Raw genomic sequence first — 55,585 nt, 5'->3', positions numbered from 1 at the left:
TGATAGAAAAAACTGAGATAGACCTCTCTCGCATACCCCTCGAGCACGAAACACTCATTAGTATGGTTACCTCATTCCTTGAGCTTACCGGAGAGCTCGAGAAGATTCTCCAGGCCCTCCAGGCAGTTGAGAGCAGAAGGGATAGGCTGATGAAGGAGATAAAAGAGCGCTACCTGGAGGAAATCGGCGACATGACCCAGCTGGCGATACTCCACTACTTGCTCCTCAACGGTGAGGCCACTATCGAAGACCTGAGCGACAGGCTGAACCTCAAGGAGAGGGAAGTCCTCGTCAAAGCCCAGGAGCTGGACAGGTTTATACCGTTAAGAATAAAAGACGGAGTCGTCAAAATCGACGAGGAAAAGCTCAAACAAAAGCTTGGCGGTGTCGAAGATGCCGGAGAAGATTAAAATCGTCGTTAACGAAGACAGGTGCTACCTCTGCGGCGGCTGTGCGGGTGTCTGCCCAACGCTGGCCATAAAAGTGGGCTCCTCAAAGTGGGAGTTCTTCCAGGACAAGTGCATATCCTGCCGCATATGCATCAACGCCTGCCCGGTTGGTGCCCTAACCGCTGAACCCCTGGGGGTGTCCGAATGACCGAGATGAAGTACGATGTAGTGGTTGTCGGCGCAGGAATCGCCGGCCCAATCGTCGCGAGAAACGTTGCTAAAGCCGGCTTCTCCGTTCTGCTCATCGATAAGAAGTCCGCGATAGGCACTCCAAAGCAGTGCGCCGAGGGAATAAGCAAGACGGTCTTTGAGAAGTACGACATACCCTACGACAGGCGCTTCATCAACCGTGAAATTTATGGTGCCAAACTCTACTCCCCAAGCGGCTACGAGCTCGAGCTCAGATACAAGGAAGTCAGCGGTGTAATCCTCGAGAGGAAGGTCTTCGACAAAATGCTTGCTTATTACGCCGCCAAAGCTGGGGCCGACGTTCTTGCTAGAACCGAGGCAATGGACGTCATAAGGAAGGACGGAAAAATAGCGGGAATAAAGGCCAAGCACGAGGACGAGCCCGTTGAGATTTATGCTGACATAATCGTTGCTGCCGATGGTGTGGAGAGTACCATAGCGAGGAAGGCCGGCATAAACACCTACGCCCCGCCGCACGAGTTCGACTCAAGCTATGAGTACGAGATGCTCATCGAGGGCTTTGACCCTGACCTAATCCATCTCTGGTTCGGGAACGAAATAGCGCCGAGGGGCTACGTTTGGGTCTTCCCCAAGGATGAAGATAGGGCCAACGTCGGAATAGGCATAAACTCCGACAATCCCCAGACGGCCAAGTACTACCTCGACAAGTGGCTGAAGGAGAACAACATTCCCGCCAAGAAGCTTCTGGAGATAAACGTCGGCGTTGTTCCGGTTGGCGGTTTCGTCAAGGAGCTCGCCAAGGACAACGTTATCGTTGTCGGCGATGCAGCAAGGCAGGTAAACCCCATGCACGGTGGTGGAATGGCTGAGGCGATGGATGCCGGAACCATAGCCAGCAAGTGGATAGTCAAGGCTCTTGAGGAAGAAAACCTGGAGCTCCTTAAGAACTACACGACCGAGTGGTGGGAGACCGACGGAAAGAGGCTTGAGAGGGTTCTGAAGGTCAGGCGCGTCACGGAGAAGCTCACCGACGAAGACCTTGACCTCTTCATCCAGATACTCAGTGGTGCGGATGCCGAAAAGATAGCGGGAGGAGACTACGTCGAGGTCATCAAGGCCCTCCTCAAGCACCCCAAGGTGCTCATGAGCAAGAGGAGGTTGAGCCTCCTTAAGGAGCTGCTCTGATTACTTTTTCTTCCTCCACTCTTTGCAGTTCATGTCAAGGCAGATCTCGTACTCTCTGCCTTTTTCGCGGATTTTGACGACAGGAGCACCATCACAGCAGGTCTTGTTCGTTGGGATTATCTGCCCGCGCTGGAGGAGGGGATACGTGACGTTGCACTTCGGCCAGTTCGAGCAGCCAACGAATCTCTTCCCTGTCTTTCTGTTGTAGCGGACGACCAAATCGCCGCCACATTTGGGGCACTTGCCAACGACAAGGGGCTTCTTTTCTCCCTTTTCAATGGTCTTCTTCACTTCTTTTTCCTCAGCCTCACTGAGCTCATTTACCGCCCCAGCGCGCTTGGCATTTTCTTTGCTCGTTGTTACACCGGTTCCCGTGGTTTCCATGAGGATCTTTCCGATGTCCAGTTCCTTTTCTTTGAACTCCTGAAGGATCTTGACGAGCTGCTCCTTGCTCTCTTCTATAACTAGGTCTTTATCGGCCTTGCCGGCCATTATCTCCTCCATCTTCTCCTCAAATGCCCTCGTCAGCTCGACGCTGACTATGTCAGGAACGTTCCGCTCCAAGGCCTCGACGACGCGCATACCGAGAGGGGTAACCTTTATCTTCTTCTTACCCTCGATGTAGCCCCTCGCATAGAGCGTTTCGAGTATCTGGGCACGCGTGGCTTTCGTTCCTATGCCTAGATCCTCCATCTTCTTGATTACGGCTGCGGGAGAATATCTCGCCGGAGGCTTCGTTTTCTTCTTCTCGCGCTTTATCTGGAGGACCTTAACAGGCTCACCCTCCTTAAAGGAGGGCAGGATAACCTCATCAAACTTGACGTACTTACCGTAAACCTTGAGCCACCCTTCCTTAACCGTCCTGGCTCCGCTCAGAATGAAGCGGTGACCGTTTGAGTTTATAATGACCTTCATTATCTCCCTAACAGCCGGCTCCATGAAGAGAGCCAAAAAGCGCCTCACGATGAGATCGTAGAGGTTGGCCTCGTCTTTAGTCAGCTCGCCCGGCTTTGGAAGCTCGCCTGTAGGGTAGATGGCAGGATGAGCAGGGTCGTCCTTCTTGCCTTCGACAGGTTTGAGCCTCTCCTTACCCAGAAGCTCGTGGGCGAAGGGCTTGTACTCCGGAAGTTTAGCCAGGTTCTGAAGTATAGAGCGGAAATTGAGGTTCTTTGGGAGCTTTTGGGACGAAGTGCGGGGATAGGAACAATTGTGGACAACGACGCCATTGGCTATGAAGTTGTGATAGTTCTCAACAACGAGATCGTAGACCTTTCCGCGATAGTGGAACTTCTCAATGGATCTTATCCCAAGCACATAAACGTCCCCCGTGGCAATCCTGCGGAGGTCTTCATCGGTCAGATAGTCTTTAATCCTCCTGAGCTTGTCGAGACTTATCCCTCTTCCATGTGCGGTCTGATTGGACATGTCAAACTTTTTCCAGAGCGTATTGTTGGTTCTTAACTTCCCCCTCCAGTCCTTAACATTGAGAACGCTGTAATGGTGGGAATAGGATTTCCTCTTTCGTACCGCCATCTCCCGAACTTTCTCAAGGTCTCGCTTCTTCACCCTTAGATGGTCACTCATAACCTCGTAAAACCTGAGTGCGTCGCGGGAGTAGACCTTAAGCTCGTAAGCTATAAAGTTGCCCCGTCTGTCTTTCTTCTCCCATAGGTACGTTCCAACACCGAGGAGTTGCCACATGAGTTTGACCGTGTATATTGCCCGCCTGTTCTTAGATGTCAGGACAATTTGTGGGGACATTGATTTTTTACTTCCCGTTAGTTTTGTACCGATGTGGCCGTCGGCATCGTAGTAACCGGCTAGGAACGAAGCCATCCATTCGGGCTTTGCCATTACCTCATTGGGAACCTCAAATATCTCCGTTTTGTTTCCGGGGGGACAGCCAAGAAGTTCAAGCAACCTCGCCAAGGACTTGCTACGGATGATTATCATCTTGTATTTCGAATCGTAGGCGAATGGAATACCCAGGGAGCTCGCAACCTCTCCAAGAGCCTTTATTGTTTCTTCTGTCCTATCCTTGGCGGAGATTGTTATTTTGCCCTCCTTAGTCAGATGACCATCTCCCACTACGAAACCGAACAGGTACCAGAAATCCTCGCTGAACTCAAAAGAAACCGGGGATAGTGATGTGCCGTGTGAGAATCCCCTGAAAATTCTTCCTGCCTCTTCCTTTGAGACTACACCCCTCTCAATAAGAAATCTGAAAACTGGAACAGGCATTTTGCCCCTGAGGTATTTGTAGTACGTTGGCTCCCTGATTTTGAACCTCCACAGGATTTCCACCTTTAAACCAGCCTTCCCAATCCTCTCCCTTAAAATGGGGCCAAAGGAAGGTTCATAGAGGATGTAGTCTTTCATGGAAGGGGCGTTTTTTAGGACAAAGTCAAACAGACTTGGAGTTCTCCCCACATCCTGGAACTTCTGACGGTTTATAAGAAGCACTACCTGGTCATCGTCTCTGAGTTCCCCAGCTGGCACAAATATTAGCTTGTCGTCCCGATAAACCAAAACTGGATGGTCTCCCGTAAGGTAGAGCTCCGTTCTATCGCTCAGGACGACTTTATACATGGGCTCGTCCGCGTCCCTTTCAAGAAGCCTGTACCTTGCCTTTGACAGTTTAAGGTCGAAGTCAAGGGCAAATACTTCACCCTCACGGGGTAACTCTTTGATTCTCTTTACCCCTTCAGGGGTTGGTATGAGAGAATCGGGGTGGAGACAGTAACCCTTCTCGTAGAGCTTCTGGGCAATCTCCAAAGTCTTCTTTGGACTGTATCCAAAGGCGGAATACGCTTCCCTCTGGAGCGTTCCGAGGTCGAAGGGAACCGGAGGATGTCTGTTCTGCTGCTTCACCTCAACCTTCTCGACGAAGGCCGGCCCCTTCTTGGCCTCTTCAACGATGCGCTTGGCCTCGTTTTCATCAAGAATACGCTCTTTCTCGTAAACGGCCGTGTACTGCTGGCCGTTTTTCTCTAAAAGCATTTTAATGACCCAGTATGGCGTGGGCTTGAAGTTCTGGATCTCCTTCTCCCTGTCCACGAGGAACTTAAGAGTGGGCCCCTGGACTCTACCGGTGCTCAGAACCATCCACTTGCCGCTGGCGCGCTTTATCGCCGAGGTTAGGGCCCGAGAGAGATTCACACCCCAGTACCAGTCGAGGACATGACGCGCTATCCCCGCGTCGGCCATTCCAAAGTTTATGGTCGGTTCCAGGTTGTACCAGGCCTTTAGAAGGTCCTTCTTTGTTAAGGCGGAGAACTTCATGCGCTTGGCCTTTGAGGGGTCAACGCCGCAGGCGTATTTGAGAGCTGTATAACCGATAACCTCACCCTCAGTATCGTAGTCGCAGGCAACTACAAACTCGTCGGCGCGTTTAGCGAGGGTTGCCAAAGCCTTAATGTAGTCTTTAGCGTAGCTCTTGCCTTTCTCGGCGACGTAGACAGGAACCCATTCAATGTCAAAGACCGGATAACCGTAAGTCTTCGTCTTTGGGGCGAGCGAGAAGAGGTGGCCAACTGCCGGAGCTACGATTATTCTCTTCCCGTCGCGCGTGAACTCATAGTAGGGAACCTTACCGATGGTCTTCCTGACCGGCTTACCCTCTGCCAGGGCGTAGGCTATCTTTCTCGCGACGTTGGGCTTCTCGGCGATGATGAGCGTGACCATGACGACACCTCTACCCCCTACGAGACAGCCGTATAAAAATCCTGCGGAACAAACTTTGCTTGCTCAAAGTTTGATCAAAAAGGTTAACTCTCTGTAAAGTTGGCTGGAATGAGTTTGTGTGTCTTTGTTAGAAGTCCCGGTTTTTTGGTTTGCCTTCAAGAAAAGCCTTTCAAGCAGTTTCCCTTTTCTTTTGGTGCTCTCTGAGCACTATATCTTGAGTGAAACTCTGAATAAAAGCTCGTTTGACTGTGAAACCTTCTGAAAATTGGCAAGCTTAAAAGCGACATACAAACTTTGATGAAACTTTGCGAAGGCAAAGTTTCCTATGGTGGGGCCGCCGGGATTTGAACCCGGGTCACGGGCTCCCAAAGCCCGCAGGATGGACCAAGCTACCCCACGGCCCCCTGCCCAGAATAGTCCTTCAAGAAGTTTGGAGCCCCGGGCGGGGTTTGAACCCGCGACCTGCCGCTTACCAAGCGGCCGCTCCACCAGGCTGAGCCACCGGGGCGTCGATGATACCATGCAGGCGAGCATTTATAAATTTTTCCCTTCGCTCATTTTTGCCACGAGGCCCTCAAGAACCTCGCGAAAGTTGGCCGCGTCGATCCACTTGATACCCATCTTCTGGGCCCAGGTGAGTATCCCAACGTCGGCAGAAACTATCGTCGCGTCGAGCTCTTTTGCTAGCAAAATAAGTTCAAAATCCTCCTTGCTGTCAACGATGCCCTCACGGAGGGCTTTGCGGTAGTTACGCCTCAGCTTCTGGATTATTTTATCGACGTTATCAGTCTCGATTACGCTCTCGCGGACGGCTTTCTCAGCGACGCGGAGGCCCTTATCTATGCGCCTCCTTATGTCGTCAATCAGTTCGTAGACGACGAAGGCGGGAATCTTAATGTCGTGGACGTTGGGGGGCTTCTTTATGATGTAGAGCTCGATTTCAGGCAGGAGCTCTTCTTCATCGACGAAGTGCATAACCTCGCGGTAGATGCCAGGAGGCATGTAGAACTCCACCCTGCCGAAGAGCCTCTCGGCGTATCCGAGAAATGTTCTCATAGCCTCGGTCGGGTTGTCCCCAAACTTCCGCCTTATTTCTGGATTGACGAAGATGCTCGTATCGAGCACGAACCTCATGACCACCACAAGCTTATTTAATCACGGAAGTTTAAAACAGTTAGGTGAAAGCATGAGAGTCGGAGTCGTTTTTGGAGTAAGCGAGCTGGCAAGTCCATCGGCCTTCGAGAAGAAAGCATCGAAGTTCATAACCGAGCTCGCAAAGGAGTTCGACGTCGTTGGGGGCTTCTTCGTTTCCACCAAAAGGGACTTCAAGGAAGCCAAGGAAGAGGTAAACTTCAACAAGGTTGATGCGATAGTCCTTTATCCCCTGACGGGTGGAACCGAAGGAGCTTTGAAGGAGTTCGCGGTTTACAGAAGGCCGATAATAATCTACGGCGACACATTCAATAACTCCCTCGCGGCAGGAATAGAGCTGCGCGAATACTTCAGGGACAGACTCGTTCCCTCAACCCTTGTCAAGGACTTTAACGAACTCAAAGCGGCCCTTCTCGGCTACGAAGATATGAAAGAGACCCTCGACAAGTTCCTGAGGATGCGCCTTGGCATAATAGGCCGCGTCTCGCCGTGGCTCATAAACGAGAAGTTCGAGCTACCCTACACCAGCATAAGCCTCAAGAAGTTCTACGAGTACTATGAGGCAACGACCGACGCTGAAGGCTGGAAGGTCGTCGAGGAGATAGTGGCAAAGGCCAGGGAGATAAAGGAACCCGCAAGGGAGGATCTGGTCAAAGCCGGGAGGATTTATCTCGCCATAAAACGCATTCTCGAGGACTACAGGCTTGACGGCTTCACCATCGGCTGCTTCGATCTGATAGGAAAGCTCAAGGCGACCCCATGTCTGGCGCTGGCGATGTTCAACGCAGAGGGAATTCCAGCGGCCTGCGAGGGAGAGCTGAACGCGCTCCTAGGGATGGCGATAGTGAAGCGTTTCTTCGATAAGCCAGCATTCATGGGCAACATAGCTGACTACGGCGACGACTACATCATCCTTGCCCACTGTACCGCTCCCCTCATCGGCGGATACATCATAAGGTCGCACTTTGAGAGCGGAATGGGAGTTGGCGTTGAGGTCGAGCTGCCGAAGGGCAAAGCCTCGCTCCTCAAAATACGTGGCAGAAAAGCCGTCGTTGCCGGCGTTGAAGTCGTTGGAAGGGAGCGCAGCGAGCACCGTTGCAGAACCCAGATGAAGCTCCGGATAGAAGAAGCCAGAGACTTCATAGACGGCACCCTGGGCAACCATCACCTGCTGGTTTATGTTGACAGCGAGGAGCTGGCGGATCTCCTCAGCGAACTGGGCTTTGAAGTCATGCTGTACTGATGCCCATAATTTATCTTTTCTTCTCTTTCTGGACAGGTACCCACCCAAAATTTTATTAACCTGAAGTTACTTAATATATACTGAGAGGTGAAGGGGGTGATAGCATGAGGCGAGCTCAGGCTGCAGTAGAATACCTCATGATGATGGCACTTGCCTTAGTAGTGGCTCTGTTCACCATTAGGATAGTCCAAAGAACGGCCATCGACGCCTCCACTCAGGTCACAAGAACCTCCGAGGAAATAATAAAAACCATGAACGAAATGATGGAGGGTTAAGGGGCTATGCCCCCGAAGAAACCCTCTCCCCGTAGAACTTCAGACCGAGCCAGGCGACCACTCCGGCTCCAATGATTATCGGGTTCAGTGTCACTCCTGCCAATCCGATGGCCGTGAGTACTAGCCTTATCCATTTCTTCAGGTGCGTTCTGTAAAAGCCTGTCAGTGCTATCGCCAGCAGATACATTACGAACAGCGTCGCCACGAGGTAATAGAGTATCCTGAGTGCCGTTGCAGCGTTCCATTCTGAAACCGTTATCAGGAACATCTCCGGGTGAGTGAAGTAGATGTAAGGTCCTATGTAGCCAGCTAAGGCGTATTTGACGGCGTTCATGGCAGTCTTCCAGAAGTCTCCGCCAGCTATTGCTGAACCCGCGTAGCTTGCCAGTGCGACGGGCGGTGTAACATCGGCCAGTATTCCAAAGTAGAACACAAAGAAGTGGGCCGATAGCAGGGCTATCAGCACGGTGTAGCCTGGAACTGGCTGGTTGTAGGGTTCAATGCCCCTAACGAGCATGTAGATTGCCGGTGCCGCGACGAGGGAGGTTATGATATAGTTGGCCGTCGTTGGAACACCCATTCCAAGGATGAGGCTGAAGACCATGGTAAGCATGAGGAGCAACCAGAGGTTTCCGTGGGTAAGGGATACAAGCCTGTAGCCGATGTTGGTGAGCTCACCCGTCATTGTGAGAACTCCCTGGATGAGGCCTGCGCTGGCGGCAGCGAGCATGACGCTGACGCTCGTCTTTCCAGCATCAATCATTGCCTCGTAGGTGGCACGATACATCATCTTGCCGCTGTCCTTGGTCGAGCGGTAGCCGACGAGGATTGAGAAGACTATTCCAAAGACGCCGGTCATGAGGACTATCTGCTCCTTGGTCATGCTGAGGTACTTGGCTAGGGCTATGAAGAGGAGGAACATTGCCGTAATGTAGAACTTCTCGTTGAAGGCCACTCCTTTCTTCATGACCCCAAGGACAACGAGGAAGAGGAACATCGCCAGGAGGACTATTGCGGTTTGGGTTCCGATGTCCTTTCCGAGGAACATCAAGAAGGTCGCAACTAAGGCTATCGCCACGTAGAGCTTTTCATCTCCGTAGATTTCATCTCTCGAAATCCATGCAACCCAGATGGCTATGCCGAGCGATGAGATTGCCGCTATCTGTGGTGCAATTCCCCAGACAAGGGCAACGGTGATGACAACTATTGGCAGAAGGATGTAGAGCTTCCGGATGAAGTACGCCATAGTTTTGAAGTGTTCAGCTGCCATACCCTTGAGGCCAAGCCTTTTGGTCTCGAGGTCTATGAAGAGGTAAACGCCGCCGTAGTAGACCAACGCGGGCAGAACCGCGGCAATGATGATCTTGCTATAGGGCAGGTTGAGGAATTCGGCCATGATGAACGCTGCCGCACCCATGATGGGAGGCATTAACTGACCGCCCGTTGAAGCGACCGGCTCAACTGCACCTGCTATCTCTGGTGGATAGCCAGCCTTCTTCATCAGCGGAATGGTGAAGGTTCCCGTCGTAAGAACGTTCGCAACGCTCGAACCGCTGACCGTTCCCATAAGGGCGCTCGAAATGACCGCAGATTTAGCCGGACCTCCAGGTTTCTTTCCAAAGAGGCTTATCATGAACTCCGTTATGTAGTCGCTGACGCCTATCCTGAGCAGGAATGCTCCGAAGAATATGAATGCGAAGACGTAGATTGTCATGACGAAGAACGGAATTCCGAAGATTCCCTCGTCGAAGTAGAGCTGCTGGACGAAGCGCACCCAGTCAAAGCCGATAGCGTAGATGCCGTAGGCCAGGAAGAGGGTCACTATTAAGGGCAGAACCCAGCCGAGAACGCGCCTCGTTGCTTCAATGACCATGACGATGGCCAGCAGGCCAAAGACCACGTCCGTGTCCGTGAGCCTCGAGGTCATTATGTAGCGCTGATAGACGGCGAAGAGATAGAGCATCGAGATTACTGCCAAGGCTCCCATAAGATAGTCGTAGGAAAAGACCTTCTTGAAATACTTCTCCTTCTTCCTGATTGGATAGAGCAGGAAGGTTATTACCATCAGCATTGCCAGAACAAAGGCCTCTCCCTGCTTCGGCTGGAAGGTTATTCTGAGGAACTCCAGACTGATGCCGAGCCTAGAGAATAGGTCATAGAGAGTGTAGTTGAAGTTGAATATGAAGAGTATCTCGTAGAGGCCTATCAGCACGGCGGCGACTCTAACCACTAATTCCAGCCTCGGAGGTAGAGTCCTCGTCCTTTCTATGATGACCTCCTCTGCTTCCACAACATCTAGACTCGGTTCTTCTGCCACTTTCACCACCTCCTTATAAGGATTAACACGAATGGAACGCGCTTAATCTCAAAATCAACGAGCAGTTCGTGTTCAGGATTATTGAGGACGGGAGAGCCGTTTACGGTTATGTTGACGTGGTTTATCGGAATGAACCAGTAGCTGAAGCTCCTTCCAAGGTAGTCGCTGACGTGCTTTACGTAGTAGTCTCCTTCCATCCCCTGGATGTCCTCTGGAAGGCCTGCTCCGAAGTCTTTCCACTTCATTTCAACGGCATAAAAGCCGCTTTCATTTGCCACGAGCACCTCAACCACGGTGCTCCTCTCAACACTATGAACGTAGGTTATCTCGATTTTTGAACCGAGGGGATACATGTAGGCGTTACCATCGAAACGTATCTCAACGGCTTTCACCGGAAGGAACAGGAGAAGGAATATGATAAGTATGACAAAAAAAGAAAGGGTTCTACTGCTCAAAGAGACCCCCTCATGGCTTTAACTCATCTGGAATCGTCTTGCCCTGCTCCTCGTAGTACTTGATAGCTCCTGGGTGGAGCGGGATGCTCATGCCGTCGAGGGCAGTGTCTAGGCTTATATACTGGGCCTTGGCGTGAACCTGCCTGAGCTCGTCAATGTGGAGGAAGAGGAGCTTGGTCATTGCATAAACGACGTCGTCGGGAACGTCGGCACTGACAACGAGGACAGCCTTAACGGCAAGGGTCGGGGTGTCTTCGGTCATACCGTTGTAGGTGTCCTTCGGGAGGGTCTGGCTGACATAGAATATGTAGCCCTTGTCGTGGAGCTTCTGGAGGATGTCGTCACCAATCGGGATAATCCTAACTGGGGTCTGCACGGCAATCTGGTCAACGGCCGGAGTTGGAGCACCCGAAACTATAACAGCGGCGTCAATCTGACCGAGCTTGAGCTGCTGGGTTGCTTCGGTGAAGGAAAGCCAGACCGGATCAATTTTGTCCCACACACCAGCGGCCTCGAGTATCTGCTGGGCGGCAACGGCAGTACCGCTTCCGGCAGCACCAACGGCGACCTTCTTGCCGGCAAGATCCTCAAGGCTCTTTATGTCACTGTCAGCCTTGACAACGAACTGGATGGTCTCGGGATAGAGGGCGGCTATTCCGCGGAGGTTCTTAACGGCGTTATCCTTGAAAGCGTCGAGTATGACCCCATTATAAGCATAGTAGGCGACATCGTTCTGCATGATTGCAGCCTGGGCCCTTCCATCCCCAATGGCCTGGGCGTTGGAGACGCTTGCACCGCTCGTAACGGCCTTTGCATCAATCTGAATTCCGGTCTCATCCTTGCTGTACTTCTGGAGTATATTTGCATAGGTTGAACCAAGCGGGTAGTAGACACCAGAAGTCGAGCCAGTGTAGATTGTTATGGAATAGGTTTCGGTTGGTCCGCTGGTCGTGGTTTCACCACTACTGCCTACACACCCTGCCATAACCACGGCAAAAATCAAAACTGCCACGAGCCCAATCGACATCAACCTTTTCATATTTTGCACCCCCAAACTTCAATGTACGAATATGGTCTAACGACCACATTAGGATATTCAAGTACATTCCGAGTTATATAGTTTGTGTTACTTTTTCGTAAATCTTTCGTGAAATTTCGGGCATAAAACGTGGTACCCTCGGTATCCACTGGACAAAGGTAGAGGTTCGAACCCAGGCAAAGCCTTTTAATTCTCGAACCGAGCATCAAGGGGGTTGCAAGATGAAGGTAATAATGACGACGAAGATAGACCTCGCTTCAATGAACATAATGGAAAAACTGGTGGAGAACTTCGGCTTTAAGGAAACTGACAGGGTCTTCGATGGAAATCCAGTCTATTCAAAGGGCAATACACTCATTTTGACCACCAACGACGAGATGATTTACTACGACAACCTCGACAAGGCCATCGAGCACCAACTCGGTTTCGTCCCTGAAATCATCGTCTTCGCCTCGAGACACGCCAGCAAGCAGAAGCTGCCTGCACTTACCACTCACATAACCGGTAACTGGGGCAACGCAATGTACGGGGGAAATGACGAGAGCCTGGCCATAGCTCAACCGAGCGCAATGAAGCTTGCGCTCCTCAAGATGAATGAGCTCAACGACCTGAACTGGACCGTCTGCTATGAGGCCACACACCACGGTCCGAGCGAGCTGAACGTCCCGAGTCTGTTCATCGAAATAGGGTCGAGCAAGGAGGAGTGGGTGAACGACAGGGCGGGGGAGATACTAGCAGAGACAATAACATATGTGCTGGATAACTACAGAGAGGCCAGGTTCCCAGTTGCCATAGGAATAGGTGGCGGCCACTACGCCCCAAAGCAGACAAAAAGAGCACTGGAGACAGACCTGGCATTCAGCCACATAGCGCCAAAGTATGCCCATCCACTCAAGAAAGAACTCATTCTCAAGGCCATCGAAAGAACCGTCGAAAAAGTGGATGCCATATACGTCGATTGGAAGGGCAGCAAAGGTGAAACGAGGCAGATGGCGAAAGCTTTGGCTGAAGAGCTCGGCTTGGAGTTCATACGGGACTGAATAATCGAAATCTTTAAAGATGTTAAGCGGGATTTTAAAATCAGCACTCGGCTTTAGCTAAATTTATATACTACCTGCCTACAAAGTGAAACAGATGTTAAATTGCCCGGAGGGTGAAAAGATGCTGAAGCTGATTGAAGACGCTATCGAAAGAACCTCCGCTGACCTTAACAAGGTCCCGGAGGCCCAGGCTCCGCAGACCGACATCGATGAGGAGCTTAGGAGGATTCTGGAGCAGATACAGGCCAAGATCTATGTCGTTGGTGTTGGCGGTGCCGGCTGTAACACTATAAACAGAATGATGCAGGTCGGCATCCAGGGTGCGAAGGTTATCGCCATCAACACTGATGCTCAGGATCTTCTCAAGGTTAGGGCTCACAAAAAGATACTCATAGGTAAAGAACTTACCCGTGGTCTCGGTGCAGGAAACAACCCCAAGATGGGCGAGGAGGCTGCCAAGGAGAGCGAGAGGGAAATTCGCGACGCCCTTGAAGGCGCTGACATGGTCTTCATCACCTGCGGTCTCGGCGGTGGAACCGGTACTGGAGCCGCTCCAGTTGTTGCCGAAATAGCCAAGAAGATGGGCGCTCTCACTGTCTCAGTCGTTACCCTTCCATTCACCGTCGAGGGCATCAGGAGGATAAAGAACGCCGAGTACGGTCTCGAGAGGCTCAGGAAGAACAGCGACACCGTTATTGTCATCCCGAACGACAAGCTCATGGAGGTCGCTCCTAACCTGCCGATACACATGGCCTTCAAGGTTGCTGACGAGATACTCGTCCAGGCAGTCAAAGGCATCACCGAGCTCATCACCAAGCCGGGACTTGTTAACCTCGACTTCAACGACGTCAGGGCTGTCATGAAGGACGGCGGCGTTGCGATGATAGGTATTGGCGAGAGCGACAGCGAGAAGAGGGCCCTCGAAGCTGCCCAGCAGGCACTCAACAGCCCGCTCCTCGACGTTGACATAAGCGGTGCCAAGGGAGCGCTCATAAGCATAAGCGGAAGCGACGTCAAGCTCGAGGAGGCCCAGCAGATAATAGAGCTCGTCACGAGCAAGCTTGACCCGGAGGCCCAAGTCATCTGGGGAATACAGCTTGACGAAGAGCTCGGAAAGATGATAAGGATCCTCATCGTGGTTACTGGAGTTAGCTCCCCATACGCTGTCGCCGAGGAGGAGCCCACTTACTACGGTGAGGAGCCAGAGAGAAAAGTTATTAAACTCGACCTTGAGGAGCTTTGATAACCCTTTCATTTTCAAAATTTAGAGGGGTGACGAGTGTGGCAACAACCACGGAAAAGCTTAAAAACTTCTTCGCGGAGTCGCGGAGGGTTTTGCTGGTCACAAAAAAGCCGGGCTGGAAAGAGTTTAAGATGGCCGCAAAGATTACCGGCATCGGAATGATTTTAATCGGCCTCATAGGCCTCGTAATCCGTATGATTGGCTACCTCATTACTGGCGCCTGAGCCAGCAACGGGTGATAGAGATGAGCGACGGCAGGATATTCACAGTGCGTGTCACGGTTGGCCAGGAAGAAACTACGGCCAAGCTGATATACAGCAAGATTAAAACGTATAACCTTCCGGTCTATGCCATACTGACTCCGTCAAAGGTGAAGGGATACATATTCGTCGAGGCCCCAAGCAAGAGCGCAGTCGATGAGGCCATCAAGGGCATAAGGCACGCCAAGGGCACCCTTCCGGGCGAGGTCAAGTTCGAGGAGATTGAGCACTTCCTCGAGGAAAAGCCAGCCGTCAGCGGCTTCGAGCCTGGCGACATAGTTGAACTCATCGCTGGCCCGTTCAAGGGTGAAAAGGCTAAGGTCGTCAGGGTTGACGAAGCCAAGGACGAGATAGTCGTCGAGCTTATCGGTTCAATCGTCCCGATTCCGGTTACGGTGAGGGGCGAATACGTTAGACTTATAAGCAAACGCCAGAAGGGGTGAACGGACTCAGATAACTAGAGGTGAGAAAGATGCCGCAGGTTGTTGAGGTGCTCGTTGAGGGAGGAAAGGCTTCACCAGGTCCACCACTCGGTCCCGCTATCGGTCCACTCGGACTTAACGTTAAGCAGGTCGTTGACGAGATAAACAAGGCTACCAAGGACTTCGAGGGAATGCAGGTTCCAGTCAAGATCATCGTGGAGGATCCCAAGAAGAAGACCTTCCGCATTGAGGTCGGTGTTCCCCCGGTCAGCCAGCTCATCAAGAAGGAGCTTGGCATACCAAAGGGCTCCAGCGAGGCCGGCCACAGCCCGGTCGGAAACTTGACCATGGAGCAGGTTATCAGAATAGCTAAGGCCAAGATGGACCAGATGCTCGCCGCTGACCTCAAGGCTGCAGCCAAGGAGGTCATCGGTACCGCGCTCAGCATGGGTGTTACCGTCGAGGGCAAGGACCCGAGGGAAGTCCAGAAGGAGATTGACGAAGGCGTTTACGACGAGATTTTTGCGAACGCCGAGGAGTGAGGGAAAAGTTTAAAAATCCCTCTTTTTACGCATTTTTGACTTTTCGGTGCTTAAATCAAAAATGAAGGGAGGGCTGTAAATGGCCTTTGACAGGCAGAAATTCGTGGAAGCGGTGAAGGAGGCGAAGGCCCGGGCTAAGCCGCGCAACTTCACACAGACCGTCGAAGTGGCAGTCAACCTCAAGGATATAGACCTCCGCAAGCCGGAGAACAGGTTTAAGCTTGAGGTTGTGCTGCCCCACGGTCGTGGGAAGGAGCCCAAGATCGCGGTCATCGCTGATGGTGCCGTTGCCGAGGCGGCTAAAAAGCTCGGGCTGGATGTAATTAGTGGAGAGCAGCTTGAGGAACTTGCCAAGAGCCCGAGGCAGGCAAGGAAGCTGGCGAAGAGCTACGACTTCTTCATTGCGGCAGCTCCGCTGATGCCGAAGATCGGTAGGTACCTCGGTAGGTACCTCGGTCCAAGGAACAAGATGCCGCAGGTCGTTCCGCCGACCATGACCAACCTGGAGCCAATAGTCGCAAGGCTCAAGAAGACCGTCAGGATACAGCTCAAGAACAACCCGGTTGTGCACGCCCCAATAGGAACCGAGGACATGGACGACGAGAAGCTCGCAGAGAACGCTGAAGCAGTGCTCAATGCCATCATCAACAAGCTCGAGCGCGGAGAGAACCAAGTGAAGTCAGTGTACGTCAAGACCACCATGGGACCGGCCGTTAAGGTGGAGAGGTGAGGGAGATGGCCCACGTCGCTGAGTGGAAGAAGAAGGAAGTTGAAGAACTCGCCAACATCATCAAAAGCTACCCAGTGATAGCGCTCGTTGACGTTGCCAACGTCCCGGCTTATCCGCTCTCAAAGATGCGTGAGAAGCTCAGGGGCAAGGCACTCCTCAGGGTCTCGAGGAACACCCTCATCGAACTCGCCATAAAGAGAGCCGCTCAGGAGCTTGGAAAGCCAGAGCTTGAGAAGCTCATCGACTACATCCAGGGTGGAGCTGGAATCCTCGCCACCGAGATGAACCCGTTCAAGCTCTACAAGCTCCTTGAGGAGAGCAAGACTCCTGCTCCGGCCAAGCCAGGCGTGCCGGTTCCCAAGGACGTCGTCATACCAGCCGGTCCGACCTCAATCTCACCGGGTCCGCTCGTCGGTGAGATGCAGGCTCTTGGCATACCCGCGAGAATCGAGAAGGGTAAGGTCAGCATCCAGAAGGACTACACCGTGCTCAAGGCTGGTGAGGTCATAACCGAGCAGCTTGCGAGGATCCTTAACGCTCTTGGCATCGAGCCCCTTGAGGTTGGTCTCAACCTGCTCGCTGCCTACGAGGACGGAATCGTCTACACTCCGGAAGTCCTCGCCATCGACGAGGAGGAGTACATCAACCTGCTCCAGCAGGCCTACATGCACGCGTTCAACCTGTCCGTCAACACTGCCTACCCGACCAGCCAGACCATCGAGGCCATCATCCAGAAGGCCTACCTTGGAGCCAAGAACGTTGCAGTCGAGGCTGGCTACATTACCCCAGAGACCGTCGAGGACATCTTTGGCAGGGCCCTGCGCGCTGTCCTGCTCATAGCCCAGAACCTGCCTGAGGAGCTACTCGACGAGAAGACCAAAGAGCTTTTAAACCAACAGGCACAAATAGCCGTTGCCGCTCAGCCTCAGCAGGAAGAGAAGGTTGAGGAGGCTGAGGAAGAGGAGGAAGAAGAGGAAGCCTCCGAGGAGGACGCGCTCGCTGGACTGGGCGCGCTCTTCGGCTGAACTTTCCATTTCCCTCGTATCCCTGAATAAAACCGTGTGAAAAAATGAAGATGATTGGAGGTGCGAAAAATGGAGTACGTGTATGCCGCTCTGCTGCTCCACGCCGCTGGTAAGGAGATAACTGAGGAGAACCTCAAGGCCGTCCTTGAGGCTGCTGGAGTTAGCCCGGACGAGGCCAGGATAAAGGCTCTCGTTGCCGCCCTTGAGGGTGTCAACATCGACGAGGTCATTGAGAAGGCCGCCATGCCGGTTGCCGCCCCGGTCGCCGTCGCCGCCGCTCCGGCCGCTGGCGCCGAGGCCGCTCCGGCTGAGGAGGAAGAGGAGGAAGAAGAGGAGGAGGTCAGCGAGGAGGAGGCCCTCGCTGGACTCGGCGCCCTCTTCGGCTGAACTCCCTTCCTCTTTTGTCCGCCCTCGGGCGGACACCTCAAAACCTTTCTTTGCGGTTCTTGACGATCCAGAACGTGATCCATATCCGCCGGTATCTGTCGGGATCAAGCTTTTTCCTGAACAGTCCTAAGAACATCACCAGCGCCAGAAAAAACGCAAACGTAACGATGATCTTCTCCACGGGACTGGAGATGTCCTGAATAACGTCCATCCAGATTATTCCTCCAAACGCCATCACCAAGGGTTCCAGGGTCTCGTACAGTGCCACTTTCCAGGGAAGTCTTTCCAGCTTCCTAAGGGTAATGCCTATTATCATGAAGACAAGCCCGGTGAGGCCGAGAATTATCGTTGCGGTATCAACGATTCCGCTTCCGTACCTATCCACGAGGGGCTGGTAAAGCGGTAGAGCAGGTGCTAGGGCAAAAAACCCCGCTATCGCCAGGGCACTTATGGCGAGCAGTGAGGTGCTCCTTCGCATATCATTCCACCAGATTAACATGAGGTATGGTAACCTAAAAGATTTTCGAACAGGACCGCAAGGTTTATCTTTGGCCGTTATGAACCACTGGCGGTGGGCCCGTGGCCTAGGGGATATGGCGCCGGCCTTCGGAGCCGGTAGTCGCGGGTTCGAATCCCGCCGGGCCCGCCAGAAATACAAACTTTTGCCAAGCAAAAGTTTGATCAAAGTTTGCATGTCCCCTTAAATTGGCAGTTCTTAAGCGGGTTTACTCCACAATTTCCAATTTTACAGTGTTTTACTGCGAGAATAACGCCCAAAGGGCGTTAAGAGAAAAAGTAAAACCTCACCCACTCACGTTTTTGCAGTTAAACCCCTTTTGAGGGCAAATTTTAGAGTGCATGCTTATTTGCTTGCCCACCTAACAGAAAGGAAACTCGTGGTCAATTTTTTCCACGAGTCTGCTCGCTTGCGCGAACTCCAGTTTGTCAGATTTTCCTAGTGTCAACCCCTGCTTGATGGGGAGAATCTATTATATGGCTGTTTCCCGATGGATTTACACTTTCTCGACGTCCTCCGGGCGTCTAACTCCAAAGTTAACCCCTATCTCAAAAGCCAAACTCCCGTGATTCTCCCCTACTAAACCGCAAGATTCAATTGGAAAACACTGCGAATCGGACAGGCTAGCAAAGAGCCACGAACTTTGATGAAACTTTGCCCAGCAAAGTTTCTGTGGTCAGCTTTTTAAGCACCTCCTCGTTTAACCTTGGGGTGGTCAACATGATGCTCCCCGACTGGAAAATCAGAAAGGAGATACTAATCGAGCCCTTCAACGAGAAATCTCTTCAGCCGGCCGGCTACGACTTGAGGGTCGGAAAGGAGGCAATGGTGAACGGAGACTTCATAGACGTTGAGAGGGAAGGGAAGGTAGTAATCCCTCCCAAGAACTACGCTCTCATTCTAACGCTTGAGAGGATAAAGCTCCCCGATGATGTCATGGGAGACATGAAGCTCAGGAGCAGCCTCGCGAGGGAAGGACTGATGGGATCCTTCGCCTGGGTAGATCCCGGCTGGGATGGCAACCTCACCCTCGGAATCTTCAATGCCTCGGATGAACCGGTTGAGCTGGCTTACGGAGAACGCTTTGTTCAGATAGCGTTCATCCGGCTTGAGGGACCTGCAAAGAACCCGTACAGGGGCAACTACCAGGGAAGCCAGCATCTAGCGCTATCAAAGAGGAAGAAAAAGTGAGAGCTATGAAATCAGCCTCAACACTTTGCCCTATTCTATTTCTTGTGCCATTCAAGCACAATTAATGAACAAATAAATTTTTCCTGAGAACTTTAGGGCTATTAAAAAGTGTACTGGGGAACTATAGCTTCTCAAAGGCATCATCTGGGTAATGCCTTCTATTGAGCACTGTGCTCTTAACCGGTTATCTATTTCCCTCAAGGTTCACGAGAAAATCCATCTCGTCAAGTTGGTTGTGTCCAAGGGCGCAGTGGACATCTAGTCGACGTAGATGGCTCCGTTTACCGAAAGGTTTATATATCTCCAATCGCCTAGAAAATAGTGAAAAACCCTTCCTGGAGGTGTTGTGAATGGCTGAGTTGCCGATTGCCCCGATTGACAGGTTGATTAGGAAGGCCGGTGCCGAGAGGGTCAGCGAGGAGGCTGCCAAGGTCCTCGCCGAGTACCTCGAGGAGTACGCCATTGATGTTGCTAAGAAGGCCGCCGAGTTCGCCAGGCACGCTGGCAGGAAGACCGTCAAGGCCGAGGACATCAAGCTCGCTATCAAGACCTGAAGGTCTTTCTTTCTTCTTGCTTTTGTAACTCATCAGCTTTTTAAACCGCTCTTCTGATTGTTCTATCATGCCAGAGATAGCCGTTAGAATGACCAAGCGCAACCACAATGCCTTCGTTCACCTCCTCGGAGCCTTGGAGAGCCAGGGTTTTGATCTCGGAGAAATGTTAATAACAAAGGACTTCAACGAAATTCTGAAGGCCAGACCAAAGGTCGTTCTCTACTCGTTCTTCACAGAGGAAATATGGGGGAGTCTTCCTCAGGAAGTCCGGCTTCTCAAGGAAAGGGGTGCGCTGTTAATAGCCGGTGGATATCATGCTATAGCCATGCCTAAACATACCCTAAATCAGCTTGGTTTCGATATAGCAGTCATCGGCGAGGGGGAGGAAGTTCTGTATCATCTCCTGAAGACGCTCAAAAGAACGGACTACAAAATCACCAGGGAGCTTCTCAACATTACTGGTCTTGCTTTCTACCTCAATGGCGAGTTCGTCTTTACCGGATTCGCCAAGGTTGAGGACTTCTGGCGATTTCCACCGTATCCAGAAAGCGTTCGTCTTATCTCGCCGATAGAAATAACCCGTGGCTGCCCCTTCGGCTGCTATTACTGTCAGACCCCATACATAAAAGGCCTCCGCATGAGGCACAGGCCGATAGACCAAATAGTAAAGTACTCTCGCAGGATGAAGGACATACGCTACATAACGCCAAATGCATTTGCTTACGGAAGCCCTGGGGCGATACTCAAAATCAACAAGCTTGAGGCCCTTCTCAAGGCCCTTCAGCCCCTAAGGAAGGAAGGCAGGAGGCTTTTCTACGGCACGTTTCCCAGTGAGGTCAGGCCGGAGTTCGTCCTCCCAGAGACTTTGGAGCTCCTGATTGATTATGCCGATAATAGACGCTTGGCTATCGGCGCTCAGAGCGGTGACGACACAATGCTGAGAGCCATGCACAGGATCCACAAAGTGGAGCACGTCCAAAAGGCCGTTGAGTATATGCTGGAGTACGGCTTCGAGCCTGTGGTTGATTTCATCGTTGGCCTGCCGAACGAGACGCCTGAAAGCCAAAGGAAGAGCATCGAGCTTATGGAGTGGATAATGAAAAAGGGCGGCAAGGTCAGGGCCCACTACTTTATGCCCCTTCCGGGAACCCCATGGGCACGGTGCAAGCCTTCACCTCTGAGCGAGGAGATGAAGAAGTTTCTGGGCAGGATGGCAGCGAAGGGCAAGATAGAGGGTTCCTGGGGCAAGCAGGTTGAGCTCTCAAGAAAGCTCCAGAGGCTTATGGAGGAGTTCTATGAGGAACCCATGAGCTACATTGGAACCGTGCGGAAGGTTTGCTGAAATAGACAGAAAAGCGTCAAAAATTATCCAATAAGCTTATAACCCCATTCTTTCGTTATCAGCACGACGGCAACATGTACGCCGAAAACTATAAAAGATTCGAGGAGCTTATAGACAAACTGCGAGAGTTTGAAGGGGCCATCATAGTTGAGGGCCCGCGAGACGAGGTGGCTCTGAGAAATTTGGGGGTCAGGGCGGAGATAATAAGACTTTCACGCCTCCCGCTATCAGAAATCGCGCTCATCGCGTCATCATATAAAGAGGTCATGATACTTACAGACTTCGACAGAAAGGGCGAAGAGCTCGCAAGGAAGCTCCTCCGCTATCTGGAGGGGTATCCCTGCAGGGTCGATGTAGAGACGCGGAAGGAGCTCAAAAGGATAGCAAAGAAGGACATTAAGGGGATTGAGGATCTCTACGGCCTCTACCTTAAAGTCGTCTCCGTTTCTGACCCCCGAATGGAGGGGATTCAATGAAGAGGAAGAAGACAGTGCTTCACCACATTTTGGCTGAAAAGCAGAAGTTTGAAAAACGAAAAGAGGGTGGTGGTATGTCAGCCAAAGATGAATTCGGAACTACTAAATACGTAATCTACGCCGAGTTTGAAGCCAATGGAATCGTCGAAAGGCCTGACGTTGTTGGTGCTATTTTTGGCCAGACTGAAGGTCTTCTCGGTGACGATCTGGACCTAAGGGAGCTTCAAAAGACCGGAAGAATTGGAAGAATAAGGGTTGAGGTTCACACAAAGGCCGGAAAAACTTACGGAACGATAACCGTTCCTTCGAGCCTTGATAGGGTTGAGACGGCCATTTTGGCGGCCGCACTTGAGACGATAGACAGGGTCGGTCCAGCAGAGGCCAAAATAAAGGTCCTCCGCATAGAGGACGTCAGGGCAACCAAGAGGAAGTACATTATCGAGAGGGCCAAGGAGATACTTGAGACCCTCATGGAGCAAGAGATTCCAGAGACCCAAGAGCTCACAGAGGAAGTCAAGAAGGCTGTTAGGGCTAAGGAGCTCATCGAGTACGGCCCGGAGAAGCTCCCCGCCGGACCGCATGTGCCGTTCTCCGACTCAATCATTGTCGTTGAGGGAAGGGCGGATGTGCTCAACCTGCTCAAGCACGGCATAAAGAACGCCATAGCCGTCGAAGGCACCTCAGTTCCGGAGACCATCATAAAGCTCAGCAAGGAGCGCATCGTTACCGCCTTCACCGACGGCGATCGCGGTGGAGAGCTCATACTCAAGGAGCTCCTTCAGGTCGCAGATGTTGACTATGTCGCCAGGGCACCAGAGGGCAAGGAAGTCGAAGAGCTCACCAAGAAGGAGATAGTGAAGGCACTGAGGAGCAAGGTGCCTGCTGAGCAGGTCATAACTGAGATATTCTACAAGGGTAGGAACTTCTACGAGGTCATAAAGGAGAAGGAAAAGGCCAAGAACGGCAGGGAGGAGAAGGCAAGGGAGGTCAAACCGCCAGCACCTGCACCGGCTCCAGCACCGGCACCAAAGCCAATAGAGAAGCCAGAGCCCAGAGAGAGGGAAGAGAAGATAGTCAAGCCGATTCAGCAGCCCAGGCCGAGCGAGCTGGACGAGTTCGGCAAGTTCATCGAGAAGGTCAAGAGCTCCAAGGACTCGATGGCGCTCCTACTCGACAAGGACAAGAACATCATAGCAGAGATACCCGTCAGGGAGCTCACCAACCAGCTCAAGGAGAGAAAGGACGTTTATGCCGTCGTCTTCAACGGCGTCATAACCCAGAGGCTCATCGACACTGTCAGCGAGAGCGGGGTAAAGTACCTTGTTGGAGCAAGGAAGTACAACGTCGTCAGAAGGCCGGTCAATCTCAAGATAGTGACCTTTGCGGAGTGAGCTCCGCACCTTCTTATTTCTCATCACAAAACTTTTAACTTCTTTGGGTAGAATTTTCTGGTGGTTCTATGGACGATGGTCTCGAGCTGATGCTCTTGGGAATTTCGTTCATTCTCTTTGGAATACTGATGGGCAATAACGGAGGCATGTTCTTCGGAATCCTCGGCTTAACCATGGTGTTCTTGGAGATACTCCTACCGCAGAAGAAACGGAAGGAAAAACCACGTTGCGAAGGGGAGTAACTTTATAACTCCTCCCTTCCTTCTTCCCCCGGTGAGGAGAATGAACGTGGAAGAGCTGATTATGAAGTACGCGCTCATCAACGCGATCAGCCACAAGGGCAAGGCCAACCCGAAGGCTGTGATAGGGAAGGTTCTCGGCGAGAACCCGGAACTTAGGCCCAAAGCAAAGGAGATAATCCCTCTCGTCAACCAGATAGTGGAGCAGGTCAATGGAATGAGCATCGAGGAACAGGAGGCAAAGCTGAAGGAGATTTACCCAGAGTTCTTCGAGGCAAAGAAGGAAAAGAAAGAGGAAAAGAAAGGTCTTCCACCCCTCCCGAAGGCAGAGAAGGGTAAGGTGGTTACGCGCTTTGCACCCAACCCAGACGGGGCCTTCCACCTCGGTAATGCCCGTGCTGCTATCCTAAGCCACGAGTACGCGAGGCTCTATGGCGGCAAGTTCATTCTCCGCTTCGACGACACTGATCCAAAGGTCAAAAGACCCGAACCTAAGTTCTACGACTGGATCATCGAAGACCTCAAGTGGCTCGGCTTCCAGATTGACGAAATCCACATAGCCAGCGACAGACTTGAAATCTACTATAAGTACGCAGAAGAACTCATCAAGATGGGCAAGGCCTACGTCTGCACCTGCCCGCCGGAGAAGTTCCGCGAGCTGAGGGATAAGGGAATTGCCTGCCCGCACAGGGAAGAGCCGGTAGAGGTTCAGCTCGAGCGCTGGAGAAAGATGCTCAACGGCGAATATAAAGAAGGCGAAGCGGTAGTTAGAATAAAGACCGATCTTAAGCATCCGAACCCCGCCGTTCGCGACTGGCCCGCTCTTAGGATAATCGACAACCCGAACCATCCGAGAACCGGTGACAAGTACCGCGTCTGGCCGCTTTACAACTTCGCCTCAGCCATAGACGACCATGAGCTAGGCGTTACGCACATCTTCCGCGGCCAGGAACACGCCGAGAACGAGACAAGACAGCGCTATGTCTATGATTACTTTGGCTGGGAATATCCTGTCACCGTTCACCACGGCAGGCTCTCAATTGAGGGTGTCATTCTCAGCAAGTCTAAGACGAGGAAGGGAATAGAGGAAGGTAAATACCTCGGCTGGGATGATCCAAGGCTTGGAACCATAAGGGCACTCAAAAGGCGCGGTATAAGGCCAGAGGCTATAAGAGAGCTTATTATCGAGGTTGGCCTCAAGAGGAGCGACACGACGATAAGCTGGGACAATCTTGCCGCCATAAACAGGCGCATAATCGAGCCAATAGCCAATCGCTACTTCTTCGTTGCTGACCCGATACCGATGTACATTGAAGGCTACGATGAAGAGTTCGTGGCAGAGATACCGCTGCATCCAGACCACCCGGACAGGGGAGTCAGAAAGCTTAAGTTCAAGCCAGGCAGGCCCGTCTACGTCTCCAAGGATGATATGGGACTGTTCAAACCGGGCAGCTTCGTCCGCCTCAAGGATCTCTTCAACGTGGAAATCCTCGAAGTTTCAGAGGAAGGCATAAAAGCCAGGTTCCACAGCGTTGACTACGAAATCGCCAGAGAGAACCGCTGGAGGATGGTGCACTGGGTCACTGAAGGCAGGGCCTGTGAGGTTCTCATCCCGCAAGGCGACGAGCTGATAGTCAGAAAAGGCCTGCTCGAGAGTGACGCCAACGTCAAGGTCGATGACGTTGTCCAGTTTGAGCGTTTCGGCTTTGTAAGAATAGATGATGTAATGCCCGAGAAAGTGGTGGCGATATTCGCCCACAAGTGACATCTTCTTTTATTTTTCATGCAAAACAAAAAAGGATAAGGGGCATATTCAGGCCTTTTCAGGTACTAGTTTGTCGCCGAAGAGACCGAACAGAATCACTACCGCGGCAATGATTCCCGAGACAACGTAGACGCCGCCAGCCCTGAAGACTGCAAATAGGGCGTAGAGACCACCAACGGGGAACAGCACCGCTGCTATTCCAGCTATTGCGAGGGCTGAAGTTTGTGGCTTTTCCTTGGAAGTCAGCACCGGGTAGAGCTCAAAAATTGCCGTGAAGAATGTTATCACAGTCACTGCCTTGAGCACCATGTCAGCTATTGAGGGCGAGGAGTCGACTACGCCTATTGCAAGGGCCACAGCTACAAGATAGGTGGCAGCTTTATTCCTGCTCACCCTTAGGGTTGATTCAACTATCTGGAGACCGACCTCAGCAGTTGGCAACAGGCTGGTGATACCCGCAAAGAACGCCGAGATTCCTATGAGGAGTATCAGCGTCGGATAGTCTGCAAGGATGTGTGGCAGTTCGCCCATGAGCTGAATAGCACCCTCTTCGCCACCATAGACATACTGGAGAAGTCTGTCAGGCGTGGTGGGGGCAATTGCATAGACAACGGTTATCGTTGATAGAACCCCGATGAAAAGCTGAACCAGAATTCCAGCCCCAATGATTACCTTCGCGTTGAAGCGCTCGTTGATAAAGCTTCCAAGCATCAAGTAGAATGCAAATCCAAGTCCAACACCGTAGATTGCCCTTTCAGCAGCAGCTTTTATGAGATCAAGGGTTATTGGGTGCCTTGCAACGAGCATGTGCTTGGCCATTCCGAGGAAAGTGGCGCTCTCAGATATCTGCAACTTGAACGCAACCGTAGTTATCGTAACCGCAACAACAAATATCACAGAACCTATCGCCATGATTGCAAAGGTCTTCTCTTTGGCCCTAGTGAGGATAACAAAGACTATAGCAAACATCAGTATCTTGGCTATGAGCCTTGCAACCGTTCCCGTTCCCAGAACCGGCGAGAGAACAGTCAGCATGGTATTGGCGGTGTAGTACGAGAGGAACATTGCAATAGCGGCAAAGATTGAGAGCACCATAGCAGGCCGCTTTGAGACCTTGTTGTAGAGTTCAACGAAGTAGTAGCCGGACTTCATAACGGTCTCAGCCTCGAGTATTGCGACGTACGTCAGTATTGCAAGGAATATCAAGTGCACAATCATTCCAGTCAGACCATACTGGAGCCAGAACTGCGGGAACAGACCGATGCTACCTACTCCAGTGGCAAATCCGGCAACAAGGAATATCAAGTATATTGTCCACTTCTTAATCTCGTCCATGGTTTCACCCCCTTGGTTTATATATCCCACAATGGACTTTTGAGGTTAAAAAGATGACTCCCCACGAAGAACGTCTAAAAGTTCTTACTTCCAGTTTATGGAGCAAATTTTGCCAAAAATGAAACAAAGGGGAAAGACTCACTCGAAGAGACCTCTCCACTTCACCAATCCAAGCAAGAACCGGTGGGGCAGCTTTTCGTGGTGGGGGTAGATCCTTATCGCATAGTGCCAGCAGGAGTCACCAAGGTGCCTCAGAGCGCTTCCCTCATAGGTGTAGAGCCACCTTCCATCCCCGAGCTCCTTTGGATGCCTCAGCTCAACGATATGCGGCTTCTCTATGCGGTGCTCCTCGGCACGGACGCCGTAGTAGAGCTCGAGACGAACGTCTTCGGGCTTAAGTCCATCAAGGTAGACGAGGACCTCGAGTCTGCTTCCATCTTTTATGACGACATTTTCGATGCTCACGTTGTCCCATGCACCGATAACACGATCTTTCCATGTGGCCATCTCTTTGGCACCGATGTAGTTATCCCTCGTGAGCCAGATGTAGTTGCTCATAGCCTTGGAATAGAAGCGATCCATGTACTCCTTGACCATCCTGTGAGTGCTGAAGCGCGGGGCTATGCTCTTGATGCTCTCCTTCATCATGTAAATCCATTTCCCGCGGTTGCCGTAGTAGGTTGGGATTATCTCCCTCTCCAGCAGGTTGTAGAGACTCTCTGCGTCCTTTATGTCGTCGGCCTCGGTTTCGGACTCCGTGCTCTCCTCTCCAATGATCCACCCATTCCTGCCGTTGTAGCCTTCCACCCACCAGCCCTCGTAGATGCTCGCGTTGAGCACTCCGTTCAGCCCGGCCTTCATTCCACTCGTTCCGCTCGCTTCCATCGGCCTGCGCGGGTTGTTGAGCCAGAGGTCAACTCCAGCCACCATGAGCCTTGCACTTCCCATATCGTAGTTCTCAAGGACGAATATCTTGCCCCTGAACTCGGGCATCTGAGAGACCTCGTAGACTTTCTTTAGGAACTCTTTGCCAGCCTCGTCCATTGGATGGGCCTTTCCACCAAAGACTATGTAGACTGGCCTCTCTGGGTTGTTCAGAAGTCTCTTGAGCCTTTCAATATCCGTAAAGAGTAGGGTGGCGCGCTTGTAGGTCGCGAAGCGCCGGGCGAAGCCTATGATGAGCGCGTTCTCGTCTATCTCCGGCAGGGGATCATCTATTCCAAGCCTCTCGTTCCTTGCCTTAATCTTTCTCTTTAGTAGCTCTATGAACTCCCTTTTGGCCTTAAGATGGGCCTCCCAGAGCTCTTCATCGGGAATCCTCTCAATGGCGTACCACAGACCCTCGATGTTCGTGTGCTCGCGCCATGCCTTTCCGAGATAGCGGTCAAAGAGCTTTCTCATCTCGCTGTGAACCCAGGTCATGGTGTGTACGCCGTTGGTGATGCCCTCGATGGGTATCTCATCCAGTGGAACTCCGGGCCAAAGATTCTGCCACATGCGCTTGCTTACCTCGGCATGGAGCTTGCTGACGCCGTTGACGTAGCTGGAAGTTCTTATGGCCAGTAGGGTCATATTGATTTCATCCCCCTCGCGGCCGAGCTCTAGGAGTCTCTCGTCCTTACCCTCAAGGAACTTGGCGAGTCTCTTCCTGACCTCCTCAATTGGGAAGCGGTCGTGGCCCGCTGGAACTGGGGTGTGCGTGGTGAAAACCGTAGTCCCTCTGACAATACTCAACGCCTCGGTAAAGGTCAACCCTTCATCCATGTACCAGGCTATCCTCTGGAGGTTGGCAAAGGCTGGATGCCCCTCGTTGAGGTGGACAACGCCGGGTTCAATGCCCAAAGCTTTGAGAAGGCGCATTCCACCGATTCCTAGAAGTATCTCCTGCTTTATGCGCTTGTCTATCTCGGCATTGTAGAGGTAGTCGCATATGGTTCTGTCGTCCGCGCTGTTCTCGGGAACGTCGGTGTCCAGTAGATATATCTTCACCCTTCCAACCTCAACCTCCGAGGCCCTCGCGTAAACGATTCTATCCTCTATGGGGACCTCTATAAGAAGTGGCTTTCCATCCTTCCCGAGAACCGGTTTTATCGGCATCTCCTCTGGCCTGTACTCTGGGAAGATCTCGATCTGTCTTCCGTCTCTGTCTATCTCCTGCTTGAAGTAGCCGTGCTTATAGAGCAGACCTATTGCTATGAAAGGCAGGCCAAGGTCACTGGCAGTCTTCACGTGGTCACCAGCGAGTATTCCCAGACCACCAGAGTATATGGGCAGAGTCCTGCTTATGCCGTACTCCATGCAGAGATACACTATGGGCTTGTCCCACTTGGGATAGTTGGTTGAGAACCAGGTCGAATCTGGATCCATATAATCCCGGAACTGTTCCATAACGAGCTCGTAGAGGTTCATGAAGTCGTCATCCTTCAGAAGCTCCTCAAGGCGCTCCTCAGAAACGTCGAGAAGGAGCTTAACCGGATTCTTGTGTTCCCTCCAGTGTTCCGGGTCAATATACTCCCAGAGCCTCGTTGCCCTTCTGTTCCAGCTCCACCAGTAGTTGTAGGCCAGATCAGCCAAATCCTTGATGGGATGGGGAAGCTTCTCCCTGATTAAATCGTGGGTGGGAGTTTCAATGTCGGCCATGGCAACCACCTATGTATCATTTTCGGTGATACTATGTGGGGAGCGGGGTTAAAAAGGGTTTTGGGGGTGCCCAGAAAAGTGCACCCAGAGAAGGAAAAGAAGAGAAGGGCTCAGGCCTTCTCAAGCTGGAAGGGGCTGATATAGTCGCCGTACTTCTCCCTGGCCTCGAGCAGCCTCTTCCTCTCCTCCTCGAGAACCTGGAAGAGCTCCTCCGGAACTTCCTTAACCTGCTCGCGGTAGATCTTCTCGATACGTTCTATCTTCGCCAGAAGTTCCGGAACCCTAATGGTGAACTGCTTCTCGTAGTCCTCCTTGCTGTAGTCCTTGTTGAGAACCTCCCTGAAGAGCCTCGCTAAGTCATCATACTTCGGGATGTAGCCTATGGGAGTCTCTATGGCATCGACGTCGCCGTGAACGCGGAGCTCCATCCACTTGAGCCAGACTGCCTTGTCGAGCTTATGGTTGAGCCAGTTGCCGTCCTCATCGCGGAGGAAGTAGTTCACCGCGAATATCTTGGGGGCTTTTCTGAGCTTCTTCTCGAACTTAAGGTAGTTCTTGATGTATTCGCCGAGGGGAACGCTCATGAAGTCGAGTATAGCCATCGGGTTGAAGGCCCTAACTCCTTCCTTTCCAAGGGTTGCGGCGGTTGTCTCACTCTCAAGAGCAGCACCCATCGTTATGACGCCATGCTTCCAGTCGAAGGCTTCCCTGGCCGGCGGCCATGTGTCCTTGTCTCTGCCTCCGAAGATCATGCCACCGACCTCGACGCCGCAGGGAGCTTCTAGCGCTTCAAGATCAACGTTCGGGAAGTGCTCAAGGCTGACTGTGAAGCGAGCGTTCTTGTGGCTCGGCGGAATCTCGTTTCCTTCGGCGTCCTTCTTTCCGCGCCACCATTTTCCGCTGTGGTTTTCGCCTTCGTCAGGTATTGGCACGCCCATCTCGTTCCAGTAGGGCTTTCCGTCCTTGATGAGGACGTTGGAGAAGATTATCTCAACGGGCGAATGGAGAACCTGCCAGATTATCGGATCGTCCTCGGGATTGACGCCCTGGATTATGCCAAAGACACCCTTCTCAACGTTTGCTCCACGGGCTATTCCGTTCATGGGTACGATGAACGTCAAATCATCGCCGACGATGTTCTCCCAGGATATCATGGCAGTGGATGTCTTTCCGCACATGCTCGGATAGGCGCCGGTGAAGTAAGTCTTCCTGCCGTTGGGGCCGTTTACCCTCATCAGGAACATGTGCTCGCTGAGCCAGCCCTCTCTAACGGCGCGCTGGATGGTGAGCCTGAAAGCGAGCTTCTTAAGGCCTATCGTGTTACCGCCGTACTGGGTGTTGACAGAGTAAACGGTCTCATCAACTAGGTCGATGTAGATACGCCTCTTATCGAGGTTCTTGCTCGTCTTCCTCTCGTCGAGCTCCCCAGCTGAGTGGACAAACTTGAAGAAGCGTGCGCTTCTTCCGAGACGTTTAAACTCTTCGTAGCCCTTCCTGTAAAGAATAAACTCTGAGTGGGCTACATAAGCAGAATCCGTGAGCTGAACGGCAGGAATCGTGAAGACCGAGTTCTTCGGTCCGAGGACGAAGAAGCACACGAAGAGCTCCTTACCCCTCATAACTCCTTTCATCAGCTCGCGGATTTCCTTCAACCCCTCATCCCTATCCTTGGTGTTGAGGAAGGGAATCTTCTTTCCACCAGGAACGAGGAGCTTGGTATTGGCCTTGTCGCGGGCCTGGTCATAGTAGTTATCGTAATGGACGGTGTGGTTCGGTGTCTCGAGAATCTTTTCCTCGCCGTAGTAGAGCGCCTTCCAGCGGACGTAGAACTCGTCCTCTTCGCTGTCGGTGCAGACGAAAACCTTGCTCGGTTCAAGCCACTCAATCCACTCCGCCAAAAACTTGTGAAGCTCCGGATTGTCGATGGCTTTAATCTTCTCAAACTGCTCTTTATCGAGAAGCTTTTCAAGCCTTTCAAGAGCATCCATGTTATCGCCTCCAGAAAGAGTTGAACGATGTATTAAAATAGTTTGTTTGGTAAATCCCGTCCCCCAGTGTATTTATAAGTTCAGTCATGTTCCCATGCGCAAAGTATATTAACTTCCGGCGATATAGTCCAGCGGTGCATGGAATGAAGGCAGTGATTCTGGCAGGGGGCAAGGGAACGAGACTACTTCCGCTCACAGTCTACAGACCAAAGCCCATGGTACCCTTCTTCAACAGGCCGCTGATGGAGTATACCCTTCAGAACCTCATCAAAGCTGGAGTCGACGAGATATACATCCTCGTTGGCTACCTCAAGGAGCGCATCATGGAGTACTTCGGTGATGGCAGCCAGTGGGGGGTTGAGATACACTACTCCAACGGCGAGAACGTCAAGCTCGGGACGGCAGGTGCGACAAAAAAGGTGGTCAAGCACATAGACAAGACATTTTTCGTCGTTTCCAGTGACGTGCTCATGAACCTTGACCTCAAGGCGCTCTACGACTACCACATCAGGAAAAAGGGCCTCACGACGATAGCACTGTCCAAAGTTGAAGACCCAACGCAGTACGGCATAGCCATAATAGACCACAACGGCAGAATCCTCCGATTCAAAGAGAAGCCGAAACCTGAGGAAGCATTCAGCGATTTAGTTAACTCCGGTATCTACGTCTTCGAGCCGGAGGCATTTGACTTAGTTCCAAAAGAAAAGAACTTCGACTTCTCAAAGGACCTCTTCCCCCGGATGCTCGAAAACGATTTGCCACTCTACGGATTTCCTTTCAGGGAGTACTGGAACGATGTGGGCAGGCCATCGAGCTACCTGCAGGCGACGGAGGACGTCTTCCACGGAAGGCTGATGCTCCCCGGGCTAAGGACGAAGAGCCTGAAGGGAAACCTCGAGCATGGAGGCACTCTGGTTACCGGGCAGAGGTGCACCCTCCGAAGGCCCGAGATAAGGGGCTTCGCCCTGCTCGGGGATGACGTGGAAATCGGCAGAAACGTTAAAATAGAGCGTTCGGTGATATTTCCAAATGTCACTATAGATGAAGGCGCCGAAGTTAAGGAAGCCATAATAGGCGAGAACGTTCATATCGGTAAGGGCGTGATCATCCAGCCCGGAAGCGTTATAGGCGATAACACGCTCATCGAGGACTTCAGCAAGATCGGCTCCAACGTCAAGATTTGGGTGGAGTCGAGGATTGGTAGGGAAAGTATTATACTGCCTGACTGAGGTGGTGAATGTGGAAGTGTATTACTCCCAGAGGTTCAACCCCGAGGAGCTTGCCCTTCTTGGAAGGGCCATAGGAACGATATCCCACGGGACCATAATCGTCGGAAGGGACGGCAGAGCAATTTCCCGCTACGGAAAAAGGGCAATGGTGGTCGGAATAGTCAGCACCGGCTCGACTATAATGGACGTCAGGCTCATTCCCCTCATAGCGCTCAAAGATTTTGCCCACAGGAAGGGCCTTCCCCTGGCTTACGTCTACTACTACGGCGGCGTTAGGGTTTACGTCAGCGGCATAGACAGCGAAGAAATAAAGACCATCCTCGAGAGCAAGAGCTTCATAGAGGCGCAGCCCAACGACATTGGCGCGACAGTCTATTATCCCAACGCTCTCGACGACTTCCTGCACGAAATATTCAAGCACTACAACTTCCGCGTTAAGGGCAAAGCCCTCGTAGATGCAATGAACACTCCCGCGGTGCTCTTCTTCCCGAGGATAAGCGACCACTTCGGCTTCGAGGTCGAGCTGATAAACGACATGATGACGAGTTATCTGCCGCCGAAACCGAAGGAGGTCTTCCTCCACAAGCTGAACAAGGGGGACTACGACTTTGGACTGCGCTTCAGGCCAGAAGGTGTCGTCGAGTTCTACAGGGATGGAGAAGAGCTTGAGTTCAGCAGCATGTGGAAGCTCCTCGATCACATGAAGAAGAACCTTTGAGATTTTTTATCTCCCCTTTTAAAGCCTTCAAAAAATCCAAAGAGAAAAGCGTTAAAAGGGGAGTCCCTTATACCTCTCCCGTTCATTTTGGGGGTGACACCTGTGGGAATGTTTATTGTCATTGAAGGCATCGATGGCGCAGGCAAATCAACTCAAGCAAGGCTTCTGGCGGAGTGGTTCAAAAAGAAAGGTTACGACGTTGTTCTGACGAAAGAGCCGACCGATACTGCCTTTGGAAAGCTCATCAGGAGGCTCGTCCTAACGGGTGGTAAGGAAGGTATAATAGATGGCGCTCGAATAAGCCACGAAGCAGAGGCGCTCCTCTTCGCGGCCGACAGGGCCGAACACGTCCACAAGCTGATAAAACCCTCCCTCAAGACAGGGAAGATTGTTATTTCAGACCGCTACTTCTACTCCTCACTCGCCTACCAGTGGGCTCGCGGTCTCGACCTCGAGTGGCTGATTGACTTGAACCGCTTTGCCGTAAGGCCTGACCTCGTTATTCTGCTTGATTTGCCGGTCAAGGAGAGCATGAAGCGCATAAACGGCAGAAGCATAAAGACGGAGTTCGACAAGATAGCAGAGCTTCAGAAGAAGGTCAGGGAGAACTACCTCAAGCTCGCGGAGAGATTTCCTGAGATGAGGATAGTGAACGCACTGGCAAGCGTGGAAGACATCCACAACGACATCGTGGCCCTGGTCGAGCACGAGCTCCTCAAGAAGTAAGGGGTCGGCCAGTGCCGATGTCATCACGTGCCGCGCGGAGCGCAGTCTCAGACCGGTAAACGCTCCTCATCCCCCGCTTTTCTTCGGCGGATTCTTTTTAAACCTTGAGGCAAACTCTTCTCGGCCGATGACGAGCGTTAGCCACGCTGAGCGGTGAGGAAAAGAGGGTTAGCCGAGGCCTTAAAAGTTTTAAAATCGACCTCCCAGCACTTTATGGTGGTCTGATGTCGCTTAAAGAATTTTACAGGCACTTTAGATGGTGGATGGAGCCAAAAGATGTAAGGGCAGTGCAGAGGTTTCATTCAATAGTCCGCTTTTTTGAAGGGCAGGAAGTTAATGCTTCAAGCGTCCTTGACCTCTGTGCGGGGACTGGAATAGCGGGTGTGGCGGTGGCCAAAGCTCTTTCTGCATCAAAATTGACACTTGTGGAAGCAAGAGATGAGGATTTGAAAAGAGTGACAGAGTGGCTTGAAATAGCCAGTATAAACCCAGAACTCAACCTGATTGCTGGGGATGTCTTGACACTTCCCACTCTCGTGGACAAGCACGACGTTGCCGTTCTTTGGGGACATACAATGCCGCATTTTGACCCGTTTGAGGTGGTAAGATTGTTCGCTGGTGTTGCCGTTGTTCTAAGTGAGGATGGGACTTTCTTTATCGAAGAAACAGACAGAATAAGCAGGTTTCTCTACCACTCCAACTACAAGAACTTTTTAGTTGAGGCAAAAACAGAAGAGTACACGCTAGTTTCACTTCACGAGGGATACGATGTTCGAAGGGGGATCGAGAAGAGGGGATACTACAGACTGCCGGGCTTTGAGAAGGTCACGGAGATGGAGCTGAGGGCATGGGACTTAGCTTCACAGCTCGCCCTGGGAAAGATTTTCTTCAAGGATGCCGAATTAATAACTCCACCAGAGCACGGTGTTTCGGGAGTTTCTGAGGTTCTCGTCTTTAGGCGACCAAGGAGAAAAATTGCCCGTGAGATTTACTCTGAATTTCAGAACTCTTGGTAAGCCTGTACTATGCAATATAATTCTTTGCTCGAAGCATATAATGGGTATAGGGACTGACCCGAGTGAAAGGAAAGGGAGAAAGTTAAAGATGCTTCCTCAGAAACTCCCCGACCTTCGCTCTCCATTCTTCGGGATATAACTTGAGCGTCCTGACGTGGGCAGCATCGGTTACCCAGAGCTCAACGTTTGGGTTTATCTTCCTGTTCCGCTCGTAGAACCCCCTAATCTCCTCGACCGTGACGAGTGGATCCTTCTCTCCTGCTATAAGCAGAAGGGGCTTTTTGACTCTATCGGCGTACTCGATGGGATGCAGCTCCTTTCCGCCGCTGAAGAGCTTTGTAAACGGCTTGACGACGATGTAGAACCACTCTGGGAGCTTTGCGAAGTATTTGAGCCCTCTCGCTCCGGTCTTGTCCATGTCCATAGGCGGGGAGTCAGCCACGCCGCAGCAGACCCGCTCATCCTCTGCAAGGGCCCTTATCGTTACCATCGCACCCATCGAAAAGCCAATAAGGCCAATCTTCTCTGCCTTGCCCGGGTGCTCCTTCTTCAGCCAGTCTATTGCAGAGATAACGTCAATTAGCTCTTTATCGCCAACTGTCGTGTATTTGCCCTCGCTCTTCCCGTGGGCGCGGAAGTCAAAGACCAGAACGTTGTAGCCTTCCTTGAGCAGGAATTCAACTGTATGCTTCATGTAGAGGCTGTACCATCTGCTCGCGGTGTAGCCGTGGAGGGGAATCACTGTTTTCTCGCTCCCGTTGTCAATCCACCAGCCGCTCAGCTTGAGGCCATCGTGCGTCTCTATCGTCACGTCTTCGTAGTCGAAGCCGAAATCCTTCGGCGTCCAATCTTCAATCAGCCTTGGGGGCTTGATCATCTTGTAACCGACGAATGCGAGGAAGAGAATAAAGAGAAAGATAAGAACTCCAAGGCCAATCAGCCAGCCCATGCTATCACCTCACTCTGATTCTGCTTTGCTGACCTCGAGGTTCTTCATGTGCCATATCATCGGCATGGCCAAGAGCACAAGGATTGCGCCTATCGGGAAGAGTATCCTGTAGTTCTCGCCGGCCAGGTCAACTATGGCACCGCCGACTATTCCTGCCAGCAGCACTGGAAGGGAGCGCGTCGCCTCAAAGAAGCCGTAGTATCTGCCAGTGAAGGCCTCTTTTTCATAGTGGGTAAGCAGATCGCCGATGACAGGGTAGGATGCAGCCATCAGGATTCCCCAGCCGATTCCCGCTATTCCAAGGGCTATCACTATCTCTGTCTGGCTCGTTATGAACCAGCCCCAGAGCTGCGGTAGTGCAAAGATAACGCCGCCAAGGATTATGCTGAGCCTCCTGCCGAGCTTGTCGTAGATGAGACCTCCCGGGAGAGCACCTAGCAGAACAGTGACATTAAAGAGTGCCATGAGATAGAGACCGAGGGAGGTCACAGCTTTAACGTTCTCTTCGCTGGCCGAGCCGTGGAGGATGTACGCCAAGATACCGTAGAGGAAAATCGCTATGAACTCGAAGCTCATCCACCAGAGTGTCTGGGCCGCGTAGAACTTGAGGAAGTCACGGTTTTCGACGATGCTCTTGAGGTAATCCTTGAGGCTCTCGTTCTCCTCAATCTCCGGTGCTTCGGGCTCCTTAACGATGAAGTAAACGAAGAGAGCCGCACCTATGAGGAAGAAAGCCGTAACGAGGAATGGAACCTTGAGGTAGGGCGTCTGTGCAAGGGCCTTTATCCCTTCGCTCTCACCAGTTTCGGCCACGGCCTTTGCTATGAGGTAGCCGGCAAGGCCGAAGAGGAAGAGGTTGCCGGCCCATTCGAGGAGTGTGATAACCCCGCTGGCCTTACCCCTCTGACCGCTCTCGATGGTGTCGGGCATCAAAGCCCTATACTGCGCCGTGTAGAGGTGCATCGAGAGGTAGAAGAATCCCAGCGTCAGTGCAAAGCCCCAGAGTGGAACTCCCATGGCGTAGGCAGTGTAGATCATCAACGCAGCTATTCCTGCCAGGAGACCACCCGCCATAATGAACGGCCTTCTCCTTCCGTGCCTTGATTTGAGCGTATCGCTGTAATAGCCGAGAAGAACGGGGATGAACAGACCGATGAAACCCTCGAAAGCCAAAATCGTTCCTTTCACAAAGGCCGATTGTGTGTAGCTCGAAAGCAGTGGGAAGGAGAGGCCCTTATTCAGTGCCCAGCCGACGCTCCTGCTGAATCCGAGCAGGGCCAGACCAAGAACAACACTCCAGCTGAAGCCTTTCCTGTCCATGGTTTCACCCCCTTATTTTGACACCTTTATGTTAAAACGGAGTTTTTACATTTTCGGTTCGAAGGACTAAGAAAAGGAGTAAGAATAGAACAAGGTCTCAGTCCATATCGGGTACGTAGTCGTAGATGTTGCTCTTCTCCCTGACGATGTCTCCCCTCCTGACGAACTGCATGGCTATCATTGCCAGTATGAAAAACATCGTCGCGAAGGGCAGTAGCGTTTTATAGCCAGCCACGTCTATGAACGCTCCGGAGAGGGGCGGTGCCACGAGGTTTGCGGCCTGGCTGAAGAAGTAGTAGAGACCCGTGTAGCCACCGAGCTTTTCTTCGGTGGTCATGTCGACGACCATCGGCAGGGAGTTGACGTTGACCATAGCCCAGCCTATGCCGCCGACGAAGAACAGTCCCATGAAGCTCATCACTACCGGGTCGTTGAGGGAGCTGCTGGCCGGCTTCGAACTTTCACCGAGCTGGTAAGCTAAGAGCATTATAGCAACGACTATGAGAAGGCCAAGGGTTATCGTCCTCTTTCTTCCAAAGCGGCCACCTATGAAACCGGCGGGAATGGCAAATACCATGAAGCTAAGCGAGAAAACTCCCAGCATGAAGGCTCCGGTGCTCTCCTCGATTCCAAGGTGATACTTGGCGTAGCTCGTGAAGAAGGTCTCCAGGGAGTTGAAGGCGATGAACCAGAAGAATATCGCCACAAGGATGGCAAAGAGGCTCCTTTCCTCACTCGCGAAGACGTCCTTGAGGTTCTCCTTTAACTCGCCGAAGCTCTTTCTGGTTGTTTCCTTGAGAAGCTTCTTGAGCTCAAGCTTCTTCCCAGAGACGCGGTACTCCTCGGGCTCAGGGACGAGAAGGACCACGAGCAGGTTGGCAAGGAGCATTATCGCCGCACCAAGATAGAAGGGATAAGCGTAGTTCATATCGTAGAGGGCCTTACCACCGAAGTAAGCGAGCAGGGCACCGAGGCCGCCCATGAAGTTGATTATTCCGTTAGCCTGGCTTCGCTTTTCACTCGGCGTTATGTCCGGCATGAATGCTATGACCGGCGAGCGGAAGAGTGCCATGAAGAAGTTCATGAATATAATAGTTCCCATGAAGAGGGCAAGGCTTTCGTATTCCCTGGCAACGGGAATGAGCGCGAACATAAGAGCGGCCGAAGGTGCACCGAGGAGAATGTAAGGCTTCCTCCTTCCAAGTTTGGTGCGTGTCATGTCGCTTAAAGCCCCAAGGAACGGGAGGAGCAGAACCGCGAATAGGTTGTCTATCGTCATAATGAAGCCCGTAACAGTCTTGCTGAGGTGGAACGTGTCCTGCAGGAAAATCGGTATGTAGGCGTTGTAGAGAGCCCAGATGATACTTATCCCAAAGAAGCCAAAACCAAGGATAAATATCCTGCTGTACCTGAAGTCCTTCATGTTCATCACCCATCTATTTTAGTCCTCAATGAACTGGAACGCTGAGTTTTTAAGGATTTTTGGTCTCCGCAAATGTGGGAGTAGCAATGGTATCACCAACGATCCTCGGACACAGGGGCTTCAGGGGAAGACTCGAGAACACACCTCCCGCCTTTAGAAGGGCGCTCAGATACGCCGACGGGATAGAGTTCGATGTGAGAGTCGCAGGCGACGGAAAGCTTGTGGTTCATCACGACGAGGGTTTTCAGGCTAACGGTTCGTATCTTTATATCCGGGAGCTGAGCTTGAGGGAACTTAGAAGGGTGCATCCCAACGGGAAGCTTATCCCAACGGTCAGGAACGTTTTCAGGGAATTCTCCGGAGCTCTCTTCAACGTCGATGTAAAAGAAACAGAAGCCATAGAGAGAGTTATTGCCCTCGCTGAGAGGTTTAAAGTCCTTGAGAACACGATTTTCTCAACTGAAAGCCCGAAAGTGGCCAGGGGACTGCTGAGAGAGTGCTCGGACTGTAAAGTTGGCTTCTCGATAGTAGGTTATTCCTCACTCTTCCATCTCACGAAACTTAGGGACCTCTACTCCATCCATGTGCCGATTGACGCCATCGGTTATGTCGGCTACAAAGCGCTGGTGGTTCTCCTCAGAACCCTAAGGAAGCGGGGAACGAGGGTTTACCTCTGGAACTACCAGATGGACGAGCTTTACTGGGTCCCGAGGCTTCTTCCCTTTGTGGACGCAGTCATCTCGGACGACCCGGCCAGATTGAGAAAAAGTTTTTACCCTAAAGGTCTATTCGCTGGAGGCGATGCCAATGTTCTGGGAACGTGATAAGGTTATCGTCCTCGGACACCGCGGATACATGGGCAAATACCCAGAAAACAGCCTCCTGGCTTTTAGAAAAGCTGTGGAAGCCGGGGCAGATGGAATCGAGCTCGACGTCTGGTTCACTCGGGATGGAAAGGTCATAGTCATGCACGACGAGAGTATAGACAGGACAAGCAACCTAAGCGGAAAACAGAAAGAAATGACGCTGGAAGAGCTCAAGAAGGCAGACATAGGCATGGGCGAGAAGATTCCAACGCTTGAGGAGGTCTTTGAAGTCATCCCGAAGGACGCGCTGATAAACATCGAACTCAAGGACGTCGATACAGCAAGGGAAGTTGCCAGAATAGTCAACGAGAACGATCCCGAGAGAGTTATGATATCCTCCTTCGAGATTGAGGCACTCAGGGAATACCGGAAGCAGGACACGGAAACGACCATGGGGCTGCTCATAGACAGGGAAGAAGTTGTACCCCTCATACCGAAGCTCAAGGAAGAGCTCAACCTCTGGTCGATAAACGTCCCCATGGAGGCAATCCCGATAATTGGCTTCGAGAAAACCGTCCAGGCAATAGGTTGGGCGCGCTCACTCGGCCTCAAGGTCGCCCTCTGGACGGAGAATGACGTTCTCTTCTACAAAGACGATAACCTGGCCAAGCTGAAGGGCCTCTTCGAGGTCGTCATAGCGAACGACGTTGAGAGAATGATTGAGTACTTAAGGAGATTGGGACTCAGGTAAGGCAACGACCGAAGCCCTAATATACCATCTTTTACTTTTCTCATCACTGGTGAACAAGGATGGACAGGTTCATTCTCTCGCTTGATGAGGGAACTACCTCCGCAAGGGCAATAGTCTTTGATAAGGAAAGCAACGTCCTCGGCGTTGGGCAGTACGAGTTTCCCCAGCACTATCCCAGACCGGGGTGGGTGGAGCACAATCCGGAGGAAATCTGGGAGGCTCAGTTCAGGGCGATAAAAACGGCTATTGAAACAGCGAAGATTGAGCCAAATCAGATAGAGGCAATAGGAATAACCAACCAACGCGAGACGACGATAGTCTGGGACAGGAGCGGAAGACCGCTCTACAACGCCATAGTCTGGCAGTGCAGAAGAACCGCTGAGATGGTCGAAGAAATAAAGCGAGAATACGGCGAGGTCATTAAGGAGAAGACCGGGTTAGTTCCGGATGCTTACTTCTCGGCCAGCAAGCTTAAGTGGCTTCTCGACAACGTGCCGGGCCTTAGGGAGAAAGCTGAGAAAGGCGAGGTTCTCTTCGGAACGGTTGACACCTTCCTCATCTACCGCCTCACGGGCGAGCATGTTACGGATTACTCAAACGCATCCAGAACAATGCTCTTCAACATCAAGAAGCTCGAATGGGACGACGAGCTTCTCGAAATCTTTGAGGTCCCCGAGAGCGTTCTTCCGGAGGTTAAAGAGTCAAGTGAGGTCTACGGTTACACGAGAAAGGAGCTCTTAGGTGCCGAAATCCCAGTCAGCGGTGATGCGGGCGACCAGCAGGCGGCACTCTTCGGTCAGGCCGCCTTCGAGACGGGCATGGTTAAGGCAACATACGGAACCGGAAACTTTATCCTGGTCAACACGGGCAAGACCGTCCGCTATTCAGATAATTTGCTCACCACGATAGCGTGGGGGTTAAATGGAAAAGTCTCCTATGCCCTAGAGGGAAGCGTCTTCATAACAGGGGCGGCAGTTCAATGGCTCCGCGATGGGATAAAGATAATCAAGAGTGCACCGGAAACGGAGGAACTCGCCCGGAAGCTGGAGAGCAATGAGGGAGTCTACTTCGTCCCTGCCTTCGTTGGCCTTGGAGCCCCTTACTGGGATCAGTTCGCCAGGGGGCTGATAATTGGTATAACGCGCGGAACCGGCAGGGAGCACCTCGCAAGGGCGACGCTTGAAGCTATAGCCTACTTGACGCATGACGTGGTCGAGGAGATGGATAGGCTCGTGGGGATAAAGGAACTTCGCGTCGATGGGGGAGCAACAACGAACGACTTCCTGATGCAGTTCCAGGCGGATATACTCAACAGGAGGGTCGTCAGGCCCGTCGTGAAGGAGATCACAGCTTTGGGAGCGGCCTATCTGGCGGGACTGGCCGTTGACTACTGGGAGGGCCTTGAAGAAATAAAGAGCCTGTGGAAGGCAGATAGGGTCTTCGAGCCAGTGATGGACGAAGAAACCCGCAGGAAGCTCTACGCTGGCTGGAAGGAGGCAGTAAAGAGGGCCATTGGATGGGCGAAGGTCGTTGAGGCTTGACGAACGCATAGCTCTGGCCTTCTTCTTTTTGGCATACATATAAGACTTGAAGCTATGGACAGAGCAAACACCATATCTGTTCATTTGATGAGTGTCCACCCACGTTCCCCCTCTTCATGCCCAAATCTGTTCTCTCCTTCCTTTTGAGCCAAACCTGAGGTTAAAGAAAGCTTTAAAATGGAGAAAGTCCTTTCTCAAGTTAACTCGGAGGGAGAAAAAAATGAAAACCAAGGTCGCCATAATCGGCGCGGGAATAAGCGGCGCGAGCATAGCACGCGTTCTGAGCAGGTACGAGAACCTTGAAGTGCATCTGATTGAGAAGGCTCCAGACGTCGGCTGGGGCGTCAGCAAGGCCAACACAGCCTTAATTCACGGCGGCTACGATGACGACCCGAAAAAGTACCCGATGAGGGCCAAGTTGTGCATCCGTGGTAACAGACTCTGGCACCAGTGGGTCAAGGAGCTAGAAATCCCCCACGTCTGGAACGGAGCATTGATAGTGGCAACGAAGGAAGAGGACTTCGACGAGCTGGAGAGACTTCTGGAGCGCGGAAGGGAGAACGGCGTTCCCGAGATGCGCATAGTAGACAGGGAGGAGCTCTTCCACCTTGAGCCAAACCTCACGAAGGAAGCCATCGGAGCGCTGTGGGTTCCAATAGTCGGCCAGATAGGCCCGATTCCAGCGGTTATAGCGATAGTCGAAAATGCAGTTGCCAATGGCGTCAAAACCCACCTCGAGACCGAAGTCACTGGCATAAAGGTGGAGAACGGCGAGGTTAGAGGTGTTGAGACGAAGGACGGCTTCATAGAGGCGGACGTAGTTATTAACGCCGCCGGACTTTACGCCGACGAGATAGCTAGGATGGCGGGGATAGACTACTTCGAGATTCACCCGAGGAAGGGCGAGTACTTCCTCTTTGATGATAGCATTCCCGGGCCAAGGCGCGTTCTCTTCCCGACGCCGACGCCAATAAGCAAGGGCATAGTTGTCACGACAGAAATCAGCGGACACCTCATGATAGGACCGAATGCTCAAGACCTGCCTCCGGAGGAGAAGGAGAACCTGGCGACCACAAGGGAAGGACTTGAGCAGGTCTGGGAAGGTGCGAAAAAGCTCTGGCCGCAGCTGCCGCCGAGGAGCAAGGTCATCAGAACGTTCGCCGGCCTGAGGCCCGAACCAACGGGTGGAGACTTCATAATAAAGGCCGAAGAGGAAGTCTGGGGCTTCATAAACGTCGCCGGAATTCGCTCGCCCGGTCTCACGAGCGCCCCTGCGATAGCCTACGAGGTAGCCGAAATAATCCAGCGCGACCTTGGAATAGAACTCGTTGAAAAAAGGAAGTGGAATCCCTACAGGAAGGAAATCACCCACTTCTTCATGCTCTCGCCGGCTCAAATAAACGAGGTCGTCAAAAGAGACCCCGCCTACGGAAAGGTTATCTGCAGATGCAACCGCGTTAGCGAGGGGGATGTTCTAGAGGCAATAGAGAGAATGAAGTTCATCGGTATAAAGACACCGAGCGTCGACTCCGTCAAGTTCAGGACCAAGGCAACGACTGGAACCTGTCAGGGAAGCTTCTGCAGGCCGAGAATAATCCAGCTCCTCGCGAGGGAGTATGGTGTCGGGCCTTGGGAGGTTACACTGAAAGGAAAGGGAAGCGAGGTCGGTATAGGTGACGTTAAGGTTCTCCTCAGAGGTGAGGAGGCATGAACGACCTTCCAATGCTCAACTACGACGTTGTCGTCATTGGCGGCGGACCTGCAGGAATGGCGGCCGCCGTAAGGGCAAAGAAGCTCGGACTTAAAGTTCTCCTCCTCGATGACAACGACTACCTTGGCGGTATCCTGCCCCAGTGCATACATCCCGGCTTCGGACTGCACTACTTCAAAGAGGAGCTCACCGGGCCGGAGTTCGCGGCACGCTTCGCTAAGAGGCTTGTGGAGCTGGGCGTTGATTACAGGACGGCCGCGAGGGTTCTGGAGATTAAAAACTACTCAGACCTCGAGAAAGTCGTTGTATTCAGTTCTCCAAGCGGAGCCTATCAGGTCTGGACAAGGACTATAATCTACGCCGCCGGAGCGCGTGAGAGGCACGCATTTGAGATAGGAATCGTCGGAGACAGGGGGGCGGGAATCTACACCGCAGGAGAGGCCCAAACGCTCATGGACATCTACGGTGTAATGCCGGGAAAAGAAATCGTCATCGTGGGTTCAGGCGACGTTGGACTGATAATGGCGCGTCGCTTTGCCCTTGAAGGAGCAAAGGTCAAGGCCGTAATCGAGCTGATGCCCTATCCCGGAGGCCTGGCCAGGAACATAATGATACTCAGGGACTTCGATATTCCGCTATATCTGAGCCACAAGGTCGTTGAAGTCCGGGGAAAGGAGAGGGTCGAGAGGGTCAAGATCGTTAAAGTTGATGAGAATCTAAGGGAAATCCCAGGAACGGAGTTCTGGATTGAGGCTGACACGCTGATAATCTCGGCCGGCCTCGTGCCAAACGTCAAACTCCTCACCGCCATTGGGGTTGAAATAGACCCAGCAACGGGTGGACCGGTCGTCAACGACCTCTTTGAGACGAGTGTTCCAGGAATATTCGCCGCTGGAAACTCGGTCATTATAAACGACCTCGTGGACTACGTTGCCGAGCAGGGTGAGCTTGCCGCGGAGGGGGCAAGGCTCTTCATAGACAAAGAGGGGATACCAACGAGGCGCTGGATTAAGCTGGAAAAAGGCGAGAACGTCAGGCTTTTGGTTCCACACTATCTCAGCGGCGAGAGGGACGTCTGGATATACGCGCGCGTTTCAAAACCGATGGAGAACGTCGAGGTTCGCTTCCCAGAGATAGGCAAAAAGCTCCGCCTTCCAGTGGTCAAGCCGGCGGAGATGCTCAGAGTGAAGCTGAGAAGGGAGGAGATCGCGAAGGCCAGGGACGGCATCACCATGGAGGTGGTGCCGCTATGAAGAAGACCTACCGCTTTACCTGCATTGTCTGCCCCCTCGGCTGTGCACTGGAAGTCGAGGTTGAGAACGGCAAGATCGGCGAGGTCAAGGGATACACCTGTCCGAGGGGCAAGGAGTGGGCCATCGAGGAGGTTACCAATCCAAAGAGAGTTGTCATGAGCGTCATCAAGGTCAGGAACGGTGCCCTGCCGACGGTGAGTGTAAAGACCGCAGAACCGGTACCGAAGGAGAAGATCCCGGAGCTGATGGAGTTCCTTTCAAAGCTGGAGGTGGATGCGCCGGTAAACGTCGGGGATGTCATAGCTGAGTGGCACGGGGTAAAAATAGTGGCGACGAGGGGGGCCTAGATTCTTCCTTTTCTTTTCGATCAAAAGGGTTTTGTCGTAGACTAAGGGTTCTAAAAGGAAAAATGAAGTCACTGGTTGTCCTGGATAATCTTCATTAAGTCCTCAGGAGGCTCAATCTTAGCCTGATTTATGTCCCAGAACTTCTCCACAACGTGGTCAGACCAGCGGATGATGGCCTTCTTCCCAGTTTCGGGGTCGCGGAACTCCATGACGCCGCTGTTGAACCTCTCGAAATAGACGGGATAGCCGTCCTTCGTGAACTTGATGATGACGTATCCGGGCGTCTCGTTGTAAATAAACTCCATTCCCGCGCTCCTGAGTTCCTTTTCAAGGTCTCCGAGAATTACATCCTCCACTCCTGTGGCGTTCCACAGTTCTCTCAGGGTAACGTTCACCTTCACAACATAAAGCTCGTTCTCCATCATGAACTCGATGGTCTTGTTCTGCATGAGCTTTTTGATGGTCTTGTAAGTTAGGTTGAACTTCTCGGTGATTCTCTCAACATCTTGGGCCGTGTCTTCGGCGTCGTATTTTTCAACAAATTCATCGTAGGTCATCCATTTACCCTCTGCTTTGACGTATGAAGAGTTCCCGTTAACGTAGACCTCCGTGGGGAAGTGAATTGTCATCCCATCAGCTCGACTGTCGTGTTTATGTGGAACAGCTTCCTTGATTCTTTGAAGCTCTCGTTGCCGAGAATGGAATAGAGAATCCTCAGATTCAGGGTATCATTCTTGTGAGGTGAGATAAACGTCATATTCATCACTAAGCTCTCGTTGAGGTGAGAGGAGTATGTATCTATCGAGTCTATGGCATTCATTACCTTCTCCTCTGTAAGGGCATCATTTCCAATGCACCCACTCATCACAACTACCAAAAGTACCAAGGCAAATCCCATGAACCTCCTCATAGTACACCCCCCAGTAGTTGTTCAAATAAAAGAGAATAGTAGGTTTAAATAATTTATCTATTCAAATTTTATATACCACTGAAAATAGTCAGCAAAAAGTGGAAAGCGGCACTACCCTCCAATGAACTCAATCCACGAAAAGAGAGCCCGAATGACATCATTGTTTAACCCGCCTCTATAGAGTGGAGATGGGCATTGTGGGGAGATTGTGTATTCAATCCGATTCTCATAATCGGCGTCCAGACAAGTCATAGTGCCATTCTGGATTTTTGTTCTCCCAACCTTAATGACGGTTAAACTCACGGGCATGTCTCCTACAAAAACGGCCTTCTGAACTGCCTCGTGGATGGCACACTCATCTTCGGAAACGCTCCTCAGAACGTATGTGGTAACATTGCCATTCGTGAAGACGCTCACATTGGGACTTGTGGAGAGCTGTACCGCATGAGACCAAGGGTCATAGAAGACCTCGCGGAGGTTCTTCAAAGTCAAGTTTAAGGTTTGAGTTTCCTTTCGGGACCACTTCCACTTTACGATTACGATTCTGTCATCCGCCGTGAAGACTTCAGTTTTCTTAACATCTATGTCATCAGGATAGTACCCCACCTTACGCCAGCCAATAGAACTGCAGTTCCAGTAACCACGCCCGTAGAACTCGTGTCTCCCCATCGGGCCCCACCACCAGAAACCGGAAAAGTTGTACGAGTATCCCCTATCCGTGGAAGCAGGTACCACGTAATAAACTACGTTCAGAGTGATAATCATAAGAAGCAAGAAGACATAAAGAGAACTTGCTCTCATAGCCTCCACCCAAATATGTTAAAAAGTGGAAAATCAAAGCGCCTCGAACTTCTGGAGAAATATTCTAAGATCCGTTCTGAAGGGTTCCTCGGCACGCTCAAGCTCCTCATTCAGGAGCCGAAGGAAGTTCTCCTCAGTTGCCGCCTTCGCCCAGAGCCCTTTTACAAGATTTTCTAGCCTTTCATAGTACTCCACGTAAGGCCTCGCCTCAAAGAGGGCCTCGTTAATCTTGTCACTCATACCCACCCCTCCTGAACCAGTAGTACCATATCCTACTGGCATCCTCCGCTTGGCCCATCAGGAGGAAGTAGCGCAGTATCGCCAAGTTGATCATAATGAACAGAATCAACATTATGTGGTATGCCGCCACGTTGTAGCTTAGGAAGGCGTAGTAGTCCCAGACGAAGTGCAGGATGATGGCCAGCAGGAAGAACGGGCCCACCGAGTCCACTTTTCCTTCGGCCTTCATGCCGTAGCCAACGCCAATTATTGCGCTCCACGTGGCGTGGGCAAAGGGCGTTAAGAATCCCCTCACAATCGTGACCGGAATGCCGTAACCGAGGCCATACAGGAAGTTCTCCGTGGCGGCAAAGCCGAGGCCAGCGGCGACTCCGTAAACAAGGCCGTCCATTATGCCGTCCATCTGGCCTGCCTTGAACGGCCACCTAATCGCCAGGGCCTTGGCCGGCTCTTCCACGATGCCTGCGACGAGAGCCACATAGAAGGCAGTCGTCGGGAGTACCGGATCCACCCTGCCGCCGATAGTAAGAAACATCTCCAGGATGTACGCTATTCCAACGGAGAGCGTTCCGCCAAGGATGAATGTGCCTATGACGTATTTTTTGGGCTCTGGCTCGAACTTGTCCGCGTGATAGAAGTACCAGAGTATGACAAGCGCAGGAGCGTAGGCGAAGAACACAAGTGCACTCAACACGTCCATATCACTGCTCACCAAAAAAGAATGGAAGGCTGGAAATTTAAAGGTTTAGCATCTGGCAAGGAGCTCGTCCAGGTCTATGCCCTGCTCCTTCAGGTACTGAACCAGCTCCGACGGCGGCTCCACTTTTGCACTGTTAATGTTTTTGATCTCGATAGTGATGACGTCAACCCACTTCTCGTCGCCTTTGGTGTAGTATGCAGTCTGCTTGACTTCAATAGGTATCAGATCTTTGGTGAGCTTGATTTCAATCTGGGTGCTGTAAACGTTCGTGTTTTCCATCCCAACCTCAAAGGTTCCTCCGGTTGCATTCGCGTAGATGACGTAGTAATCCCCTTCCTCTTCAACCCTGACATCGGGGAGTGTCAGCACCTTCCAAACGTTGTCAAGTATCGATGTCGTCAGGTTCGGCCCCTCATTGGGTCCGTAGCAGGTCGCCTCCCAGACGATTGTCCCGTTCCTGTCAGTCAGGGTCGCGTAGCCCTTGGGAGTCGTGTAGTAGTAGGTCTTATAGTAAAGGGGTCCCCTCAGGGTGCCGTTTGAGATGGTAACTGTTGATTTCATCTCATTCTCAAAGTCAATCGCCCCGCTGGTCACCAGCTGCGCGACGAGCCTCGTGCCGTTGTAGCTGTCCACCTTCATTGTGTACTCATAGCTTTTAAGGCTCTTCACGGCGTTCTCAATATCTTCTGCCGTGAAGGGGAGATTGGGGGTTGTGGTCGTCGTCGAGGTTGTTCCTCCGGAGGATATGCATCCGGCGACGAACACCATCAACGCAATGAGAATTCCCACGTAAAGCTTCCTCATTTCATCACCTGAGGGTAAGGTTCCATTTTGGGGTATTAAAAGGTTGACCTCAAAGGCCCTTTAGTATTTGGGCCAATCTTCCGAGGGGTCCAAAGTCAAGGAGGTCATCCTCTAAGGGTACAAGAACCCTCGAGCCTGTTACATCATATACCCTCAGGAAAGGGGACACTATCTCGCGCAGCACATCGTTGCCGTATGCCCAGGGGCTGAAGGCAGGAAGCACGACCAGATTATCACTCATAAGAAAGGCAGGAACCTTTATGAGCGCCCCTACCTCATCGCGTAGCCTTATTGCCGGATGCTCGTGGCCGATAATAAATCGTTCACCCTCCACGAGCTTATGCCCATGAACAAGCTTCCAGCCGTGAAGTTCAAGCTCGTCAACGATTTCAACGCTGGACTCTTTAAGCCAGAGCGTTCCCACATCGTGGTTTCCTCTCACAATAACTATCTCATCAACGAGCGGGCTGATCTCATCTACGAAGGCCTTGAGCTCTTCTCTCTCTCGCCATTCAGGAATGAATGAGTGCTTCAAATCGCCGTCGATTACTAGGGTTTTTGGTTTCTCCCTCTCGAGGAGGGCTTTAAGCTGACCGACAACCTCATGGAAGACCCTCGGAAGATAAAAGCCTTCCCTCGCCATACTGACTTCGTAGCCTAGGTGGAGGTCCGCTATGATGAGTGCGCTCCCCAATCGGAGGGCCTTGCCGGGGAGGGGTTCCGGCTTCATGGTAGGAGGTTCAACCTTTGGCTTTTAAACTTTGTTAGGGGAACCGAAAAGGTTTTAAATCTGACCATTGATGGAACAATGGTGAGTAAAAATGCCCTATATAGGCTTCGCCAAAAGTCCCCACGGGCCGGCTAAAACGTACGAGCTAATCTTGAAAGAGCTCGAGAAGAGGGGCTTTGATGTTACGTTTTCCAAGCACCACTGGATGGGGGATGCCCCCTTTGGGCTGATCATCGCTGAGACCGACAGGGGAGAAGTCGCCATCAGATGGAACCTCGGGAAGACTTTCGAGCTCAAACTTGAGGAAGTTGAAAAAGAGGACGTTGACGAGTTCGTGGAGGATACCATGGAGTATCTCAGCGGCGACTGAGCTCTTTTCTTTCCTGCTTCACCCGTTCTATCACGTCGAGGAGGCTCCATAGATCTCTTATCACATGCAGGTGTGGAATTAGGGCGAGCCGTTCGCGGTTTTTTTCTATGAACCTCGCAGTTGGCGGAAAGTAGTACCACACGTACTCGGTGTTCTCGTCGCCGTGTCCGATGAACCGCCAAGGCTTGTCATCGACCCAGATAAAGACATCATCCCCGTACTTTTCGCGGACAAGCTTAAACGCCTCGTCTATCATCAAATCGCGCCCGAAAACGATGACATCGTCAAAGAGATCGTAGATACCCATAGCTTTGAGCCTTTTCACTTTCATGCCATCTATGAAGTCCTCGGCCGAGAAAGATATCACCGTGTGGCCCTCCTCCTTGAGCCTTTTCAAGAGCTCGGGAGAGTCATCGAGGGATTTGCTGAGCTTCGCCCGCTCCTCGAACCATGTCTCCATGAACTTAGTCCTCAGGAAGAACGGTGGCTTTGATTTTTTCTTGTGACGTCCGAAGGTGGGCCTCTCGAAGTACATCTCGATTTTAGCCAGAACCTTGGCCCAGAAACCCTTGAATGGGAGCCAACGGTAGCGCTTCTCCAGGGCTCGCCTGAAGGCCTCCTCTATGCATGAGTATGTATCGGCGAGTGTTCCGTCAAAGTCGAAGGCGATTATCATGCTATCCCCCGGGGGAGTGGTGCCCTTTGAACTTTAAGCTTTATCCTCTCAATCCACAATACATTCCCTCCACCCCCGCTACGTTTTGACTCAAAACTTGTGGTTCTTGTAACTCCTGTAACTCGAAAAATTTTTAATTCAGGTTATCTATTGTTTGATTTGCAGTGCATACAACAAGGAGGGGGTTAAATGAAAAAACTGCTGGCAATATTTCTCGGTTTTCTGGTTCTAAGTGGCTTCGTCAGCGCTTGGCCAACGGACGGTTCAACCCTTGACAACCCCATGAACGTCCACCAGAAGCTGACCTATAAGGCTATTGAAGCCGTCTATCAGGACAACCCGGAGCTCGGTCAGATACTGATGCAGTACCAGAACCAACTCCTCTACGGAGCCTACGACGAGGACTGGACCGGTGGAAGCATAGAGATTGACGGGAAGGTTTACACCATTCAGTCCCAGTACCACTTCCTCGACCCGATGGATCACGCTGAACTCTTCACGGTTGCTCTACTCGGAGACCCAGATACCTCTGCGGCAGACATGGCCCAGAGACTTTACGAGACTGCTGTCCAGCTCTGGAAGCAGGGCAAGTACGAGGAGGCCATGTACTATCTCGGTAGGGCAGTTCACATAATCGAGGACCAGGGTATGCTCATCGCTCATCAGACCCCTCACCTCTTCGAGGATCTCGAACAGTTCAAATACATTGAAAACGCCCACGACTTCGTTGAGAATGAGATTTCACCAACAGTGGCAGATGATATTCTCAACAACCGCGTCCCACTCGACCTTACGCCCATAAAGTGGTGGCAGATCCCGGACGAGAAGGCACGCTTCATGTGGGGTGAGGACATCTACATAGCCGATAACGAAAACGGCCATATGAGCCTTGCCAATGGTGTTGCCTGGGCCTATGCCGATTTGGCAGCCCATAACTCCTGGAGATACATGCTCTACTCAACTGGTCAGGACATAATTCTCTGGAGCGAATGGGGACACCTTGGCAGCTACTTCTGGACAAAGGAGCTCAGAAGGGGTGACTGGAGCGTTCTGAAGCTCGAGTTCAAGGGCGCCAGCTCGATAACCATCGTCTTCAAGGACATCGATATGCAGAATGTTTATGGTAGGACTCTCGGTTACGTCGAAATATATGACAAGAACTGGAACCTCATTGCCAAGTACGCCCAGGATCCAAACCTGCTCGTTGACACCAGCGTCACCGTTCCGGGAGACACTGTTTACATATACACCCACGTCGACAAGAGCGACTGGTTCGACAGCGACGTCGACGGCTGGGCCATCAGAAACATAGAACTCCACGCTAACTTCGACATCAACGCCCCGAGCGGCTTCAAGACCCTTGATGGCAGAGAATACAGCAACGTCCAATGGGCAGTCTATGAGAGCATGCAGTACAACATTAGGCTCGTTGCAGGCCTCATGGAGAAGTTCTTCGAAGATGTGGGCCTCTCATGAGGTCTTTTCTCTTTTACCAATTTTAAACCAGCTGCAAGCCTTCTCCAAGCTGTTCGCATTCTCATAACCACCTTACCTGAAACACAAAGCATATAATCTGCTGGGCATATTTTCAATGACCATCTTAAAGCTCAGAGGGTGATAGGCATGGGAAAGCACTACCTGCCTAACTCAGCACATAAGGATGAAATGCTGAAGGAAATCGGGTTCAACTCAATTGAAGACCTCTTCTCCGACGTGCCCAAGGGTATGGTCAAGGAGTTCAACCTCCCCGAGGGCAGGAGCGAGTACGAGGTCTTTCTCGAGCTCAACGAAGTCCTCTCAAAGAACAAGACCGTCCTCGAAATGCCCAGCTTCCTTGGAGCGGGAACGTACTTCCACTATATTCCAGCTCATGTAAAATACCTAATCGAGAGGAGTGAGTTCCTCACCGCGTACACCCCATACCAGCCCGAGATAAGCCAGGGCATGCTCCAAGCGCTCTTCGAATACCAGAGCCTTATCGCGGAGCTCGTCGGCCTTCCGATAGTCAACTCTTCCATGTATGACTGGGGAACAGCCATGGCAGAAGCTGCCTTAATGAGCGCCCGTGTAACCAGAAAGAATAAGTTCGTGGTTCCAAAGCACATGAGCCCGGAGAAGAAGAAAGTCCTTCATACCTACACCGCCGGGCCGGGAGTTGAAATCGAGTACGTGAACTGGAATGAACGCGGCCAGCTCGACCTCGAGGAGCTCAAGGAGAAAGTAGAAGGAGCCGCCGGGGTTTACGTCGAGATGCCCAACTTCTTCGGTATTCTTGAAGAGGAGATTCAAGCTATAGGTGAGATAGCCCACGATGCCGGGGCGCTCTTCGTTGTGGGCGTTGATCCGACGATACTTGGCATAGTTGAGGCTCCTGGAGAGCTCGGTGCGGACATAGTCGTCGGCGAGGCCGCTTACTTTGGAAACCCAATGAATTTCGGGGGCCCAAGGGCCGGCATATTCGCCGTCAGGGACGACAAAAAGCTCATCCGCCAGATGCCGGGAAGGATAATAGGAATGACGAAAGATGCTGACGGAAAGCGTGCCTTCGTGATGACCCTCCAGACGAGGGAGCAGCACATAAGGAGGGCGAAGGCAACCTCCAATATCTGTTCAAACGAAGCTTTGGTTGCCGTTGCGGCCGCGATACACCTCGCGAGCCTCGGTCCAAGGGGATTGAGGGAACTTGGCGAGGTAATCCTCAAGAACACGGCCTATCTCAAGAAGCGCCTGAGTGAGGCCGCTGAGATTCCTTTTGAGGGCGTGAACTTCAAAGATATTCTCGTCCGCTTCGAGAAGTCTTACGAAGAAATACACGAGGTCCTCCTTGAGAGAAACATCCACGGCGGCTTCTACCTCAAGCCACACTTCCCAGAGCTTGGCGAGAGCGCCCTCTTTGCGGCAACTGAGACGACAAGGAAGGAATGGGTCGATGCCCTCATCGAGGTCCTTAAGGAGGTGGCCTGAATGTTCCGTCAGGCTAAGTGGGATGAACCGCTCATCTTCGAGCTTTCCCGTTCAGGTAGGGTCGGCTATACCCTTCCAAAGCCGATTGAGGATGTTGAGATAAAAGTTCCGGAAAAGCTCAAGCGCAAGAGCCCGCTCAACCTGCCAGAGCTTAGCGAACCGGAAGTCGTCAAGCACTATACAAGGCTCAGCGAGATGAACTACGGCGTTGACAGCGGCATATACCCACTCGGTTCATGTACTATGAAGTACAACCCAAAGATAAACGAGGAGATAGCCGGCCATCCGGGCGTTGCCTATGTCCACCCATACCAGGACGAGAGAACCATCCAGGGCGCTCTTAAGATAATGTGGGAGCTTGAAGGATGGCTTAAGGAAATCACCGGAATGGATCGCTTCACGCTACAGCCTGCCGCCGGAGCCAACGGCGAGTTCACCGGAGTTATGATAATCCGCGCCTACCACCTTGACCGTGGAGAAACGCAGAGGACTGAGATGCTAGTTCCAGACTCAGCGCACGGAACTAATCCCGCCTCAGCCGCCATGGCAGGTTTCAAAGTCATCGAGATCCCATCGAACGAGAACGGAACCGTTGATTTAGAAGCCCTCGAAAACGCCGTCAGCGAGAGGACTGCAGGTTTGATGCTTACCAATCCCAACACGCTCGGCATCTTCGAGGATGAGATACTTGAGATCGCCAAGATAGTTCACAAAGCTGGAGGCCTGCTCTATTACGATGGAGCAAACCTCAACGCCGTCCTCGGAAAGATAAGGCCCGGCGACATGGGCTTTGACATCGTCCACCTCAACCTCCACAAGACGTTCTCGACGCCCCACGGTGGCGGCGGTCCAGGAAGCGGCCCGGTTGGTGTCAAGGACTTCCTGAAGGACTACCTCCCGGTTCCGCTCGTTAGCTATGACGAGGAGAGCGGAAGGTACTACCTCGACTACAACGTGCCCAAGAGCATAGGGAAAGTTAAGGAGCTCTACGGCAACTTCGCGGTCATGGTAAGGGCCCTCACCTACCTTAAGATAATGGGAAGGGACGGGCTGAAGGAAGCCAGCGAGATAGCGGTTCTCAACGCCAACTACCTCACACAGAAGCTCAAAGGAACCCGCGGCTACGAGCTGCCGCACAAGGAGCTCAGAAAGCACGAGGTGGTCTTCAGCGCCGAGCCCATGAAGAAGGAGACCGGCGTTAAGGCCCTTGATGTTGCCAAGAGGCTCCTCGACTTCGGCATGCACGCGCCGACTATCTACTTCCCGCTGATAGTCCACGAGGCCCTCATGATAGAGCCAACCGAGACTGTGAGCAGGGAGGAGCTCGACGCCTACGTTGAGGCTCTCAAGAGGATAAGCGAAGAGGCCTACAGCAACCCCGAGCTCGTGAAGAGTGCACCACACAATACAGCGGTCAAGCGCGTGGATGATGTTCTAGCGGCGAAGAGGCCAATAATAACATGGCGCATGTACAGAGAGCTGAAGGAGAAGGGAGAAGTCGATATTTGATCTTTTTTGCCCCTTTCCACCATTTTCTGCATTCCACCTGGGATCCTTCTTACCTGGATTTGCACCGAAAGCTTAATAAATATGTAACAAATCACTTACATATGGGTGAAACAAATGGCAGAAGTGTTGGGAAAGTCCGGGTTCGTTTCGTACAGAGAAGTTATAGAGGAATATGAAGTTCCCATCAGAGGGTTCCTCTTCAAAGGAGAGAAGCTTGAGGGGATATACGTTAGAGGTGGCCTTCTCCCGGTGACGGAAGAGCCCCCCAAGGACATCAACGAGGACATCCTTAGGGGAAAGGCCAGGAAGAAGCTTCTAGTCAGGGAGATCAAATATAAGGGAGCCGAGATCATTGAGGTCTACATCCAGGACGGCTACAGAACGTGGCCAGTCTACGAGGCGAGCCTCGATGAGGCAAGCTGAGAAGATGGAGCCCCGGGCGGGATTTGAACCCGCGACCGGCGGATTACAAGTCCGCCGCCCCGCCAGGCTAGGCTACCGGGGCACGGTCTAAAGACCGAGGGGAGAAATATAAAGTTTTCGTAACCTTCACTAGACTCTTCTCAAGGTCTCGAAGATGAATCTTCATCCCCCATGGGCTCTGAAAAAGCCTACCGCAACCCTCACGAGACCACCGTAATCTTTATAAATCCACCCTGTATTCCCTACATTGGGTCGTGCCGCCGTAGCTTAGACGGTAGAGCGCTGGACTGTTAATCCAGTGGTCCCCGGTTCGAATCCGGGCGGCGGCGCCAGCAGTGGGCCCGTAGCTCAGCCTGGTCAGAGCGCGCGGCTCATAACCGCGTGGTCGGGGGTTCAAAGCCCCCCGGGCCCACCATTAGAAACTTTTCTGGCGAAAAGTTTCATCAAAGTTTGTATGTCGTTTTCTCAGTGCCAATTCTTGTGTGGTTTACTCTTGGGTTGCCACATTACATTGTTTCACTCAAAACGGCGCCCGGAGGGCGCCAAAAGGGAGTAGAAACTACTTGGGATTACCAATTTTAAACAGAAAACCAGTTGACACCGTGCAATTTTTAGGAAACATCCCAGCTAAT

General features: G+C 52.1%; 55 protein-coding genes and 6 tRNA genes (1 of these 61 running past the window's edge). 38 read left to right on the top strand and 23 right to left on the bottom strand.

The window, feature by feature from the left end; all coding sequences use genetic code 11:
* The 3 genes in view from E3E26_RS05015 to E3E26_RS05005 are tightly spaced (at most 5 nt apart) and all read left to right on the top strand, a layout consistent with a single transcriptional unit that may run on beyond the window.
* Positions 1-410: the 3' portion of a transcriptional regulator gene (locus E3E26_RS05015; RefSeq protein WP_167900263.1), read on the top strand. 307 nt of this gene lie to the left of the window's left edge; only the last 410 of its 717 coding nucleotides appear in the window; the start codon falls outside the window, past its left edge; it ends in the stop codon at positions 408-410.
* On the top strand, positions 394-597 hold the full coding sequence (locus tag E3E26_RS05010; protein WP_167900262.1) for a DUF362 domain-containing protein: 204 nt from the start codon (positions 394-396) through the stop codon (positions 595-597). The genes E3E26_RS05015 and E3E26_RS05010 overlap by 17 nt, the downstream gene beginning before the upstream one ends.
* A gap of 5 nt (positions 598-602) precedes the next feature.
* The gene (locus tag E3E26_RS05005) at positions 603-1,784 is read left to right on the top strand and encodes a geranylgeranyl reductase family protein (protein ID WP_370520100.1); all 1,182 of its coding nucleotides are present in this window, start codon (positions 603-605) and stop codon (positions 1,782-1,784) included.
* On the opposite strand, the gene topA is transcribed toward E3E26_RS05005, so the two are convergent.
* The 4 genes from topA to E3E26_RS04985 all read right to left on the bottom strand — a co-directional run bounded on the left by topA (position 1,785) and on the right by E3E26_RS04985 (position 6,602).
* Entirely contained in the window at positions 1,785-5,468 is a 3,684-nt protein-coding gene (gene topA, locus E3E26_RS05000) for a DNA topoisomerase I (RefSeq protein ID WP_167900260.1), read from the bottom strand.
* 326 nt (positions 5,469-5,794) lie between these two features.
* Positions 5,795-5,872, bottom strand: a tRNA-Pro gene (locus E3E26_RS04995).
* A gap of 27 nt (positions 5,873-5,899) precedes the next feature.
* Positions 5,900-5,976 (bottom strand) — tRNA-Thr (locus tag E3E26_RS04990).
* A gap of 26 nt (positions 5,977-6,002) precedes the next feature.
* Positions 6,003-6,602, bottom strand: coding sequence for an RNA ligase partner protein (locus E3E26_RS04985; RefSeq protein ID WP_167900698.1), 600 nt, complete (start codon positions 6,600-6,602; stop codon positions 6,003-6,005).
* A gap of 52 nt (positions 6,603-6,654) precedes the next feature.
* Between E3E26_RS04985 and E3E26_RS04980 the strand changes: the two genes are divergently transcribed.
* Both E3E26_RS04980 and E3E26_RS04975 read left to right on the top strand, forming a co-directional pair.
* The gene (locus tag E3E26_RS04980; protein ID WP_167900259.1) at positions 6,655-7,863 is read left to right on the top strand and encodes a hypothetical protein; all 1,209 of its coding nucleotides are present in this window, start codon (positions 6,655-6,657) and stop codon (positions 7,861-7,863) included.
* A 104-nt stretch (positions 7,864-7,967) separates the two neighbouring features.
* Positions 7,968-8,138 carry a class III signal peptide-containing protein gene (locus E3E26_RS04975; protein WP_167900258.1) on the top strand — a complete coding sequence of 57 codons (171 nt, stop codon included), beginning with the start codon at positions 7,968-7,970 and terminating at the stop codon, positions 8,136-8,138.
* A gap of 4 nt (positions 8,139-8,142) precedes the next feature.
* Here the strand turns inward: E3E26_RS04975 and E3E26_RS04970 are convergent, their stop codons facing one another.
* From E3E26_RS04970 to E3E26_RS04960, 3 genes are read right to left on the bottom strand one after another with little or no spacing between them, the layout of a single operon-like run.
* Positions 8,143-10,455, bottom strand: coding sequence for a TRAP transporter fused permease subunit (locus E3E26_RS04970; RefSeq protein WP_167900697.1), 2,313 nt, complete (start codon positions 10,453-10,455; stop codon positions 8,143-8,145).
* A gap of 2 nt (positions 10,456-10,457) precedes the next feature.
* Positions 10,458-10,910 carry a DUF1850 domain-containing protein gene (locus tag E3E26_RS04965; RefSeq protein WP_206204347.1) on the bottom strand — a complete coding sequence of 151 codons (453 nt, stop codon included), beginning with the start codon at positions 10,908-10,910 and terminating at the stop codon, positions 10,458-10,460.
* 10 nt (positions 10,911-10,920) lie between these two features.
* On the bottom strand, positions 10,921-11,949 hold the full coding sequence (locus tag E3E26_RS04960; RefSeq protein WP_167900257.1) for a TAXI family TRAP transporter solute-binding subunit: 1,029 nt from the start codon (positions 11,947-11,949) through the stop codon (positions 10,921-10,923).
* A 221-nt stretch (positions 11,950-12,170) separates the two neighbouring features.
* On the opposite strand from E3E26_RS04960, the gene E3E26_RS04955 reads away from it, so the two are divergent.
* From E3E26_RS04955 to rpl12p, 8 genes are all read left to right on the top strand, one after another.
* Positions 12,171-12,989 (top strand): D-aminoacyl-tRNA deacylase, encoded by an 819-nt coding sequence (locus tag E3E26_RS04955; protein ID WP_167900256.1) that lies wholly within the window; start codon positions 12,171-12,173, stop codon positions 12,987-12,989.
* A 121-nt stretch (positions 12,990-13,110) separates the two neighbouring features.
* A complete protein-coding gene (ftsZ, locus tag E3E26_RS04950; RefSeq protein WP_167730639.1) occupies positions 13,111-14,232 on the top strand; it encodes a cell division protein FtsZ in 1,122 nt (373 codons plus the stop codon).
* 38 nt (positions 14,233-14,270) lie between these two features.
* On the top strand, positions 14,271-14,456 hold the full coding sequence (locus E3E26_RS04945; protein ID WP_167900255.1) for a protein translocase SEC61 complex subunit gamma: 186 nt from the start codon (positions 14,271-14,273) through the stop codon (positions 14,454-14,456).
* 20 nt (positions 14,457-14,476) lie between these two features.
* Positions 14,477-14,935 (top strand): transcription elongation factor Spt5, encoded by a 459-nt coding sequence (locus tag E3E26_RS04940; RefSeq protein WP_167900254.1) that lies wholly within the window; start codon positions 14,477-14,479, stop codon positions 14,933-14,935.
* Between the two features lie 29 nt (positions 14,936-14,964).
* Positions 14,965-15,456, top strand: coding sequence for a 50S ribosomal protein L11 (locus tag E3E26_RS04935; RefSeq protein WP_012571137.1), 492 nt, complete (start codon positions 14,965-14,967; stop codon positions 15,454-15,456).
* A 79-nt stretch (positions 15,457-15,535) separates the two neighbouring features.
* Complete coding sequence (locus E3E26_RS04930) at positions 15,536-16,186, top strand: 50S ribosomal protein L1 (protein ID WP_167900253.1); 651 nt, start codon at positions 15,536-15,538, stop codon at positions 16,184-16,186.
* A gap of 5 nt (positions 16,187-16,191) precedes the next feature.
* A complete protein-coding gene (locus tag E3E26_RS04925) occupies positions 16,192-17,211 on the top strand; it encodes a 50S ribosomal protein L10 (RefSeq protein WP_167900695.1) in 1,020 nt (339 codons plus the stop codon).
* A gap of 69 nt (positions 17,212-17,280) precedes the next feature.
* Positions 17,281-17,598, top strand: coding sequence for a 50S ribosomal protein P1 (gene rpl12p / locus E3E26_RS04920; protein ID WP_167900252.1), 318 nt, complete (start codon positions 17,281-17,283; stop codon positions 17,596-17,598).
* A 37-nt stretch (positions 17,599-17,635) separates the two neighbouring features.
* On the opposite strand, the gene E3E26_RS04915 is transcribed toward rpl12p, so the two are convergent.
* A complete protein-coding gene (locus E3E26_RS04915) occupies positions 17,636-18,076 on the bottom strand; it encodes a hypothetical protein (RefSeq protein WP_167900251.1) in 441 nt (146 codons plus the stop codon).
* Positions 18,077-18,171: 95 nt separating this feature from the next.
* On the opposite strand from E3E26_RS04915, the gene E3E26_RS04910 reads away from it, so the two are divergent.
* The 8 genes from E3E26_RS04910 (at position 18,172) to E3E26_RS04875 (ending at position 25,073) form a co-directional block, all read left to right on the top strand.
* A tRNA-Arg gene (locus tag E3E26_RS04910) sits at positions 18,172-18,247 on the top strand.
* Between the two features lie 588 nt (positions 18,248-18,835).
* Complete coding sequence (gene dcd, locus E3E26_RS04905) at positions 18,836-19,306, top strand: dCTP deaminase (protein ID WP_167900694.1); 471 nt, start codon at positions 18,836-18,838, stop codon at positions 19,304-19,306.
* 350 nt (positions 19,307-19,656) lie between these two features.
* A complete protein-coding gene (gene hpkA, locus E3E26_RS04900; RefSeq protein WP_167900250.1) occupies positions 19,657-19,860 on the top strand; it encodes an archaeal histone HpkA in 204 nt (67 codons plus the stop codon).
* Positions 19,861-19,927: 67 nt separating this feature from the next.
* Complete coding sequence (locus E3E26_RS04895; RefSeq protein ID WP_167900249.1) at positions 19,928-21,202, top strand: TIGR04013 family B12-binding domain/radical SAM domain-containing protein; 1,275 nt, start codon at positions 19,928-19,930, stop codon at positions 21,200-21,202.
* A gap of 74 nt (positions 21,203-21,276) precedes the next feature.
* On the top strand, positions 21,277-21,678 hold the full coding sequence (locus tag E3E26_RS04890; RefSeq protein ID WP_167900248.1) for a toprim domain-containing protein: 402 nt from the start codon (positions 21,277-21,279) through the stop codon (positions 21,676-21,678).
* Positions 21,675-23,069, top strand: a complete 1,395-nt coding sequence (dnaG, locus tag E3E26_RS04885; protein ID WP_167900247.1) for a DNA primase DnaG — start codon at positions 21,675-21,677, stop codon at positions 23,067-23,069. The genes E3E26_RS04890 and dnaG overlap by 4 nt, the downstream gene beginning before the upstream one ends.
* Positions 23,070-23,137: 68 nt before the next feature.
* Positions 23,138-23,311, top strand: a complete 174-nt coding sequence (locus E3E26_RS04880) for a hypothetical protein (protein ID WP_167900246.1) — start codon at positions 23,138-23,140, stop codon at positions 23,309-23,311.
* Between the two features lie 40 nt (positions 23,312-23,351).
* Entirely contained in the window at positions 23,352-25,073 is a 1,722-nt protein-coding gene (locus tag E3E26_RS04875) for a glutamate--tRNA ligase (RefSeq protein WP_167900693.1), read from the top strand.
* Between the two features lie 48 nt (positions 25,074-25,121).
* Here the strand turns inward: E3E26_RS04875 and E3E26_RS04870 are convergent, their stop codons facing one another.
* The 3 genes from E3E26_RS04870 to E3E26_RS04860 all read right to left on the bottom strand — a co-directional run bounded on the left by E3E26_RS04870 (position 25,122) and on the right by E3E26_RS04860 (position 31,036).
* On the bottom strand, positions 25,122-26,408 hold the full coding sequence (locus tag E3E26_RS04870) for a sodium-dependent transporter (RefSeq protein ID WP_167900245.1): 1,287 nt from the start codon (positions 26,406-26,408) through the stop codon (positions 25,122-25,124).
* Positions 26,409-26,546: 138 nt separating this feature from the next.
* Positions 26,547-29,048 carry a maltodextrin phosphorylase gene (gene malP, locus E3E26_RS04865; protein ID WP_167900244.1) on the bottom strand — a complete coding sequence of 834 codons (2,502 nt, stop codon included), beginning with the start codon at positions 29,046-29,048 and terminating at the stop codon, positions 26,547-26,549.
* Positions 29,049-29,158: 110 nt separating this feature from the next.
* Positions 29,159-31,036 (bottom strand): phosphoenolpyruvate carboxykinase (GTP), encoded by a 1,878-nt coding sequence (locus tag E3E26_RS04860; RefSeq protein ID WP_167900243.1) that lies wholly within the window; start codon positions 31,034-31,036, stop codon positions 29,159-29,161.
* Between the two features lie 143 nt (positions 31,037-31,179).
* On the opposite strand from E3E26_RS04860, the gene E3E26_RS04855 reads away from it, so the two are divergent.
* From E3E26_RS04855 to E3E26_RS04840, 4 genes are all read left to right on the top strand, one after another.
* A complete protein-coding gene (locus E3E26_RS04855; protein ID WP_167900242.1) occupies positions 31,180-32,265 on the top strand; it encodes a sugar phosphate nucleotidyltransferase in 1,086 nt (361 codons plus the stop codon).
* A gap of 10 nt (positions 32,266-32,275) precedes the next feature.
* Positions 32,276-32,983 carry a phospho-sugar mutase gene (locus E3E26_RS04850; RefSeq protein WP_167900692.1) on the top strand — a complete coding sequence of 236 codons (708 nt, stop codon included), beginning with the start codon at positions 32,276-32,278 and terminating at the stop codon, positions 32,981-32,983.
* A gap of 108 nt (positions 32,984-33,091) precedes the next feature.
* On the top strand, positions 33,092-33,709 hold the full coding sequence (gene tmk / locus E3E26_RS04845; protein ID WP_167731002.1) for a dTMP kinase: 618 nt from the start codon (positions 33,092-33,094) through the stop codon (positions 33,707-33,709).
* A gap of 224 nt (positions 33,710-33,933) precedes the next feature.
* Complete coding sequence (locus tag E3E26_RS04840) at positions 33,934-34,725, top strand: class I SAM-dependent methyltransferase (RefSeq protein ID WP_167900241.1); 792 nt, start codon at positions 33,934-33,936, stop codon at positions 34,723-34,725.
* An 82-nt stretch (positions 34,726-34,807) separates the two neighbouring features.
* On the opposite strand, the gene E3E26_RS04835 is transcribed toward E3E26_RS04840, so the two are convergent.
* The 3 genes from E3E26_RS04835 to E3E26_RS04825 all read right to left on the bottom strand — a co-directional run bounded on the left by E3E26_RS04835 (position 34,808) and on the right by E3E26_RS04825 (position 38,417).
* Entirely contained in the window at positions 34,808-35,674 is an 867-nt protein-coding gene (locus E3E26_RS04835) for an alpha/beta hydrolase (protein WP_167900240.1), read from the bottom strand.
* 9 nt (positions 35,675-35,683) lie between these two features.
* A complete protein-coding gene (locus E3E26_RS04830; RefSeq protein WP_167900239.1) occupies positions 35,684-36,994 on the bottom strand; it encodes an MFS transporter in 1,311 nt (436 codons plus the stop codon).
* 97 nt (positions 36,995-37,091) lie between these two features.
* On the bottom strand, positions 37,092-38,417 hold the full coding sequence (locus tag E3E26_RS04825; RefSeq protein ID WP_167900691.1) for an SLC45 family MFS transporter: 1,326 nt from the start codon (positions 38,415-38,417) through the stop codon (positions 37,092-37,094).
* 74 nt (positions 38,418-38,491) lie between these two features.
* Between E3E26_RS04825 and E3E26_RS04820 the strand changes: the two genes are divergently transcribed.
* From E3E26_RS04820 to E3E26_RS04795, 6 genes are all read left to right on the top strand, one after another.
* Complete coding sequence (locus E3E26_RS04820) at positions 38,492-39,241, top strand: glycerophosphodiester phosphodiesterase family protein (protein ID WP_370520088.1); 750 nt, start codon at positions 38,492-38,494, stop codon at positions 39,239-39,241.
* The gene (locus E3E26_RS04815; protein ID WP_167900689.1) at positions 39,225-39,974 is read left to right on the top strand and encodes a glycerophosphodiester phosphodiesterase family protein; all 750 of its coding nucleotides are present in this window, start codon (positions 39,225-39,227) and stop codon (positions 39,972-39,974) included. Before E3E26_RS04820 ends, E3E26_RS04815 begins: the two co-directional genes overlap by 17 nt.
* A gap of 59 nt (positions 39,975-40,033) precedes the next feature.
* A complete protein-coding gene (glpK, locus tag E3E26_RS04810; protein ID WP_167900238.1) occupies positions 40,034-41,515 on the top strand; it encodes a glycerol kinase GlpK in 1,482 nt (493 codons plus the stop codon).
* Positions 41,516-41,735: 220 nt separating this feature from the next.
* Positions 41,736-43,226, top strand: a complete 1,491-nt coding sequence (locus tag E3E26_RS04805; protein ID WP_167900237.1) for an NAD(P)/FAD-dependent oxidoreductase — start codon at positions 41,736-41,738, stop codon at positions 43,224-43,226.
* Positions 43,223-44,479, top strand: a complete 1,257-nt coding sequence (locus E3E26_RS04800) for an FAD-dependent oxidoreductase (protein WP_167900236.1) — start codon at positions 43,223-43,225, stop codon at positions 44,477-44,479. Before E3E26_RS04805 ends, E3E26_RS04800 begins: the two co-directional genes overlap by 4 nt.
* Entirely contained in the window at positions 44,476-44,826 is a 351-nt protein-coding gene (locus tag E3E26_RS04795) for a DUF1667 domain-containing protein (protein ID WP_167900235.1), read from the top strand. Before E3E26_RS04800 ends, E3E26_RS04795 begins: the two co-directional genes overlap by 4 nt.
* A 68-nt stretch (positions 44,827-44,894) precedes the next feature.
* Here E3E26_RS04795 and E3E26_RS04790 read toward each other — a convergent pair whose 3' ends face one another.
* From E3E26_RS04790 to E3E26_RS04760, 7 genes are all read right to left on the bottom strand, one after another.
* Positions 44,895-45,455, bottom strand: a complete 561-nt coding sequence (locus E3E26_RS04790) for a hypothetical protein (protein WP_167900234.1) — start codon at positions 45,453-45,455, stop codon at positions 44,895-44,897.
* A complete protein-coding gene (locus tag E3E26_RS04785) occupies positions 45,452-45,736 on the bottom strand; it encodes a hypothetical protein (protein ID WP_167900233.1) in 285 nt (94 codons plus the stop codon). Before E3E26_RS04785 ends, E3E26_RS04790 begins: the two co-directional genes overlap by 4 nt.
* 111 nt (positions 45,737-45,847) lie before the next feature.
* Positions 45,848-46,546 (bottom strand): hypothetical protein, encoded by a 699-nt coding sequence (locus E3E26_RS04780; RefSeq protein ID WP_167900232.1) that lies wholly within the window; start codon positions 46,544-46,546, stop codon positions 45,848-45,850.
* A 24-nt stretch (positions 46,547-46,570) separates the two neighbouring features.
* Positions 46,571-46,777: a hypothetical protein gene (locus E3E26_RS04775; RefSeq protein WP_167900231.1), complete on the bottom strand. Its 207-nt coding sequence runs from the start codon at positions 46,775-46,777 to the stop codon at positions 46,571-46,573.
* Positions 46,770-47,477 (bottom strand): PrsW family intramembrane metalloprotease, encoded by a 708-nt coding sequence (locus E3E26_RS04770; RefSeq protein ID WP_167900688.1) that lies wholly within the window; start codon positions 47,475-47,477, stop codon positions 46,770-46,772. Before E3E26_RS04770 ends, E3E26_RS04775 begins: the two co-directional genes overlap by 8 nt.
* A 45-nt stretch (positions 47,478-47,522) precedes the next feature.
* Positions 47,523-48,281, bottom strand: coding sequence for a hypothetical protein (locus tag E3E26_RS04765; protein WP_167900230.1), 759 nt, complete (start codon positions 48,279-48,281; stop codon positions 47,523-47,525).
* Positions 48,282-48,330: 49 nt separating this feature from the next.
* Positions 48,331-49,011, bottom strand: a complete 681-nt coding sequence (locus E3E26_RS04760; RefSeq protein WP_167900229.1) for a metallophosphoesterase — start codon at positions 49,009-49,011, stop codon at positions 48,331-48,333.
* Between the two features lie 91 nt (positions 49,012-49,102).
* Between E3E26_RS04760 and E3E26_RS04755 the strand changes: the two genes are divergently transcribed.
* Complete coding sequence (locus tag E3E26_RS04755; RefSeq protein WP_167900228.1) at positions 49,103-49,381, top strand: hypothetical protein; 279 nt, start codon at positions 49,103-49,105, stop codon at positions 49,379-49,381.
* On the opposite strand, the gene E3E26_RS04750 is transcribed toward E3E26_RS04755, so the two are convergent.
* Positions 49,368-50,057, bottom strand: coding sequence for an HAD family hydrolase (locus tag E3E26_RS04750; RefSeq protein WP_167900227.1), 690 nt, complete (start codon positions 50,055-50,057; stop codon positions 49,368-49,370). The genes E3E26_RS04755 and E3E26_RS04750 overlap by 14 nt on opposite strands.
* Before the next feature lie 189 nt (positions 50,058-50,246).
* Here E3E26_RS04750 and E3E26_RS04745 point away from each other — a divergent pair, with 189 nt between their 5' ends.
* From E3E26_RS04745 to E3E26_RS04730, 4 genes are all read left to right on the top strand, one after another.
* Complete coding sequence (locus tag E3E26_RS04745) at positions 50,247-51,533, top strand: phospholipase (RefSeq protein WP_167900226.1); 1,287 nt, start codon at positions 50,247-50,249, stop codon at positions 51,531-51,533.
* A 147-nt stretch (positions 51,534-51,680) separates the two neighbouring features.
* Entirely contained in the window at positions 51,681-53,021 is a 1,341-nt protein-coding gene (gcvPA, locus tag E3E26_RS04740; protein WP_167900225.1) for an aminomethyl-transferring glycine dehydrogenase subunit GcvPA, read from the top strand.
* On the top strand, positions 53,022-54,530 hold the full coding sequence (gene gcvPB / locus E3E26_RS04735) for an aminomethyl-transferring glycine dehydrogenase subunit GcvPB (RefSeq protein WP_167900224.1): 1,509 nt from the start codon (positions 53,022-53,024) through the stop codon (positions 54,528-54,530).
* 114 nt (positions 54,531-54,644) lie between these two features.
* Complete coding sequence (locus E3E26_RS04730) at positions 54,645-54,953, top strand: hypothetical protein (protein ID WP_167900223.1); 309 nt, start codon at positions 54,645-54,647, stop codon at positions 54,951-54,953.
* Positions 54,954-54,958: 5 nt separating this feature from the next.
* On the opposite strand, the gene E3E26_RS04725 is transcribed toward E3E26_RS04730, so the two are convergent.
* A tRNA-Thr gene (locus E3E26_RS04725) sits at positions 54,959-55,035 on the bottom strand.
* Positions 55,036-55,209: 174 nt separating this feature from the next.
* On the opposite strand from E3E26_RS04725, the gene E3E26_RS04720 reads away from it, so the two are divergent.
* Together E3E26_RS04720 and E3E26_RS04715 are read left to right on the top strand one after the other, a co-directional pair.
* Positions 55,210-55,285, top strand: a tRNA-Asn gene (locus E3E26_RS04720).
* A gap of 5 nt (positions 55,286-55,290) precedes the next feature.
* Positions 55,291-55,368 (top strand) — tRNA-Ile (locus E3E26_RS04715).
* Positions 55,369-55,585 lie beyond the last annotated feature (217 nt).

It is taken from the genome of Thermococcus sp. LS1, assembly GCF_012027395.1.
In the GTDB taxonomy this organism is placed as follows: Archaea; Methanobacteriota_B; Thermococci; order Thermococcales; family Thermococcaceae; genus Thermococcus.
Note: the sequence above shows the minus strand (reverse complement) of the source record. Positions and strands in the feature narration are given on the sequence as shown.

What these genes read in the sequence shown, in the direction of transcription:
- malP (WP_167900244.1), bottom strand. Translation starts at nt 29,048, where the DNA reads ATGGCCGACATTGAAACTCCCACCCACGATTTAATCAGGGAGAAGCTT.
- E3E26_RS04860 (WP_167900243.1), bottom strand. Translation starts at nt 31,036, where the DNA reads ATGGATGCTCTTGAAAGGCTTGAAAAGCTTCTCGATAAAGAGCAGTTT.
- E3E26_RS04975 (WP_167900258.1), top strand. Translation starts at nt 7,968, where the DNA reads ATGAGGCGAGCTCAGGCTGCAGTAGAATACCTCATGATGATGGCACTT.
- ftsZ (WP_167730639.1), top strand. Translation starts at nt 13,111, where the DNA reads ATGCTGAAGCTGATTGAAGACGCTATCGAAAGAACCTCCGCTGACCTT.
- E3E26_RS04940 (WP_167900254.1), top strand. Translation starts at nt 14,477, where the DNA reads ATGAGCGACGGCAGGATATTCACAGTGCGTGTCACGGTTGGCCAGGAA.
- E3E26_RS04840 (WP_167900241.1), top strand. Translation starts at nt 33,934, where the DNA reads ATGTCGCTTAAAGAATTTTACAGGCACTTTAGATGGTGGATGGAGCCA.
- hpkA (WP_167900250.1), top strand. Translation starts at nt 19,657, where the DNA reads ATGGCTGAGTTGCCGATTGCCCCGATTGACAGGTTGATTAGGAAGGCC.
- E3E26_RS04755 (WP_167900228.1), top strand. Translation starts at nt 49,103, where the DNA reads ATGCCCTATATAGGCTTCGCCAAAAGTCCCCACGGGCCGGCTAAAACG.
- E3E26_RS04785 (WP_167900233.1), bottom strand. Translation starts at nt 45,736, where the DNA reads ATGAGGAGGTTCATGGGATTTGCCTTGGTACTTTTGGTAGTTGTGATG.
- gcvPB (WP_167900224.1), top strand. Translation starts at nt 53,022, where the DNA reads ATGTTCCGTCAGGCTAAGTGGGATGAACCGCTCATCTTCGAGCTTTCC.
- E3E26_RS05010 (WP_167900262.1), top strand. Translation starts at nt 394, where the DNA reads ATGCCGGAGAAGATTAAAATCGTCGTTAACGAAGACAGGTGCTACCTC.
- E3E26_RS04765 (WP_167900230.1), bottom strand. Translation starts at nt 48,281, where the DNA reads ATGAGGAAGCTTTACGTGGGAATTCTCATTGCGTTGATGGTGTTCGTC.
- E3E26_RS04775 (WP_167900231.1), bottom strand. Translation starts at nt 46,777, where the DNA reads ATGAGTGACAAGATTAACGAGGCCCTCTTTGAGGCGAGGCCTTACGTG.
- E3E26_RS04800 (WP_167900236.1), top strand. Translation starts at nt 43,223, where the DNA reads ATGAACGACCTTCCAATGCTCAACTACGACGTTGTCGTCATTGGCGGC.
- E3E26_RS04960 (WP_167900257.1), bottom strand. Translation starts at nt 11,949, where the DNA reads ATGAAAAGGTTGATGTCGATTGGGCTCGTGGCAGTTTTGATTTTTGCC.
- E3E26_RS05005 (WP_370520100.1), top strand. Translation starts at nt 603, where the DNA reads ATGAAGTACGATGTAGTGGTTGTCGGCGCAGGAATCGCCGGCCCAATC.
- E3E26_RS04855 (WP_167900242.1), top strand. Translation starts at nt 31,180, where the DNA reads ATGAAGGCAGTGATTCTGGCAGGGGGCAAGGGAACGAGACTACTTCCG.
- E3E26_RS04750 (WP_167900227.1), bottom strand. Translation starts at nt 50,057, where the DNA reads ATGATAATCGCCTTCGACTTTGACGGAACACTCGCCGATACATACTCA.
- E3E26_RS04805 (WP_167900237.1), top strand. Translation starts at nt 41,736, where the DNA reads ATGAAAACCAAGGTCGCCATAATCGGCGCGGGAATAAGCGGCGCGAGC.
- E3E26_RS04980 (WP_167900259.1), top strand. Translation starts at nt 6,655, where the DNA reads ATGAGAGTCGGAGTCGTTTTTGGAGTAAGCGAGCTGGCAAGTCCATCG.
- E3E26_RS04955 (WP_167900256.1), top strand. Translation starts at nt 12,171, where the DNA reads ATGAAGGTAATAATGACGACGAAGATAGACCTCGCTTCAATGAACATA.
- E3E26_RS04835 (WP_167900240.1), bottom strand. Translation starts at nt 35,674, where the DNA reads ATGGGCTGGCTGATTGGCCTTGGAGTTCTTATCTTTCTCTTTATTCTC.
- dcd (WP_167900694.1), top strand. Translation starts at nt 18,836, where the DNA reads ATGATGCTCCCCGACTGGAAAATCAGAAAGGAGATACTAATCGAGCCC.
- E3E26_RS04795 (WP_167900235.1), top strand. Translation starts at nt 44,476, where the DNA reads ATGAAGAAGACCTACCGCTTTACCTGCATTGTCTGCCCCCTCGGCTGT.
- E3E26_RS04925 (WP_167900695.1), top strand. Translation starts at nt 16,192, where the DNA reads ATGGCCCACGTCGCTGAGTGGAAGAAGAAGGAAGTTGAAGAACTCGCC.
- dnaG (WP_167900247.1), top strand. Translation starts at nt 21,675, where the DNA reads ATGAAGAGGAAGAAGACAGTGCTTCACCACATTTTGGCTGAAAAGCAG.
- E3E26_RS04935 (WP_012571137.1), top strand. Translation starts at nt 14,965, where the DNA reads ATGCCGCAGGTTGTTGAGGTGCTCGTTGAGGGAGGAAAGGCTTCACCA.
- E3E26_RS04890 (WP_167900248.1), top strand. Translation starts at nt 21,277, where the DNA reads ATGTACGCCGAAAACTATAAAAGATTCGAGGAGCTTATAGACAAACTG.
- glpK (WP_167900238.1), top strand. Translation starts at nt 40,034, where the DNA reads ATGGACAGGTTCATTCTCTCGCTTGATGAGGGAACTACCTCCGCAAGG.
- E3E26_RS04770 (WP_167900688.1), bottom strand. Translation starts at nt 47,477, where the DNA reads ATGGACGTGTTGAGTGCACTTGTGTTCTTCGCCTACGCTCCTGCGCTT.
- E3E26_RS04815 (WP_167900689.1), top strand. Translation starts at nt 39,225, where the DNA reads ATGTTCTGGGAACGTGATAAGGTTATCGTCCTCGGACACCGCGGATAC.
- rpl12p (WP_167900252.1), top strand. Translation starts at nt 17,281, where the DNA reads ATGGAGTACGTGTATGCCGCTCTGCTGCTCCACGCCGCTGGTAAGGAG.
- E3E26_RS04870 (WP_167900245.1), bottom strand. Translation starts at nt 26,408, where the DNA reads ATGGACGAGATTAAGAAGTGGACAATATACTTGATATTCCTTGTTGCC.
- E3E26_RS04985 (WP_167900698.1), bottom strand. Translation starts at nt 6,602, where the DNA reads ATGAGGTTCGTGCTCGATACGAGCATCTTCGTCAATCCAGAAATAAGG.
- E3E26_RS04825 (WP_167900691.1), bottom strand. Translation starts at nt 38,417, where the DNA reads ATGAAGGACTTCAGGTACAGCAGGATATTTATCCTTGGTTTTGGCTTC.
- E3E26_RS04745 (WP_167900226.1), top strand. Translation starts at nt 50,247, where the DNA reads ATGAAAAAACTGCTGGCAATATTTCTCGGTTTTCTGGTTCTAAGTGGC.
- E3E26_RS04830 (WP_167900239.1), bottom strand. Translation starts at nt 36,994, where the DNA reads ATGGACAGGAAAGGCTTCAGCTGGAGTGTTGTTCTTGGTCTGGCCCTG.
- E3E26_RS04930 (WP_167900253.1), top strand. Translation starts at nt 15,536, where the DNA reads ATGGCCTTTGACAGGCAGAAATTCGTGGAAGCGGTGAAGGAGGCGAAG.
- E3E26_RS04790 (WP_167900234.1), bottom strand. Translation starts at nt 45,455, where the DNA reads ATGACAATTCACTTCCCCACGGAGGTCTACGTTAACGGGAACTCTTCA.
- E3E26_RS04760 (WP_167900229.1), bottom strand. Translation starts at nt 49,011, where the DNA reads ATGAAGCCGGAACCCCTCCCCGGCAAGGCCCTCCGATTGGGGAGCGCA.
- E3E26_RS04730 (WP_167900223.1), top strand. Translation starts at nt 54,645, where the DNA reads ATGGCAGAAGTGTTGGGAAAGTCCGGGTTCGTTTCGTACAGAGAAGTT.
- E3E26_RS04915 (WP_167900251.1), bottom strand. Translation starts at nt 18,076, where the DNA reads ATGCGAAGGAGCACCTCACTGCTCGCCATAAGTGCCCTGGCGATAGCG.
- E3E26_RS04875 (WP_167900693.1), top strand. Translation starts at nt 23,352, where the DNA reads ATGAACGTGGAAGAGCTGATTATGAAGTACGCGCTCATCAACGCGATC.
- E3E26_RS04880 (WP_167900246.1), top strand. Translation starts at nt 23,138, where the DNA reads ATGGACGATGGTCTCGAGCTGATGCTCTTGGGAATTTCGTTCATTCTC.
- E3E26_RS04895 (WP_167900249.1), top strand. Translation starts at nt 19,928, where the DNA reads ATGCCAGAGATAGCCGTTAGAATGACCAAGCGCAACCACAATGCCTTC.
- topA (WP_167900260.1), bottom strand. Translation starts at nt 5,468, where the DNA reads ATGGTCACGCTCATCATCGCCGAGAAGCCCAACGTCGCGAGAAAGATA.
- gcvPA (WP_167900225.1), top strand. Translation starts at nt 51,681, where the DNA reads ATGGGAAAGCACTACCTGCCTAACTCAGCACATAAGGATGAAATGCTG.
- tmk (WP_167731002.1), top strand. Translation starts at nt 33,092, where the DNA reads ATGTTTATTGTCATTGAAGGCATCGATGGCGCAGGCAAATCAACTCAA.